Origin of the sequence: Pseudotamlana haliotis, from assembly GCF_008806375.1 — a bacterium.
GTDB lineage: Bacteria > Bacteroidota > Bacteroidia > Flavobacteriales > Flavobacteriaceae > Pseudotamlana > Pseudotamlana haliotis.
This window is the reverse complement of record NZ_WAAT01000030.1, coordinates 1-46,994: the sequence shown is the minus strand read 5'-3', so window position 1 is coordinate 46,994 and position 46,994 is coordinate 1. Positions and strand designations below refer to the sequence as shown.

Sequence of the window (46,994 nt, the reverse complement as noted above, 5' to 3'; positions counted from 1 at the left end):
AATTCGAATTTATAACTGTCCTATTTTTGGGGAAGCCTACAGTTTATCCGTATCCCAAAATGCATATATTCGTTTTTGAATCATGGACTTATGGTGTTAAGACGTTGAAGTTATAAAAATTTTTCTAATTGAATACTTGGAGTGATTAGTAATTTTTCTGCATGGAAATTGTTGCAACATAAAGAGGCATACTAAGGGTTGTGCAGCTGATTGAAATCGTTTCAGAAAAAAACTAAAAAGACTATAAAAACTTCGATTACTTCCCCTTCAAAGTGAATCAAAATAAGTGTAGAAATAATATTAGTTAGTATCTTCTTGCATTTCTTTTTCCAAATGATCTAAATAAAGAATACCGTTAAGGTGATCAATTTCGTGCTGAAAAATTACAGCTGTAAAAGCTTCAATTGTTTCTGTTTTATGCTCGTTTTCCATAGTGTCGTATTCTATTTCGATGGAATTTGATCTGCAATTTAATACATCACTTCGGTTAGGAATGGATAGACATCCTTCTTTTACTGTTTGTGTTTCTTTTGAATATTTTGTGATTTTAGGATTTAAGTACACTTCAAAAGGGATATTTTCTTTATCAAAACGTTGTACCCAAATAATATTTTTCAATATACCCACTTGTGGTGCAGCTATGCCCACACCTAAGGACATGCTATCACGTACTGTGGCATAAAGTCTATTGACAAAATGCTTGATTGTAGGATCATTTGGATTAACATATATCGTTTTACTTTTTGTACGTAGTATTAATGAATCCTTCGGGTTTGTTATTTTATAAACACGCATCGGCGTCAAACTATCAGCACTCATGATACGCTTAGTTTCTTTTGCAGAAAAGGATGAGGTTGAATTGCAGCTCGCTGTGAATAGCGCAATAAGTACTAAATGTAGTAGATATTTCATAATAGTAGAACTTTACGAGCTAATAAAAAATAATAAGGCTTACTAATAATTTATAAGTCCTACCACTCATTAATGCGGTTGGAGTCTAGTTTTACAAAAATGAAAATGAGTATTGTAAATGATAAAAGACCTGAGCCTCCAAAGCTAAACATAGGAAGCGGGATACCAATAGTAGGGATAAGCCCCATAACCATACCAATGTTTATTAAGAAGTGTATAAACACGATAGCAGCGACACTGTAACCGTAGATTCTACTAAATTGTGACTTTTGTAATTCGGCTAAATGAAGTATGCGTAATAGTAGCAAAACAAAAGTAATAACAACCATACTACTACCTAAGAAGCCCCATTCTTCACCAACAGTACTAAAGATATAATCGGTGTGCTGCTCAGGAACAAATTTACCAGTTGTTCTGGTACCTTGCATAAAACCTTTCCCCCAAAGTCCTCCAGCTCCAATTGCTTTTTCTGATTCGTTAAGGTTATAAGCAAAGGTTTTTTTCATCCTATGCAGTTTAATAGGGTCTTTTTCAAGATTTAACCATAAACTTATTCTATCCTTTTGATGAGGTTGTAATACATTATTATAGAATAATTTGATGCTAAAAGATACCGCAATGGCAGCCACCAAAATCAATAGAAGATAGTGAATACGAAGTTTCTTTTTGTTAAAAACATGTACTAATACGGCCACAATTACAGCAATAACCGATGTCACTATAGGTCCGAACTTTAAGGATATAATAGCTATTGAAATTAGGGATACCAATATATTTAAATAGTATTTAGGTAAACCTTCACGGTATAAAACAAAAAAGAAAGAGCCATAAACAATGGTACTACCGGTATCGTTTTGGAGTAGTACCAATACGGCAGGTGTGAAAATAATAGCACAAACTTTTAATTGATCTTTAAAGGTATGTAGGTTTGTATTTAAATCACTTACAAATTTGGCTACAGCGAGTGCCGTTGCTGCTTTAGCAAATTCACTGGGTTGAATGGTAAAGCTTCCAAAGCCGTACCACGATGTGGCTCCATTTACATTTTTACCAAATATAAAGAGCCCAACGAGTGAGAGCATGGATATGACGTAAATGATACTTGCGAAGCGCTCGTAAAATTTGGCGTCTATAGCGAGAATGATTACGATTAATACGACACTTATTGCAATAAAGATGATTTGTTTACCAAATGGTTGCGAAATGTCAAAATAGTCTACAACTGTACCAGTGTGAGAGGCTGATAATATATTCACCCAACCAAATCCAACTAAACAAAAGAAAAGTAGAATTGTAATCCAATCGAATTTAAAGTATCTATTTGTCTCTCTGACCATGTATTATTTGTCTTGTTTATTAATTTTATCAAGAAGCTCTCTAAGTTCTGTATACTCTTCGTCGTCTACCACTTGAAATGCCGAACGCCCATTGATACCAAAAGGTTTTCCTGAATAAGGTTTCGCATATTCATTCTCTAAACTATGCTTCAGAATCCAAGTTTCTAGATCGGTTCTAGTAATGCTATCCCTTAAGTGTTTTTCAATCATTAAACTGGCAATTTTTCCAGCATAGCGACTTCCCCAATAACCATTTTCAACAAAAACAGAAATGGCTATTTTAGGATTATCTTTAGGAGCAAAGGCTAAAAAGATAGAGTGATCTGTTAATTGCATTTTTACACTGTCCAGTTTGATAAAGTTTTCTACCGTTCCTGTCTTTCCGCAAATATCTATGCCTTTAACTTGCAATGCAGCTGCTGTCCCCCTTTTATATACTTGATACATACCTTCAATTACAGGGTCGAAGTGCTGTTTATCTATAGACGTTTGTTTTGGTTTTGTAAACTGTTCTGGTAAGGTTTCGCCTTCTATATTTTTAATTATGTGAGGCGTATAAAAATACCCGCGGTTGGCTATAGCTGCCGCCATATTAGCTAACTGAATAGGTGTCGTTGCAACCTCACCTTGACCAATCGCATTAGAAACGGTATAGGATGAATAGAACGTTTTTGGGTAGACATATTTGTAGTAATCGCGATCAGGGATTCTACCTTTTTGGCCTACATATAAATCATTGTTTAGAAATTCACCCAAACCAAAACTTTTGGCATGGTCACTCCAAACGTCAATACCTTTTGAAGCACTGCCTGTTTTGTCTAAAATTTTCCTGTAAATGGTTGCGAAGTAGGCATTACATGAATGTTGTATCCCCGAAATCATATTGTTTCTTGTACCAGAATGGCAGTGACACTTCATAAAACTTCCTCCGTAGTGGTAGCCGCTATAACAAGTTACCGTTTCTTTAGGAGACATCACGCCTTCTTGCAAAGAAATTAAAGCGTTCATGAGTTTGAATGGAGAACCTGGTGAATATACACCTTGTAAACTTCTATTAAAAAGCGGTTTTGCTATAGAGTCGTTATAGAGTTTAGTGAAATTTTTTGAACGGTCTCTTCCTACTAGAATATTAGGGTCGTAGGTAGGGGCTGCTACCATGGCTAAAATTTCTCCTGTAGCCGGTTCGATAGCAATAACACCACCACGTTTATTACGCATTAAAAGTTCGCCGTAGGCTTGAAGTTTGGCATCAATAGTAATGGTAATGTCTTTACCTGGTTCAGGAATAGTATCAAAATCACCATTTTTATACGGACCAATATTTCTGTTAAAGCGGTCTTTTTGAATGAATTTGATACCTTTTACACCACGTAGGGTATGTTCATAAGATGCTTCAATGCCTTGTTTTCCAATTAAATCTCCCATTCGGTAATAGGGATCCTTCTCAATAATTCTATTGTTAACTTCCCCAAGATCACCTAAAACATTTGCGCCAATGCTAGCTTCATAATGTCTAAGTGAACGCTTTTGAATATAAAAGCCGTGAAATTTTCGCATTTTCTCTTGTAATATGGCATAATCTTCTTTGGATAAATGCGATACAAAAACTGAAGGTAATCTAGGCGAATAATGTCTAGCTTTATTATAGCGTTTTAAAAATTGGTCTTTATTAATCTTTAAAAGGTTACAAAATTCTAGAGTATCTAAGGGTTCAACTTCTCTAGGAATAACCATGATATCATAAGAAGGTTGGTTTGAAACCAAGAGTTTTCCATTTCTGTCAAAAACAAAGCCTCGCTTAGGGTAATCGTAAACTTTTCTAATGGCATTATCTTCAAATAGACTATGCGACTCTGAGGTATAAACCTGAAGGTAAAACAGCCTTGAAATGAATATTAGACCAACAACAATGATCGATATAAAAAGTAAAACTTGTCTCATTTTATTTTTTTACTAAATATGATAGTTAGTATGATACTCAAAATAATTGTGAATATACTAGAATATAACGTTTTTTCTAGTATTAAAATTATTCTTGAAAAGCTAAATATCTCTAAAGTAAATAAGACAAAATGGTGTGTCACAGTCAGTAAGGTGAAATAGGTGAGTTTAGAACCGAATTCTACCGTGTTAAATTTTATAATTTGATGCTCAAACATGGCCCCAAAGGCAAATTTGAGAAATATAGGCCTGGCATAGGCTATAAGCACGGATGCCCCGGCATGAGCACCTCCTGTATCTTGAAAGAAATCAATGGCTAAACCAAGAAAAAAACTTAATAAGATTAATGCGATGCGATTATTTTTAATAGGGTATAACGCTATAAATAAAATGTATATATAAGGGTTTATATAACCTAAAAAATTTATATGATTCAAAATCAACCCTTGTAAAAGGATTAATACAATAAAACGGACGGTATGTATGGAGAGTATGCTATTCATCGCTAGTACCGTTAGTTAGGTTATTAATTTCTTTAGAATGTAAATTTTCAATAATATATACATGCTCTAAATTTGTCATATCATTGAATAACTTAATATTGACTTCAAAATAATTTTCAGATTGATCTAATTCAAAGTCATTTACAACTCCAATAGGTACGCCTTTTGGAAAAATTGAAGAGCGTCCAGAAGTTATAATAGTATCACCTGGTTGTACAGGAGCAATTTTAGGAATATCGATAAGTTTAATGTATTCTGGAGAGCCGCCTTTCCAAATCAAGGTTCCAAAATGATTGGTCTTTTTTAACTGGGCACTAATTCTGGTTGATGTATTTAATATGGAAAGTACTCTAGAGTAGTGTTTTCCAGATTTATCAATAATACCAACAAGGCCGTTGGATGAAATAACTCCTAAATCTTGTTTTATACCGTCTACAGCTCCTTTGTTTAAGGTTAAAATGTTATTCGTTAAGGAATAACTGTTTTTTATAATATTGGCATTGTATATGCGGTAGTTGTCAGCATATGAAGCCGTGTCAATATAAGTAGAGTCTGAAAAAACTACAGGGTTTAACAATTTCAAGCGAAGCTTTCGATTTTCTTCGGCAAGCATGTCGTTTTGAGTATTTAAATCGACATATTTGTGAATATGGTGGAAAGATTCGTATAATCCACCAGTGACTATGTTTGCCGAATTAATAAACTTACTCGTATGATAAGAGTGAGATAAAATCGTTAATGCAAGCGAAATACAAAACAGCAATAAAAGCAATAAAAAGTTTTTAAACCGAATTATAAAATTAATGATTTGCTGCATGGTGTTTTATGGAGATTCTTATTTTATCAATACACTTTTGAACTTAGGTAAATTTTTAAGTGTGATACCAGTCCCTCTGACCACAGCACGCAAAGGATCTTCAGCAATATAAACAGGTAAATCTGTTTTTTGAGATAAACGTTTGTCTAAACCACGAAGCATTGAACCACCACCAGCTAAGTAAATACCCGTATTGTAAATATCGGCAGCTAGTTCTGGAGGGGTCTGAGATAAGGTTTCCATAACCGCATCTTCAATTCTAAGAATAGATTTATCTAATGCTTTAGCGATTTCACGGTATGAAATCTGTACTTGTTTAGGTTTACCTGTAAGTAAGTCACGTCCTTGAACGCTCATATCTTCTGGAGGCAACTCTAAATCTTCAGTAGCCGCACCAATTTGAATTTTTATTTTTTCAGCAGTACGTTCACCAACATATAAGTTGTGTTGTGTACGCATGTAATAAACAATATCACTAGTAAATACATCACCTGCAATTTTAACCGATTTATCACAAACAATACCACCTAATGCAATAACCGCAATTTCTGTAGTACCACCGCCTATATCTACCACCATATTTCCTTTAGGCTGCATGATATCTACACCAATACCAATAGCCGCAGCCATAGGTTCGTGAATCAAATAAACTTCTTTACCATTAACACGTTCGGCACTTTCTTTTACGGCACGCATTTCAACCTCAGTAATTCCTGAAGGAATACAAATAACTAAGCGTAAAGCAGGCGTGAAAAACTTCTTTTTTAGAGCAGGAATGTTTTTAATAAACATACTCATCATTTGCTCTGAAGCATCAAAATCGGCAATAACACCATCCTTCAAAGGGCGTATAGTTTTAATGTTTTCATGGGTTTTACCCTGCATTAAACTAGCCTCTTGACCAACGGCAATTATTTTTCCTGATACCCTATCGCGAGCTACAATAGAAGGCGCATCAACAACTACTTTGTCGTTATGAATAATAAGAGTATTGGCGGTACCTAAATCTATCGCAATTTCCTCAGTAAGGAAGTCAAAAAAGCTCATGTGCAATTAAAAGTTTAAAAGTGATTTAAATAATCGAATTCCGTAAATGTAATAAAAGTATATAAATATACGTGATTTACGCAGTTCATTTTATGATTAAAATATCGGTTCTGAAACTTATACGCGATTCTTCGGTTTTTAGACGGTTAGAAACACAATAAAAACCGATGAGACGTATTTTGTGAATTTTAGTGTTTGAAATGACGTGTTCCTGTCATCACCATAGCCACATCATTATCGTTACAATAATCGATGCTTAATTGGTCTTTAATAGACCCTCCAGGTTGAATAACAGAAGTGATTCCAGCATTTTTAGCAATTTCTACACAGTCAGGGAATGGGAAGAACGCATCACTTGCCATGGCAGCTCCGTTTAAATCGAAGTTAAAAGATTCTGCTTTATGAATGGCTTGTTGCAAGGCATCTACACGACTTGTTTGTCCTGTTCCACTCGCACATAATTGATTGTCTTTAACTAATACAATGGTATTAGATTTCGTGTGCTTACATATTTTTGAAGCAAATAATAAATCTGCTATTTGAGCGTCTGTAGGCGCTAATTTAGTCACGTTTGTCAAACCTTCAGCAGTATCAGTGATGTTGTTTCTGTCTTGAACTAAAACACCGTTTAAACAACTTCTTACGTTTGTTTTTGGTAATTCAATATCGTGAATCACTAATAAGATTCTGTTTTTCTTTCCTTGCAGTAATTCTTGCGCTTCCGCAGAAAAAGAAGGAGCGATAACCACTTCGCAGAATAATTTGTGAATTTCTTCAGCTGTAGCTAAATCAATTTCTTTATTACTAATTAAAACACCACCAAAAGCAGAAACTGGATCTCCAGCTAAAGCATCAACATAAGCTTGGTGTAAGGTGTCACGTTGTGCTAATCCACAAGCGTTGTTATGTTTTAAAATGGCAAAGGTTGGTGCGTCATTTTTGAATTCATTCATTAAATTAACCGCTGCATCAACATCTAATAAATTGTTGTAGCTTAATTCTTTTCCGTGAAGTTTTGTGAATAATTCATCAAAATTTCCGAAGAAAAATCCTTTTTGGTGCGGGTTTTCACCGTAACGTAAGGTTTTACCGTTTTGGTCACTGATTTTTAAAACAGTTTCTTCATTGTTTTGGTTGAAATAATTGAAAATAGCCGTGTCATAATGCGACGATACGTTGAATGCTTTTCCAGCAAAACGTTTTCTGTCTTCTTCAGAAATGCTTCCGTTATTTGCAGAAATAAGTTTTAAAAATTCAGCATAATCGTTTACTGAAGAGACACAAATCACATCGGCATAGTTTTTAGCAGCCGCACGAATTAAAGAAATACCTCCAATATCAATTTTTTCAATAATATCTTGGTTACTAGCACCAGAAGCTACCGTTTTTTCAAAAGGATATAAATCAACGATTACCACATCAATTTGCGGAATCTCATATTCAGCTAATTCAGCAACATCACCATCATGGTTTTGTCTGTTTAAAATACCTCCAAAAACTTTTGGGTGTAACGTTTTTACACGTCCGCCAAGAATTGAAGGGTATGAAGTAACATCTTCAACAGGAACAACGTTGATACCTAAATCGTTAATAAATTTTTCTGTACCTCCAGTAGAGTAAATGGTAACTCCTTGCTTATCAAGTTCTTTAACTATTGGCTCTAAACCATCTTTACTAAATACTGAAATTAGGGCAGATTTAATTGTTTTCTCGTTGCTCATTTCTATTGTGTTATGTTTTTAATTATTTGTTTTAAAAATAATTTGATGTTGTTTATCAGTATGTTACACTGAGTGTTAAAAATAAGTGCAAAAATACTTATTTCTTCTAAAAAACAAGCTTTGATTTCTTAAAAAAGGCGGTTTCGATTGTAAGAAAATCGAGAAATGGTTAGAGTAATAACAAATATGAGTTAAGTTAAGATTAAAGTATTAACTTTTAAGGAAGAATACTTGCTACTTTTTTGCAAACAAATTCTAAAAATGGTTCGTCTTCTTTTGTAAAAGGGTCAGGGGTATTAGAGTCAATATCAATTTGACCTATATTCTTTCCGTTTTTGAATATAGGTACTACAATTTCAGCTTTTACCGTGATGCTACAAGCAATGTAATTGTCTTGTGCTTTAACATCAGGCACTACAAAATTTGAGTTGCTCACGGCTACTTGTCCGCAAATCCCTTTTCCGAAGGGAATTACCGTATGGTCTGTAGCTTCGCCAACATAGGGGCCTAAGTGAAGTACTTCTTTTTTTGCATCACTAAAATAGAAACCTACCCAGTTATAGTATTCTATTTCTTTTTCAAGCAATTCACAGACACTGTAAAGGCGTTCGTCAACTGTTTTTATGTTGTTAGAAACAATGGCTTCTATTTGAGGTTTTAATTGTTCAAAAATCATAATTTCAAAAGGTTTTGGTAAAAGTATTTAAAATGGCGTAATTTGATAATTCATTAAGATAACATTAATACATTTCTTTAACTAAAAGTTCATGGCACCGCGTTTGAACAAAATAATTGCCAAAAAACATTCCTTTGAAAGCCCTATTTGCTAAATATAAATCGGTTATAAAGTTTATGCTTACTTTTTTAGGGGTGTATATTGCTTTGTCTGTGAGTTATGGTTTTTATTTAGATTTATCTGATGGTTCCCTCTATTATCCAGACTATTTTACAAATCTAGTTGGTGTACAAACTAGTGAGTTGCTAGAGTTTTTTGGGTATCAAAGTGAAGTCATAAAACACCCTGATGAGCCTTCATTAAAGCTGATTTTAAATGGGGAGTATTTAGCGCGGATTGTTGAGGGGTGCAATGCGTTCAGTGTCATTATTTTGTTTATCGCCTTCATCATTGCTTTTGCAGGTACATTTAAATCTACTGCCGTTTATATTGTAGCTGGTAGTGTTTTGATTTATTCAATTAATATACTTCGTATCGGTATTTTGGCTATAGGCTTGTATCTTTTTCCTAAATACGAAGAGGTTTTACATAACGTGGTATTCCCTGGGGTTATTTATGGTTTGGTGTTTTTACTTTGGGTAATATGGGTGAATCGTTTTTCTAAACTCAAGAAAAAGCATGGCTAGAGCATATAAAATAGTGATCTTGTCTATTTTGTTTTTGATGCTGATTTTAATTCGGTATTTTGAAAATAGCCTATTCTATGATCCTTATTTAAGCTTTTTTGAAAGTGATTATTTGTATATAGATAGTCCGCGTAGAGAAGTCGCCAAACTTGTTGGGTTTACAACCTTGCGTTATGTTTTAAATACTATGATTTCTTTAGCTATTATTTATGTGATATCCTTAGATAAAAGCATGCTTAAGTTGTCTGGAATTATTTACACACTGGCTTTTATCGTTTTGATGTCTATTTATTTATACTTTGTCGTACATCCTAGACAAGAAGACTATTATATGTTTTTCAACGTGCGCCGTTTTTTAATTCAACCTATTATTTTAATTTTATTATTGCCGGCATTTTATTATCACAAACTTAAAAACGTATGATTTTTATAATAAAAAGTTTATACAAATTTTCAATTTTGTACTTTTGTGAGGTGTTAAAGTCAATTTTACATAAAGGTTTTACGAGTATACTAGCATTGTTGGTATTGTTTTCAACGGTTTCATTTACCATTGAAAAGCATTTCTGTGGCGATGTTTTAGTTGATGTTTCAGTTTTTGCTGAAGCTGAAAAATGTGCCATGGAAGCCCTAGAACTACTTCAGAAAAAAACCTGTTGTAAAGATGAGTTGAATGTGGTAAAGGGTCAAGATGAACTAAGTGTTACATCGTTTGATGATTTAGATCTTGAACAGCAACAGTTTCTTTACGCTTTTACGCATAGTTATGTTTTTGGATTTGAAAGCTTAGTTAAGCATAAGATTCCGCATAAAAATTATACCCCTCCAAAACTGGTTACCGATATTCAGGTTTTAGACCAGGTTTTTATCATTTGATTTTTAGATGTTACCCTGTTTTTTTAAGGGTGTACCTCATATTCGTTTATGAGGTTTAAAACTATGTTTTCATCTTTTGAAAACAATCAATGCATTATAAAATCAAATTTTAATCAAATGAAACATATAATTTATGTGCTTCTGTTATTACCCAGCATATTCTTTTCTCAGGAAAAACTTGAAGGCGTTATTTTAGAAGCGAATAATAATAACAAAAATCTTGTCTTACCTGGGGCTAATGTTTATTGGCTTGATTCAACAGTTGGTGCGGTTACCGATATAGATGGTAAATTTAGTCTACCATACCAACCGGAGTATAAAAAAATGGTAGTTAGTTTTATGGGGTACAAAACGGATACCCTTGATGTGAAATCAGCAAAATCAATTAAACATTGGTTACAGCCTACCGACAATTTAGATGCGGTTACCATAAAGTCACGAAAACAAGCGACTTCAAAATCCTATTTGCAAGCGACAAACACATTTACTGTAAGTAGAGATGAGTTGCTAAAAGCGGCTTGCTGTAATCTTGCGGAAAGTTTTGAAACCAATCCATCAATTGATGTGAATTTTGCCGATGCCGTTACAGGAACGCGTCAAATTAAAATGTTGGGTCTTACGAGTCCGTATATTTTAATAGCTACAGAAAATATTCCTTCCATTCGGGGGGCCTCACAGGCATTCGGACTCAGTTTTATCCCAGGAACATGGGTAGAGAGTATTCAAATTACCAAAGGGTCGGGGAGTGCCGTAAATGGGTATGAAAGTATTGCTGGGCAAATTAATGCCGAGCTGGTTAAGCCTGCTACAGATGATCGTATATTTGTAAATGTTTATGGGGCTTCAAGTCAGCGTATGGAAATCAATACGCACATCAATACAAAAGTGAGCGAAAAGTGGGATACCGGATTATATTTACACGGAAACTCTCATAATGCTGAACATGATGTCAACCATGATGGCTTTCTTGATATGCCAAAATACGATCAAATAAACCTCATGAACCGTTGGCAGTATACCAATCCTGAAAAGGGTTTTGTGAGCTTTATTAATTTAAAATTTCTTAATGATGAAAAGCAAACAGGTCAATTGGATTTCGATCCTAAAACAGATAAACTCACTACAAATGCTTGGGGGAGTGAAATTGATACCCAACGTTATGAGGTTTCAGGGAAGTTTGGATATGTAAACCCGAATATTCCTTATCAGAAAATAGGAGTTCAGGCAGCTTTTAGCAGTCATGAACAAGAATCATATTTCGGTTTGAATCAATATGATATCACTCAGAATAGTTTATACACCAGTGCCATGTATAGTTCAATTATTAGTGATTCCAGACATAAAATAAAAACAGGGTTGAGCTATACTTATGATCATTATGATGAATTTTTAGTAGCTCCAAACCTTGATTCAAATTATGAACGCACAGAAAGTGCTATTGGCGCCTTTTTTGAATATAATTATGATAATTTAGAAAAGCTAAATTTAACAGCAGGCGTTCGTATTGATCATCATAATTTATTAGGTACGTTTGTGACACCAAGGTTTCATGCCAAGTATACACCATGGGAGAAATCGGCCTTACGTATGTCCTTCGGAAGAGGAAAAAGAAGTGCGAATATTTTTGCTGAAAACCAACAAATGTTTGCGACATCTAGAACTTTTAGTATTCAGAATGCCAACGGTAATGTATATGGTTTAGATCCTGAAATTGCCTGGAACTACGGTATATCGTATTTACAAGGTTTTAATTTATTCGGAAGAAAAGCAGATATAACTTTAGACTATTATAAAACCGATTTTACAAACCAGATCATTGTAGATTATGAAAACCCTTTGGAGGTCAATTTCTACAACTTAGAAGGGAAGAGTTTCGCGAACAGTTTTCAAGCGGAATTAAATTACAATGCTTTTGAACATTTTGATGTTAGGTTGGCTTATAAATATTACGAAGTGAAAACACAGTACAGATCTGGCTTGTTAGATAAACCATTGGTGCCAAAACATCGTTTTTTTGCTAATGCTTCATATGAAACAGCTCCTAAAGAAAATGGTGGGCATTGGAAGTTTGATACCACATTTAATTGGTTAGGTGAACAGCGTTTTTCTTCCACAGCAAGTAACCCGGTAGCTTATCAACTTCCTGATTATACACCAACCTTGTCAACTTTAAATGCACAGGTTACTAAGGTGTTTTCTCCTAAATTTGAAATCTATGTAGGGGGAGAGAATATTACCAATTTGAGACAATCAAACCCTATTTTAGCAGCAAACGATCCTTTTGGTGCAAATTTTGACACTACTTTTGTGTATGGTCCTATATTTGGAAGCTTATATTATGCTGGCTTTCGTTTAAAATTATAAATGAATTATTAAAACCGATAAAAATGAAAAAAGTAATTATTGTATTCATGCTCCTTGTTGGAGCCGTATCATTCGCACAAAACAAAAATGCCAGAGCTACCATTGAAGTAGATGGGGTGTGTTTAATGTGTAAAACTCGAATTGAAAAAGCTTGTTTTAAAACCAAAGGTGTGAAATCGGCCGTTTGGGATGTTAACACACATGAACTTGCTTTAATCTATGATGAAAGAAAAACAAACCTAGAAACTATTGAGGCTAGCGTATTGGAAGTAGGTCATGACACAGAGGAATTAAAAGCGACAGATGAAGCTTATAACAGTGTTCATGCATGCTGTAGATATCGCGATGAAGCAGTTCAAGACGATCATAAAGTAGAGGAAGACTAAATTTATCACGACTTAAAGATGCATCTTGTTATGCACTTCAGTTAGATATCGAGAAAATCTCAGGTTAATTTTTAATCTGAGATTTTTTTTTGGGGTATTAAGTATTAAAAAACTGAATTTGTGTAAGAATATTATAATGCAGTTTACCATTCATCGTAAGGGCTTTCAGTCTTTACATATGAAAATGTTGTTTTTATTTAGATTTATTATAGATAATTTGGGAGTAAGGATCTCAGCAGTTACATTTGCCGAAAAATTCACTATTTATAATTGGTTTAAATAAAATTAAATGAAAAATCAAATTACTTGTTTATTATTTTTAACCCTTACTTTCTTAGGGTACTCTCAAAACAACGACGTTTCTGGTGTTGTAAATAACTCAGCTTTTCAAGCTATTGAAAACGTAAATGTTGTTTTAAAAAACACAACAACAGGAACCGAAACAGATGCACAGGGGAAATTTAATCTTGAAAATATTGAGGCGGGTAGCTATACCTTGTCTTTCTCTTTTTTAGGATATAAAACTAAAGAGGTTCAGATTTCGGTTATGGCAAATCAGAACATAGACTTAGGTGTTATTACGCTTTATGAAGGTAATGAGATTTTAAATGAAGTGGTTCTTTACGGTGGTGAAGGCAATAAGTTTTCCAGAAAGAAGACAGCCTACGTTTCTAAGTTACCTTTAAAGGATATTGAAAACACACAAGTTTATAGTACCATTACAACCAGTTTATTAGAGTCTCAGGTAATCACCAATTTTGATGACGCCTTAAAAAATGCTACAGGGGTAGACAAGTTATGGTCTTCTACAGGACGTGGAGGCGATGGTGCAGGTTATTATTCTTTACGTGGTTTCTCGGTACAACCACAACTAGTTAATGGTTTACCTGGTTTAACAAACGGAACCATTAATTCAGCTAATATTGAGCGTATTGAAGTGATTAAAGGCCCTTCTGCTACTTTATTTGGAAATGCAGTAAGTTCATACGGTGGTTTAATTAACGTAGTGACCAAAAAACCTTTTGCAGGTACTGGTGGCGAGCTTTCATTTACTTCAGGATCTTATGGTTTAAATCAAATAGTTGGTGATTTCAACACTGCTTTAGATAAAGAAAAGAATATTTATTTTCGTTTGAATACTTCTTTTTCAAGATCTGAGAGTTTTCAAGATGCTGGTTTTAACCAAACTTTCTTTGTAGCTCCGTCTTTATCTTATAAAGTAAACAACAAATTGTCGTTCTCTTTTTACGGTGAAATTACTCAAGCAGAACAAACCAATCCTATGTTTTTGTTCCTAAACAGAGGGGCGCCTAGCATAGCTAGCAATCTAGATGAATTAGGTTACAACAATAAATTGTCTTTTACCAGTAACGATATTACCTTATTAAACCCAACTCAAAATTACAGAGTTGAAATGGACTATAAGTTATCTGATCAATGGCAATCACAAACTTTATTGTCTAGAAGCAGTACTTCTACAAAAGGGTACTACTCTTATCTATACGACCTAGGAGGTAACCCAGTAGATACTTTTTCTAGGTATATAAATAAGCAGAATGCTAATACTCAAACTACAGATATTCAACAGAATTTTATTGGAAACTTTAAAGTTTTAGGTTTAAGAAATAGAATGGTGGTGGGATTAGATTATTTAAACACCACAAGTGTAGATAATGGTTCTAGTTATGTTTATTACGGTAGTGTTCAAGCCGATGGAACGACTGAAGCTGGTTACCCATTATCAACCTCGGGGATTGATGCTGCTTTAGCCGGAGCTACAGTTAATAATTTAAAATCTGAATACAATATTTATAGTGCTTATGCTTCTGATGTTTTAAACATTACAGATGCCTTTTCTGCAATGGTTGGTATTCGATTAGATCATTTTGATAATAAAGGGGATTTATCTAATGATGAAGATGATTACGATCAAACGACCTTTTCTCCAAAATTCGGATTAATGTTTCAGCCTATTCAAGATAAACTATCCATTTTTGCGAATTATCAAAACGGCTTTACAAACGTAGCGCCAACCTTAGTTGGCGATCCTAGTGCTGGGCCTCAAACGCTAATGACTTTTGATCCAGAACAAGCGAATCAATTAGAGTTTGGTGTAAAAACAAACTTATTCTCTAACCGTTTAAATGCAACGGTAAGTTACTATGATATTAAAGTGAAAGATCAGGTGATTACAGATCCAGATTCACCGTTTAATAAAATTCAAGGCGGTGAAGTTATAAGTAGAGGATTTGAAATTGAAGTAAACGCTAATCCCGTTGATGGATTAAATATTAGAGCAGGTTATAGTAATAACTTTAGTGAAACCACAGAATCTGATAATGTAAACATCTTAAACAGAAGACCACTTGAAGCAGGACCTGAAAACCTATATAATTTCTGGGCAAATTATGAATTTCAAAGTGGTCTGTTAGAAGGTTTTGGAGCAGGTTTAGGTTTTAATGGTGCTAGCGAACAATTTGCTATTAACTACGCCAATACCGGTGATTTTATTTTACCAAGTTATACCATTGCAAACGCATCGTTATTTTATCAAGCTAATAAATATCGTATTAGTTTAAAATTAAACAATGCGTTTAATAAAGAATATTACAAAGGTTGGACCACAATTACTCCTCAGTTACCAAGAGCTGTAATTGCTAACTTTACATATAAATTTTAATAATAAATTATTATAACGGGTTGTTTGATGCAATGAATATATGGTACATTTTCCAGCTTTAATTTTAAGTAAAATCATAACATCAAACAACCTTTTTTTAGGCCTATGAAATATAGAAAACAAATATTAACACTACATAAAATACTTGGTTTTGCCACAGGGTTGGTAGTTTTTGTGGTTTCTATTACAGGTTGTTGTTGGGCTTTTAAAGATGAAATTGAAAGTTTATATTCAGATTATAAGACGGTAGAAGTACAAGATGTTCCTTTAATTACCGTTACAGAAGCCCAAACTATTGCTCAAGAAGTTTTTCCAAACAACCATATTCATGGTGCGATCTTCGGAAAGCCAAATGAAGCCATTCAAGTTATTTTTTACGATAGAGAACCTGAATTTTATCAGGATGTTTTTTTAAATCCCTATTCAGGGGAAGTGATTCAGGTTAATGATAACCTTTCTGGTTTTTTTCCTTTTATTTTAAAGGGACATATACGTTTGTGGTTTCCTAAAGAATTTGGAGAACAACTAGTTGGTGCTTCTATACTACTTTTTATTTTTATTATCATTTCAGGTTTCTTGTTATGGATACCTAAACAGCGTAAAAATTTAAAGCAACGCATCACTTTCGATTGGAAATCAACGACCCGATGGAAACGTAAAAACTTCGATTTACATACCGTTGTTGGTTTTTATATTTGTTCACTTGCCTTGATTTTAGCTTTTACAGGTACTGTAATGTCCTATAACTGGTTAAAATATGTGGTTTATAAATCTACCGGCGGTGATAAAGTGGCGGCTTTTATAATTCCTGAAAATAAGAGCGGATTAAAAATTAACGATGCCTCGGAAGGCCTAGCTCCCATTGATCAATTAATTCCGAAACTGTGGAAGGAATCACCCGATGTTGAAAATTACGAATTACATTACCCAGAATCTGATACTTCAAGTATTTATGTTGAAGTCTCGAAAACTGCTGGTATATTTTATGATTCCGATTTTAGATTTTTTGATCAAAATACGCTTGAAGAAATCGAAACCCCCGGCATCTACGGAAAATATGAAGATGCTAAATTTGCCGATAAAATTCTAAGAATGAATTATGATATTCATATTGGTGCTATTGGTGGAATTGTGGGCAAAATTATTGCTTTCTTAGTGAGTTTACTTACCGCAAGTTTACCTGTTACAGGCGTGCTACTTTGGTACGGGAGAAATTATAAAAAGGATAAAAAACTTCAAGTAAATCAATAAATGACTTTGTTGGATGTCTTTTTGTTTTACTATTTTTGAAGCATGAAAACTTCTAAAATACTTATTTTATTGGTGTTATTTTGTGGTTTCGCCAGTCATGCTAAACCTCACACGAGTTTTAATAGCTTGATTTTAGGCGAGGTACAAGTTCTAGTCCAAGTTCAAGTCCAAAATAAAAGCACTCCTGAAACTTTTAAAACTCGTTTTAATGCCATTCAAAATGAATTTGAAAGACAACAAAATTTATTGAATGCTGGAGAAATTTTAGAATCAAAATATTTTAAGCAATTAAAAAAGCTTCGCAAAAAGGAATTAAAGCTTTTTAAAGCTGTAAAAAAATACGAGTTTAAAACAGAAGAGGTAAGCGATTATAATTTTTGGTATCGGGGAGTTTTTAAGTTTCCTACTCAAATAGAGCAGGAGTTGTCAAAACCAACTTCAAAGGAGTAGACTTATCTCTTACCTTGTTAAAATTAAAAACAAAAAACGCTTCAAAATCAATTGAAGCGTTTTTAATATAAGTTACGTGTCGAGGCTCTCGATTACATCATGCCAGGCATTCCACCGCCACCCATTGGAGGCATAGCAGCTGCATCTTCTTTAATATCGATTAAAGCACATTCTGTAGTTAAGATCATACCAGCAACAGAAGCTGCATTTTCTAATGCAATACGTGTTACTTTCTTAGGGTCAATGATTCCAGCTTTAAGCATGTCTACGTAAGTTTCTGTTTTCGCATCATAACCAAAGTCTTTTTTACCTTCTAAAACTTTATTGATGACTACAGAACCTTCTCCTCCAGCATTTTCAACAATGGTTCTTAAAGGTGCTTCAATCGCTCTATTTACGATTTGAACCCCTGTAGTTTCATCTAAATTATCGGTTGTGATTTTCTCTAGAACCGCTTTAGCGCGTACTAAGGCAACACCACCACCAGCAACAATACCTTCTTCAACGGCAGCTCTTGTGGCGTGTAAGGCATCGTCAACACGATCTTTCTTTTCTTTCATTTCAACTTCACTTGCAGCACCTACGTAAAGTACAGCAACACCGCCAGCTAATTTAGCCAAACGTTCTTGTAGTTTTTCTTTATCGTAATCTGAAGTCGTTGTTTCAATTTGTGATTTAATTTGACCTACACGAGCTTTAATCGCATCAGCATCACCAGAACCGTTTACAATTGTTGTATTATCTTTATCAACAGTTACAGTTTCAGCAGAACCTAACATGCTTAAATCAGCATTTTCTAAGGTAAATCCTCTTTCTTCAGAAATTACAGTTCCACCAGTTAAAATAGCGATATCTTCAAGCATAGCTTTACGTCTATCACCAAATCCTGGAGCCTTTACAGCAGCGATTTTTAATCCACCACGTAATTTGTTAACCACTAAAGTCGCAAGGGCTTGTCCGTCTACATCTTCAGCGATGATTAATAAAGGGCGACCAGATTGTGCTACGGGTTCTAAGATTGGAAGAATTTCTTGTAAGTTAGAAATCTTTTTGTCGAATAATAAAATGTACGGATTCTCTAAATCAGCAACCATTTTATCTGAATCAGTCACGAAGTAAGGTGATAAGTATCCGCGGTCAAATTGCATACCTTCAACAACATCAACATAAGTTTCCATACCTTTGGCTTCTTCAACAGTAATCACACCTTCTTTTCCAACTTTAGAAAAAGCTTGAGCAATTAATTCACCAATTGTATCGTCGTTGTTAGCAGAGATTGCAGCAACTTGTTTAATTTTTTCTGAAGAGTTTCCTACTTTTTGAGCTTGCTCTTCAAGTTCTTTAGTAATGGCTTCAACCGCTTTGTCAATACCACGTTTTAAATCCATTGGGTTAGCACCAGAAGCTACGTTTTTTAAGCCTTCTTTTACAATCGCTTGAGCTAAAACAGTAGCAGTAGTTGTACCATCACCAGCTAAATCATTGGTTTTAGAAGCTACTTCTTTTACCATTTGTGCACCCATGTTTTCGTGTGCATCTTCTAATTCAATTTCTTTAGCTACAGAAACACCATCTTTAGTTACTGATGGCGCTCCAAAACTTTTACTAATGATAACGTTACGACCTTTAGGCCCTAATGTTACTTTTACAGCGTTTGCTAATGCATCAACACCACGTTTTAAACCGTCGCGTGCTTCAATATCAAATTTAATATCTTTTGCCATTTTTAAGAATGTTTTTTATTCCTGCGTAAGCGGGAATCTATTTTATTTATTGTTTACTTTTTGTTTGATGAGTTTTCCGCTTTCGCGGAAATAAAAAAGCCTATTATACAATCGCCAGAATATCGCTCTCACGCATAATTAAGTAATCAGAACCTTCAAGCTTTAAATCTGTTCCAGCGTATTTACCATATAAAACGGTGTCTCCAACTTTAACAGTAATTGGCTCATCTTTGGTACCTGGTCCAGCAGCTACTACAGTTCCTTTTTGAGGTTTTTCTTTAGCATTGTCTGGAATAATAATTCCTGAAGCAGTTTTAGTTTCGGCTGCAGCTGGTTCAATAAGAACGCGGTCTGCTAATGGTTTAATGTTTAATCCCATTTTGTTTTATATTTTAATGATTAAGTTTATAAATACTAGGTCAATTTATACGAAAAATGTGCCAATAGTATATAACTGACAAACTTGCAGACCTGTCTGCCGAACAGGTAGAAACAAAAAATGCCAACTAATTAAGTTGGCATTTTTGTCTTGTTTTATGTGCGTGTGAATACTATTCTGCTTCTTGAGCTGGAGCAGTATCATTAGTTGTTGCAGGGGTTTCAGGTAAAGCAACTGGTGCAGTTACAGCATCAGAATCTAAAGCTTTAGATTCATTGTTAGAACCACCTTTATCAATAGCTACGTTAGAAGCTAAAATTAATACTAATAACAAAGTAGCTAAGTACCAAGTACTTTTGTCTAAGAAATCTGTGGTTTTCTTAACACCTCCTAATTGTTGTGTGCCTCCACCACCGAAAGATGATGATAATCCGCCGCCTTTAGGGTTTTGAACCATGATTACTACGATAAGTAAAAACGCTACCACCACGATAAGGACTAAAAATATTGTAAACGTACTCATTATTTTTTATTGTTTTGTTCTTGTAATTGCTCTACTGCTTTAATTTGGTTTGCAAAGAAACTACTTTTTTCTGGATATTTCAAACTTAATATTTTATAAGATTGAATCGCTTTTTTAAAGTTTTTTTGCTCTACATAAATTCGTGCTAAAGTCTCGGTCATTAAGGCCTCCGGCTGGATCATTTGGGCTTGGGCTAAATTTCCTTTGTGTTGTAAGGGTTTGGTCGGACTTATTTTTGGGTTTTCAGCAATGAATTTATCGATGAGTTTAAACTTTTTTTGCTTTTCTTTATTGGTAGAAGGCGTAGTTTCAGCAGGTTTGGTTTCAGATTTATCTTCAGTTTTTGTTGGTTCTTCTTTTTCTGGTGCTCTTTCAATAGGTGCAAAACGCGTCAACTGCAGCCACTCATTAAATGAATGTGATTCTTTTTTATCAAAAGGCAGTGGTTTTCCTAGGTCTAAAGCTGTTTCAGCTGAAGTTGTTTCTGTTTTAGATTCTTCTTTTGGGGTTTCGTTGGTTCCCGGTGGTTTTTCTATTAAAGGTGTTTCCTTTAAAGGTCTCGGTTCTTTAGGTTCAAAAAGAGCAGGGTCTAAAACACCATCGGTATCACTAATTTGCTGCTTTAAAGTATCATCAAGAGTCACTTTTCTGTTTATAGAAAGGTCTTCTATTTGAACAGGAATATCTCCTAAATGCGAGCTATTGTTTTTTATAGTCTCTGAAATTTCATTTTGAATAAAAACTTCTGAGGTGATGAAATCAAAAAGAATACTTCTGTCTCCCGTGTAAGCCGCCGTAATTTTAAGCTCTTGATTGTATTGTAGGCTACTTTGGTCTTTAAGACCTTTCAAATAAATAGCACGTGCCGACTGAAAATAAGGAAACTTCGTGATTAGCGATTTTAACCCATCGGTTTGATCGTTGGTTAAAACTTGCGGGTTTTGAAGGATATGTATGTAATCTTCTGAATTCATTGGCGGTGCCAAATTTAATAATTTTAATACAGAGTTTGGTGCCTTACCATTTTGCTAGCGTAGCGTTGAAAATATCTTGGGTGATACGTTCAAAAATTTCTTCCTGTGCTGTAGTTTTTACTGAGCCCGTAAGTTGATCGGTTCCTGGGTAATCATAGAAAAATGAAAAACGCTGCTCTAAATCGTCTTCAGGCTTCTTTTTGTTGAAAAAGCGTAAATTCACACTAATGGTTAGTCTGTTTTGTGCAGCAATTTCATCGGAAGTCGCTGTTGTTGGGGATATTCTATACTCGGTAATTTCACCTTCGTAAACCAAATCACCGCCTGAAGGGACTAAGTTTAAATTGGTTTGATTTTGAATTAGATCTTCTAAAGCTAATTTAAAATCACGATCTAAACCTGGTTCTATAAGCAAAGCTGTGTTCTCAAAACGATTGACCTGGTAAGTGGTTACACCAGCTGGGATAGAAGCTCCTGTAAACGAATAGATGCCACAGCCCAAAAATGTGAAGCTTAATGTGAAAATTATGAGGTGTTTAATGTTTTTTTTCATAAAATGATAGGCTTGGTAAATAGTACTTGTTATATCAATATTTTAGCTTCTCTTATTTTTTGAACAGAGGTGTTCTTCTTGCTAAATAATCTAAAGTTATCTTGTACGCATCTTCCGTTTGCCAGAATGATTGATGGTTCTTATTATAAATATTACGGCCGTTATCTGTGTAAATATTCATGGTAATATTAGTGCTGTAATTTTGAGTTTGTTTAGAGTAGGAATATGAATTGGTACGTCCTTTGTTAGAACTCCAGATATCACCAATAATATGTCCGTGTTTATCAATGTATGCTTTGTTTTTTTTGGGGGATGTTGTTGATTGAGTGTTACGTGTAGATGTTACAGATGTCTTTTCTATCGATACCATGCCTTGAATGATATATTCAACGCCTAAAATATTTGCGATTTCTCCCATGGTGTAGCCGTCGATATTGTTATTAACGATTCCTGCTTTCGATAATAATAGGTTTGTAGTTTTTGGGGCTTGAAATGATAAATTATGCGCCTTTTTATTAAAAATGGTATAGGTTTCCGATTGAATATTTTTCTGCATTTCTGCATTGCTGGTTTCTTGGTCTTTAAGGTAGCCAAAAGGTAGAATAGCAACTTTGTTATGGTGATTTTCTAGATTTTGTTTGGTATCTGCCTTTGGTTTATTGAAAAATTCAACCCGTCCTGATGTAAAGGTAATTTTAACAATATCAGATTTAGAAACGGTGTATTTAATAGTTTCATTCTGATAGGTGAATAGTAAGTCGTTTTGATTCATTTGAACAACAGTACCAACCATTTCTTCACCACTTGTTTTTAAAATAACATCATGTTGAGCATGAATCGTGCTTATAAAGATAAAAAAACAGATTATTATTTGTGCGACTGGTGTATTTAATTTGTTCATGAGGTTTTTTTGTTTTAGAAAGTATAGGTTTGTTTAATTTGTAGTTTCAATTAGCTATAGATCATACTGCTTAATCTTGCGGTATAAAGTTCTTTCGCTTATCCCTAATTCGGCCGCTGCTAATTTACGTTTTCCTTGGTGACGTTCCAGAGATTTTTTTATAAGCTCAAGTTCCTTTTGGTGTAAGGACAAGGTTTCTTCTTCTTCAATCTCTTCAGCAAAATGATACTTGTCTTGAACAGGAGTGAGGTCTTCTTCAACAGTATGTTCTGTTAATGAAAGCAGCTCGGTTTCGTTGTCTAGTGCTTCTTCAAAATCGGTGTCGTCTTCATCTTGGTCACCATAGATTTTTTGAATTAAGCTTTCGTTGTCTTTTTCTACATCTTTGGTGTTGCCGTTTTTCATCAACTCCATAGTGAGTTTTTTCAAATCGTTCAAATCACTCTTCATATCAAAAAGAACTTTATAAAGAATCTCACGTTCGCTACTAAAGTCACTTTCTGATTTTGATGTCTTTATAACCGCCGGTAAATTGGTTGTTGCCGTGTCTGGTAAATAGCCTCGAAGAATTTCAGTAGTAATGGTTCTGTTTTGTTCTAAAACCGAAAGTTGTTCGGCAATGTTTCTTAACTGACGAATATTACCACCCCAACGAAACTTAGTAAGCATTTGGATAGCATCATCGCTAAGTTTTACAGTGGGCATTTTATATTTTAAAGCAAAATCACTTGCAAATTTCCTGAATAATAAATGGATGTCTTCTTGGCGCTCACGTAAGGGCGGAAGGTTAATATCTACAGTACTTAAACGGTAGTATAAATCTTCACGAAATTTTTCTTTTTCAATAGCTTCAAACATATTCACATTTGTAGCCGCTACAATACGTACATTGGTTTTTTGAACCTTACTAGAACCTACTTTTAAAAACTCGCCATTTTCTAAAACACGTAATAGACGTACTTGTGTGGTTAGTGGTAATTCGCCAACTTCATCTAAAAAAATGGTTCCGCCATCAGCCACTTCAAAATAACCAGCTCTGGTTTGCGAAGCGCCTGTAAAAGCACCCTTTTCATGACCAAATAATTCACTGTCTATGGTGCCTTCTGGAATGGCGCCACAGTTTACCGCGATGTATTTGTTATGTTTTCTGTGTGATAATTGATGTATAATTTTAGGAATACTCTCTTTACCAACACCACTTTCTCCTGTGACTAAAACCGAAATATCTGTAGGCGCCACTTGAATGGCTTTTTCAATAGCACGATTTAATGCCGCGGTATTTCCAATAATCCCAAAACGTTGTTTTATTGCTTGAACTGATTCCATAATAAGCCCTCTAGCCTCTAAAGGGGGAATTTAAAAAGTTAATATTTTGATTCTTTCTATTTTGAGTCATACTTATATTTATTCATTTGAGTGAAAACTCCTCTCCTTAAGGGAGGTTAGGAGGGGCTTATTCCCTCTCCTATAAGCGTGGCACTTGTACAATCGGTCACTTTTACATTGACGAAATCGCCTATTTTATAATGCGCTTTATGAAACACACAAACAATATTTTGTGAGGTTCTTCCAGACCATTGCTCGTCAGATTTTTTCGATTCTTTTTCAATTAAAACCTCAACAACAGTGTTTAAATATTCTTTAGTTCTAATTTCACTGTGTATACGTTGTAAGTCTACAATATCTTGAAGTCTACGTTTTTTAGTTTCCTCAGGAACATCGTCTTCCATGTTTCTTCCAGCCATGGTACCAGGGCGCTCAGAATAAGTAAACATGTAACCAAAATTATATTTTACGTAGTTCATTAGAGAAACAGTGTCTTGAAAGTCTTCTTCAGTTTCTGTAGGGAAACCAACAATCATATCTTGGCTAATGGCGCAGTTTGGTAGGATACGACGAATATTGTCAATCAACTCGAAATACTCTTCTCTAGTATGTAAACGGTTCATTTCTTTTAAAACACGGTTACTACCACTTTGAACAGGTAAATGAATGTGGTTACAAATATTGTCAAACTTGGCCATAGTTTCAATCACATCAAGGGTTAAATCTTGAGGGTTTGAAGTTGAAAAGCGAATACGCATATTAGGTTGTGCTTTGGCGCAAATCTCTAAAAGGTTTGCGAAGTTGACAGCCGTTGCTTTTTGAATATCACTAGCTTTTTCAAAATCTTTTTTGAGTCCGCCGCCATACCAGAGGTAGCTGTCTACATTTTGACCTAATAAGGTGATTTCTTTATATCCGCGGTTCCATAAATCGTTTACTTCTTCCAAAATACTTTGTGGGTCACGACTACGCTCACGTCCTCTGGTAAAAGGTACCACGCAAAAAGTACACATGTTGTCACAACCACGGGTTATTGAAACAAATGCAGTAACACCATTAGTATTTAATCGTACGGGAGAAATATCACCATAGGTTTCTTCTTTCGAAAGAATCACGTTTATGGCATCCCTACCTTCGTCAACCTCAGCCAATAGATTTGGTAAATCTTTATAAGCATCTGGGCCAACAACCAAATCCACAATTTTTTCTTCTTCAAGAAATTTTGTTTTTAAACGTTCTGCCATGCAGCCTAAAACCCCAACTTTCATTTTAGGGTTCAAATCGCGTTTTACAGCGTTATATTTTTCTAAGCGTTTACGTACAGTTTGTTCGGCCTTGTCTCTAATCGAGCAAGTATTTACTAAAACTAAATCGGCTTCCTCTAGTTTTTGAGTGGTGTTAAAACCTTGGTTCTCCATAATGGACGCCACGATTTCACTGTCACTAAAATTCATAGAACAGCCATAACTTTCAATAAAAAGTTTGCGTTTATTTTCTTGTTTCTGTTCTAAAACCAAGGCATCTCCTTGTTTGCTTTCGTCTATAATCTTTTCCATAATTTACTGAAACCTTTAGCGCTCAATAAGCACGCAAAGATACAATATAATAATGATTTGTGACAAAGTGACAGTTTGAAATCTTTATTATAAATATGGATTTTAACGAATATTTAAACTTTCATTTTTAATTCCATTAAAAAACAATACTTTTATAACTTAACTAAAATAATTATTAAATTTATGAACACCATTACCACCTTCTTAGAAAAATTAGAACAAATCAAAGCACTAGATTTTGGAGATATATTTAATAAGTCTATAGAGTTATTTAAAAAGACTTGGTTGCAGGGGTTTTTACTACTTGTTATTACCATTGCGATAATGTTACCAATAATTATTGTTTTATATGTTCCATTAATTGGTTTAGTTGTTGCACAAGGAGAAAATGCTGATCCAGCTGCTTTTACAAACTTTTTTGCAGGTATGTCTGTGCTTTATGTGGTTTTTGTAATTGTTGGTGTTTTGGTTTTAGGTTCTGTTGCTTTTGCGATTAATGCGGCTTTTTATCGCATTATGAAAAAAATGGATGACAACCAGGAAGTTACAATAAAAGATTTCTTTTATTTTTTGAAAAAGAAATATTTGGGTAAAACGACCCTACTCATGTTGTTTTCTGTTTTTGCGGCTATGTTGTCTGTGATTTTATTCTATGTGCCATTACTTTATATGATAGTACCACTATCTTTTATAGCAGCAGTTTTTGCTTTTAATCCTCATTTTAGTGTGAGTGATATTATAAAAGCAAGTTTTAAGTTGGCGAATAAAAAGTGGATGCTTGCCTTCGGATTAATTATCGTGAGTCAATTGCTGTCGCAAATTGTAGGAGGTTTGGCCTGTGGTGTTGGGTTGTTGTTTACTTCGGCGTTTGTATATCACCCCGTGTATATTCTTTACAAAAAAATGATAGGGTTTAATGAAAAAGATGCCATCGAGGAGATTGGAACTTCAGTAGACTAAATCAAATTTATACCTCTAAAAAACCGCTTTACTCAGGTAGAGAGCGGTTTTTTTTGTTTAAAAAATATACAGATAATGTCTAATATGCTTCAGATAACATTTTTTTCATATACATTTGTAGCTCCAAAAAGTGAAGTATGGCGAAGAATTTAGTGATCGTAGAGTCACCTGCAAAGGCAAAAACCATTGAAAAATTTCTAGGTAAAGATTTTAAAGTTGAATCGAGTTTCGGACATATTTCCGATTTACCTTCCAAGGAATTAGGGATTAATGTTGAAGGTGATTTTAAACCAAAATACGAAGTTTCAAAAGACAAGAAAGCAGTTGTTAAAAAACTGAAGGATTTAGCAAAAAAAGCCGAAATGGTTTGGCTCGCTAGTGATGAGGATCGCGAGGGAGAGGCTATTGCTTGGCATTTAGCTGAACAACTGAAGCTTGAAAAAGATAAAACAAAACGTATTGTTTTTCATGAGATTACTAAAACAGCCATCCAGAAAGCTATTGAAAATCCAAGAGGGATTGATTACGATTTAGTAGATGCCCAACAAGCTCGACGTGTTCTAGATAGAATAGTAGGTTATGAGTTGTCGCCAGTACTATGGAGAAAGGTTAAGGGCGGACTTTCAGCAGGGCGTGTACAATCCGTTTCTGTGCGTTTAATTGTTGAAAAAGAACGCGAAATAGAAGGGTTTACCCCAGTAGCGTCTTATAGAATTGATGCAGAATTTTCAAATGAAGATGGTCAAACCTTTAAAGCAAAGCTTCCGAAGAACTTTTCGTCAAAAGTAGAAGCGCAAAAATTCTTAGAACAAAATGCTACGGCCGATTTTAAAGTTGCTGATTTAACTAAAAAGCCAGCTAAAAAATCACCTGCAGCACCGTTTACTACGTCAACACTTCAGCAGGAAGCTTCTCGTAAATTATATTTTTCGGTAAGTAAAACCATGACCATGGCGCAACGCCTTTATGAAGCTGGTTTGATTACTTATATGAGAACAGATAGTGTGAATTTATCTGATGAAGCAAGAAAAGGCGCTGAAGCTGAAATTAAAAATGCTTACGGCGATAAATATAGCAAGCCAAGAAATTATAAAGGAAAATCTAAAGGAGCTCAAGAAGCTCACGAGGCCATTCGTCCAACCAATTTTGCAACACATTCTGTTGATATTGATAGAGATCAAGCGCGTTTATATGATTTAATTTGGAAGCGTTCAATTGCTTCACAAATGAGTGAAGCAGAACTTGAGCGTACCAATGTTAAAATTGAAGCCTCAACTCATAAAGAAACCTTTACAGCTAACGGAGAGGTGATTACTTTTGATGGCTTTTTAAAAGTCTATTTAGAAGGCACCGATGATGAAGATGTAGAGCACGAAGGTATGTTGCCTGCAATGCGTGTTAATGAAAAGCTGTTGAATAGCTTCATAAGTGCTACAGAACGTTATACCCGTGCTCCAGCACGATACACCGAAGCTTCTTTAGTTAAGAAGTTAGAGGAACTTGGTATTGGTAGACCGTCTACCTATGCGCCAACCATTTCTACCATTCAAAATAGAAATTATATTGAAAAGGGCACTGTTGAAGGTGTAGAGCGTGAGTATACCCAGTTAGTTTTAAGTGAAGGACAAGTAAAAGATAATACCCTTTCAGAAAAAGTAGGTTCTGATAAAGGAAAGTTAGTTCCAACTGATATCGGAATGATTGTAACCGACTTTTTGGTGAATCATTTTGATGCGATTTTAGATTACAATTTCACGGCTAAAGTTGAGGCAGATTTTGATGAAATCGCCGAAGGGAATGAGAATTGGATTAAAATGATGAAAGCCTTTTATAAAGATTTTCATCCTGTTGTAGAAGATGTTAAAGAAAATGCCGATAGAGAATCTGGAGAACGTATTTTAGGTAAAGATCCTAAAACTGGTAAACAGGTGAGTGTGCGTTTAGGTCGTTTTGGACCAATGGTTCAAATAGGAACTGTTGATGATGAAGAAAAACCGCAGTTTGCAAGCTTAAGTCCAGATCAACAATTAACAACCATTACCTATGAAGAGGCGATGGACTTGTTTCAGCTTCCAAAAACTTTAGGAAATTATGAAGGTGAAGAAGTTCTAGTTAATAACGGAAGATTTGGGCCTTATGTGAAATTTGGAGAGGCTTATGTATCGCTTCCAAAAGGTACAGATCCTTTAAGTGTAGAAATAGACGATGCTATTGTTTTAATAAAAGAAAAGCAAAAAGCTGATGCCCCTATATATATGTACAAGGATTTGCCTGTTCAAAAAGGAAAAGGACGATTTGGACCATATATTAAATGGAATAATATGTTCATTAATGTGAACAAAAAATACGATTGGGATAATTTATCTGATGACGATATTGTTGAATTGATTGAAGTTAAAATCCAGAAGGAAATTGATAAGGTTATTCACAATTGGGAAGATGAAGGCATACGTGTTGAAAAAGCCCGTTGGGGAAGACATAATGTTTTAAAAGGGAAGGTGAAGGTTGAATTACCCAAAACCGTGGATGTATCTGAAATGACTTTAGAAGAAGCTAAAGGCATCATTGAAGCTGCTACACCAAAGAAGAAAACCACAAAAAGAAAGCCCGCAGCTAAAAAGAAACCTGCTGCTAAGAAAAAGCCCACTGCAAAAAAGTAATAGAACCACATGAACTTTAATTTTCTTTCGCCTGTATCAGATTTAGTTTTAGCCCATAACGAATTACTTTCAACACAAGCCCTAGGAAGAAAACTTAAAATACATTCTGAGCAACAGGGCATGCCAGAATTAGATGGTGTTGATATCGCCATTATTGGGGTGCTTGAAAATAGAAATGATATTAATTATATAGGTGAAGAATTTCAGCTGCATGAAATTCGTAAATCCTTTTACAGTTTGTTTCCTGGCAGCTGGAATGTGTCTGTAGCCGATTTGGGTGATATTCACAAGGGTGAAAGTGTTGAAGATACGTATTTCGCTTTGCGCGAAGCGGTTAGTTTATTATTGCAGAAAAAGATTATTCCGTTAATTCTTGGGGGTTCTCAAGATCTCACTTATGCCAATTACCGAGCTTATGATGACCTGATTCCTATGGTCAATATTGTAAATGTAGATGCGCAATTCAATTTGGGTGACTCATCAAAACCTATCAAAAATAATAGCTTTGTGGGTAAAATTATTCTGGATGAACCATATAATCTATTTAACTACGCTACTATTGGTTATCAAACCTATTTTAATTCGCAAGAAGAATTAGATTTGATGGATAGCCTGTATTTTGAATCCTATCGATTAGGGCAGGTGTCTCACGACATCAAATCAGTTGAACCTGCACTTCGTGATGCCAATATTGTAACGGTCGACTTAAATGCTGTTAAAGGCTCTGAGTTAGGATTAAATCAGCGCTATTCACCTAATGGATTAGATGGTAAGGAAATTTGTGCCATTGCCCGATATGCAGGTATAAGTAATAAGGTGAGTTCCTTTGGGATTTACGAATACAAGCCGTCAAAAGATGATGATATGACCTCCTTATTAATAGCGCAAATGCTGTGGTATTTTATAGAAGGGGTTAATTATCGTGTTCAGGATGATGATTTTTCTGATGATAATAGTTATCAAAAATTCATCATACTTGTTGAAGATGAGTCACTTGTGTTCTATAAAAGCAATAAAACAGGTCGTTGGTGGATAGAAATCCCTTTTTTATCGGAAGTCAATAATAAATTGAAGCGTCATACGTTATTACCATGCATGCACCAAGATTATATAGATGCTTGTAATAACATTATACCAGAGCGTTGGTATAAAGCATTTCAGAAAAATAGCGTTTAAATTCTAAATGTTAGAGATTTGTTAAACGGTATAGACCACCGTTGAAGTGCTAATTTTTTACGATGAAACGTTATTTTTTTAGATAATTAGTTGTTTTTTAAAAAATATATAAATATGTTTACGCTCTCGGAATCGAAAAGCTAAATAAATTAACCTCGAGTTTACTATGGATATGAAGAAGTTATTATTATTAACCGCAGTCTTAGCTGTTCTTGCTAGTTGTGGCTCTAAGGACAGAGGCGAACTAGTTGGTGTGCAAGGAAAAAAATGGCATCCAGAAAAACCTTATGGAATGCAACTTATTCCTGGTGGTGCATTTATCATGGGTAAGGCTGATGATGATCTTGCCGGCGTTCATGATGCCCCTGCAAAAACTGTTACTGTTAGGTCTTTTTATATGGACGAAACAGAAATTACGAATAGTGAATACCGTCAGTTTGTAAACTGGGTAAGAGATTCGATAGTGAGAATGAAATTAGCTGTTTTAGCTGATGAAGTTGGATTAACTCCTGACGATGGAGGTATTGGTGAGTATGCATTTAACGATGTTGATACTACTAATATGTCGGTTTATGAGAAGTATATGTTTGAGAACTATACGGGGCTTGGACCAACAGGTTACGAAGGAAGAAAAATTAATAAAGATGTTGATTTAATTTTCAATACGGAAGAGTATCCAGATGAGTACTATACTGAAGTTATGGATACGATGTACTTGCCTCTAGAAGAGTCTTATAATGGGCAACGTACTTGGGATGTGACGAAATTCAAATTTCAATACAACCACATGGACATCCAAGAAGCTGCAAAGAAAAGAGGTGTTAAACGTAAAGACGTTATTATAAAAGAAGAAATTGAAATTTATCCAGATACAACCGTTTGGATTAGAGATTTCGCTTATTCATATAACGAACCAATGCATAACGATTATTTCTGGCATGATGCCTATAGCGAATATCCAGTAGTTGGTGTAACTTGGAAACAAGCAAAAGCCTTTTGTGAGTGGAGAACGCTTTGGAAAAATACGTATCAAAAATCTAAGAAAGGATCACCTGCTGTAAACACATTCAGGTTACCTTCTGAAGCAGAGTGGGAGTATGCTGCAAGAGGTGGTCTACAAGCAGCAACTTACCCTTGGGGTGGACCTTATACTAAAAATGATAGAGGTTGTTTCATGGCAAACTTCAAACCTGTAAGAGGTGATTATGCTGCCGATCAAGCTTTATATACAGTAGAGGCTAAATCTTATGATCCTAACGATTATAACCTATACAATATGGCTGGTAACGTATCAGAATGGGTGAATGCATCTTATGATCCGTCAGCATATGAATATACATCAACAATCAACCCGAGTGTAAATGATATGGAAAACCAACGTAAAATTGTACGTGGAGGGTCATGGAAAGATGTCGCATACTTTTTACAAGTAAGTTCAAGAGATTACGAATACGCAGATTCTGCAAGAAGTTATATAGGCTTTAGAACTGTTCAAGATTATATGGGGACACAAGTAACATCGAACGGTCAGAAGTAAAACGTATTTTATTACCAATTTTTAAAAAAATAATTAAAATTAACCTACTAAAAATTTAAAACCGAACATTATGGCAAAGTCAAAAGCAAACAAGAAATTTATGAATATGGCATACGGATTAGGTGCCGCTATCGTAATCGTTGGAGCATTATTCAAAATTATTCACTTCGAAATTGGACCATTAACTGGTAACGTGATGTTAACTATTGGTCTTGTTACAGAAGCAATTATTTTCGCATTATCTGCATTCGAACCAGTTGACGATGATTTAGATTGGTCTTTAGTTTACCCAGAATTAGCAGGAGGAGCATCACAATCTAACAAAAGTGAAGCTAAGCAAGATGCACAAGGATTATTATCTAAAAAATTGGATGATTTATTAAAAGAAGCTAAAATTGACGGAGAATTAATCTCTAGTTTAGGAAATAGTATTAAAAATTTCGAAGGTGCAGCTAAAAACATTAGCCCAACCGTAGATTCTATTCAAGCAACAAAAAAATATGGTGAAGAAATGTCTTTAGCAGCTGCACAAATGGAATCTTTAAATAGCTTATACAAAGTACAGTTAGAAAGCGTTAACAAACAAGCGAGCATTAACCAAGAGTCTGTTGAAAATGCAGCTAAATTGGAAGAGCAAATGAAAGCTTTAGCATCTAACTTATCATCATTAAATGGTGTTTACGGAGGTATGCTATCTGCAATGAACAAATAATTAGGGGAGTAAATCTCAAATTACTATTAATTAATCAAGACCTAATTAACAAACATGGCAGGAGGAAATTTATCACCTAGACAGAAAATGATTAATCTGATGTATTTAATATTTATAGCGATGCTAGCTTTAAATATGTCAAAAGAAGTGCTTTCAGCCTTCGGATTAATGAACGAAAAGCTAAATAAATCTAATGCAGCTGCAACTGTTCAAAACAACAGTTTTATGGCTAATTTAGAGCAGAAAGCTGCAGATCAACCAGAGAAATATCAAGAATTAAAAGCTAAGGCGGTTCAAGTTGACGCATTGGCTGATAACTTTGATGCTTACTTAGAAGAATTAAAAGGTAAAATGACCGCTAAAATTGATGATCCTACAGATTATGAGATCATGGATAAAGGTGATTACTTAGATTCACACTTTTTTAAAGGAGACAAGGTTGATACTGAAGGACAAGAATTTTTAAACCAAATCGCAACTTTTAGAGATGGTGTATCTGAGATTTTAAAAGGACAACCAGGAATGGAGTCTGTAATTAAAGATGTGCAATCAGAATTCAATACAGAACCTGTTCCTAACAGAGATAATGTAAAAGTAGATTGGTTAGATTATCATTATAAAGGGTTCCCATTAGTGGCTTCTTTAACAAAAATGACACAACTTCAAGCTGATATTAAAACAACTCAAAATGAAGTTTTATCTACGATGCTACAAGGTACTCTTGCTAGTGAGGTGTCTATGACTAACTATACGACTTTAATGGAAACTTCAAAATCAGCTTACTTTAACGGAGAGGAATTTGATGGTAACATTGTATTAGGTCGTAAAGATGCATCTACAAAACCAACAAGAGTAGAATTAACCTTAGATGGTAAAAAACTTACTGAAGATCAATACGTGATTGAAGAAGGTAAAGTGAAACTTAAAATTGGAACTGGTAGTGTTGGAGAACATAAAATTGAAGGTTTACTAATCTTTGCTCAAGATGGTGAAGAAGTTGAGGTGCCTGTTAATTCTTCTTTTGCTACAGTGGCTAAGCCAAATTCAGCGACTATTTCAGCAGACAAAATGAATGTAGTTTATAGAGGTGTTAAAAACCCTATGACGATTTCATTTGCTGGTGTACCTGATAATAAAGTAAGTGCTCGTGCATCTGGTTTATCTAGAAAATCTGGAAGTTCTTATGTTATGGATGCGACGCGTATTAAAGGTCGTGAAGTAACGATTAACGTAACGGGAACTTTACCTGATGGAAAGACTGTTGGGGATAAAGCTAAATTTAGAATTAAAGATTTACCAAAACCAACAGGAACTGTTAGAGGTGAAGACGGTACATTAAAAATGCAACGTAATAGTCTTAAAATTTCTACTATTGGTGCTAAATTTGATGATTTCGATTTCGAATTACCTTTACGTGTAACAGGTTTTAAATTTAAAGTTCCTGGTCAACCTACAATTAGCGTTAACGGTAATAAGTTAGATAGTAGAGCGCAACAAGCTTTAGCAAGAGCTAAACGTGGATCTGGTGTTCAAATATTTGACATTGAAGCTAAAGCCTCTGGAGTTAGTGTAATACTTAAAAAAGTATCTCCAGTATTTATAGAGCTTACAAACTAAGCCTTATTTAATACTTTAAAGATATTAAGAGGTATAAAAATAATATCTAACATCCGTAAAGTAGATGATGTTGTTGACAACAGAAACGATACGGATGTTTTATAATACCATTGAGAAATAATAAATATAAGCAGATGAAATTAAGAAACTTTTTATTAACCCTTGTAACTGTTTTTACAGTCTCTAATCTATTTGCTCAAGCAAATATATTAAACGCAAAGAGTCCAGAAGAAATTGGTGTTAGAACAGAAGATCAAAAGGCCGTAGATAACGATAAACCGTTGGAATATGGTTATGTTGATGATAGAGATATCTTATTTTCAAAAATGGTTTGGGAAAAAATTGTTCTTGATGAACGTGCTAATTTCCCTTTGTACTACCCTATTGATACTAATAATATTGGTCACGATAGACGTTCATTGTATGATGTGCTTACAAAGAGCATTCAAAATGGTGATATAGAAAATATTTACAGTGATTCTTATTTTACAACTAAAAGAACACTTAAGGATCTTGAAGCTTCTTTAGCGATGGTTGATACCACTGAATTAGGTATTGAACAAATTAATGCTGGTGAAGCCTTATCTGCTGAATATATTAACAGAAGAGATATCACAGCAGCTGATATTAAAGAATACCACATTAAAGGGTTATGGTATTTTGACAAGCGTCAAGCTGAAATGAAATACAGATTATTAGGTATTGCGCCTGTTGCTCCAGATGTTAACTTTATTGATACAGATCGTCCTGATTTAGTTGAATTATTTTGGGTATTCTTTCCAGATGCTAGAGAGGTATTACATGAGGCTAAATCTTTCAATAATGAAAACAGTTCTATTCCGTTTTCTTTTGATCATGTGTTAAATGCAAGACGTTTCCATGGTTATATTTATAGAGAAGAGAATGTACAAGGCGATAGAGCCATTTCTGATTATGTAACTGACAATGCACTTATGCAATTGTTAGAGTCTCAACGTATAAAAGATAAGATTAGAGATTTTGAATTGGATATGTGGACCTACTAATTCAAGAACCTAATTAATTATGATTAAACGCCTGCTTTTTTTAAGTGGGCGTTTTTGTTTGATATATGGACTAAAAAGAAAGTATATAAGCATCAAGCTTTTTGCCTTTTTGTAAATTAAATTTCTTTTTTAAGAGCAGACCTTATTAAAAGAGCCATTACAGAAGGGGCGATTGAAGAAGGTTTTTAGAGGATATTAAAGTTTAAAAACACCACAATATCAATTCATTAATACCGCTGGCTGGGGTGGTTTACCTGCAAAACACGCTTATTATTTTGTGGTGTTACCAGGAGACGAAGGCGCTAAGAATGGCGAGCTTAGTTCGGTGACTTTTGATAAACCAGAATAGCAATATGACCGATCTGGATACTGGTCTATTTCCATCTATAACGAAGCTGGTTGGGTAGTAACTAATCCGTTCAATATGAACTCCGCAAAAGCGAAACCAAACGCAGATGGCTCTATTACTCTTAATTTTAATGGTGGTGATGATGCGATAAACAATATTACAGTTCCTAAAAACTGGAATGCTTTATTTCGTTGTTATCTTCCAAAAAGATGTGTCTAGTATAGTAAAGTATAGAAATAACTTTGTTAAAAACAATAAGGTGTTAACTTTGTCAGAGTAATTATACCTGTTAACTACACTAATTAAATTAAAATTCATACCATGAAGAAAATAACCTTAATAATTGGGATTATGTTTTGCAGCATTGCTACAACTTTTGCTCAGGATGCTACTAAAACCACTGATGCAAGCGCTAGTGCAGCCCAAGCGAATAACCCACTGGCTAATATGACTGCTCTAAGCTTTCAAAATTACTATTTCCCAAAATTAGCTGAAGCACCAGATGCAGCTTTTATGAATACTACCTGGGTGCGTTTTGCAAAACCAGTAGCCAAAGGTAAATTATTATTAAGAGCCTCTATGCCGTTTTCTTCTTTAGGGATACCTAATACGAATGGTGTTGTGAATACCACAAGTGGTACAGGGGATTTTAATGCGTTTTTATCTTATAATTTTGTTTCTAATGCCACAACAACCATGGGTATTGGTCCATCTATTACGGCACCAACGGCTTCTGATGATGTGTTAGGAGCAGGAAAGTGGCAAGGTGGTTTTGCTTTTGTAGCTTTCGTAGCTAAGTCACCAGTTTTTCAGTTTGGTGGATTAGTAACATGGCAGGCTTCTTTTGCAGGTGATGAAGATAGGCCTGCAACAAGTTTAGCTGCTATACAACCATTTTATTTTTGGCAATTAGGGAAAGGTACCTATTTAAGAGGTGCTCCTATTTGGGTGTTAGACTTTAAAAAAGACGCCTATTCTGTACCAATTGCTTTGGGTATTGGTAAAGTTGTTAAAATGGGAAATACGGTATTTAATATGTATGTAGAGCCTCAGTATTCTATATATGTTGAAGGTGTTCAGCCCGTATTTCAGGTGTTAACGGGTATCAATTTACAATTTATGAAATAATAACTAGGCTTTATTAGCTTAATGATTTAAACTCTCAGGTTACATGAATAATCTGAGAGTTTTTGGTTTATATCGTATTATCTTTACCAGCTCATTGAGATGTTTTAATTTGTAAAATCATTTAAAGCTTTTTTAGTCAAGTTATTATGAAAGTAGATTATATTATAGTTGGTAGTGGTATTGCTGGTATTTGTTTTTCTGAACAATTAAAGCGTGCTAATAAGTCATTTGTTGTTTTTGATAATGCCTCGCAGCAATCTTCAACGGTAGCAGGAGGTTTGTATAACCCTGTAGTGTTAAAACGCTTTACTTCGGTTTGGAAAAGTGAAGAGCAATTAGATTTGGCGTTACCAGTTTATGCTAAAATAGAACAGGAACTTCATGTGAAATTGGATTATAAAATTTCTGTTTATAGAAAATTTGCTTCTTTAGAAGAACAAAATGATTGGTTTGCTGCTACCGACAAACCATTACTTTCAAATTGGTTGTCACCTAAAGTTATTAAAAATGATAACCCTTCTATTGATGCGCCTTTCGGTTTTGGTCAAGTTTTAAACACGGGTCGTATTGATGTAAAGACCATGATGACAGCTTATCAACAAGATCTAGAAGAAAAAGGGCTGTTTTTTGATTCGGATTTTAGTTATGAGGCTTTAGAAATAACTTCTGATGGTGTACAATATAAAAACATCACGGCATCACAAATAGTCTTTGCTGAAGGTTTTGGTATCACGAAAAATCCATTTTTTAAACATTTACCACTGGTGCCAGCCAAAGGGGAATTGCTTACCATCCATGCGCCCGAATTAAATATTGACTATGTATTAAAGGCTGGAGTATTTTTAATTCCGCTTGGAGACGATAAGTATATTGTTGGCGCGACTTATGAGTGGAAGGATTTAAGTCATCAAGTTTCAGAAAAAGCTAAAAACCAACTGCTAGGGAAGTTGGATAAGTTAATCTCTTGCGAATATCAAGTCGTTAACCAAGTAGCTGGTATTAGACCTACGGTTAAAGATAGAAGGCCTTTAGTGGGGCAGCATGCTGAATATAAAAACCTTTATGTTTTAAACGGCCTAGGTACACGTGGTGTGATGATTGGCCCGTATGTGGCGAAACAACTCTTCAACTTCATAGAAAATAGTACGCCTTTAGATACAGAGATTACTATAGACAGGTTTGTGTCTTAAAATGGTATAAGCACTTGAATTTTGTAATGCACTGCGTTAGGGATTGAGGCAATTGTTGGAGCTCCTTGCAATGAGCGACTACCGAAATATTTCTATGCATGAGTTCCTTGATATCAAATTGAGAACGACGAATAAAGCCCGACCCTTGTGGTAAAGCCCAAATGTTAATTTTTCTTTGCTAGGCTCTTATCATAATGCATGAAGATGTTAATCCAAATATTCCTGGATAGCCTTAAAATGATTGGCATACACACAATTAATGTACCTACAATAGAAATAAAGATAGTATGTATACCTGCATGAAATACAAAAAAAGAAATTACAAAAGCTGCTACGGCAAACGCAATACCTACACCATAACTCACATACATTGATCCGTAGAAAAAGGAAGGTTCAATTTTATATTTTGTGCTACAATTAGAACATCTTTCATGCATGTCTAAGGCTTCTGAAAGTATATAAGGATTGGTGTTTTTAAACATCGATTCCTCGTGACATTTCGGACAAGTTCCAGTAAAAATACTATATAATTTAGATCCTTTTGTAAACATATAATTTAATGTATTTTTGCAAACGCATTCGCAGGACAAAAATAGTATTTTAATAATAAAGCCCTTGTGATAAAAGTTACATTTCTATGATGAACATTCATAATTTATCGATTTCATTTCAAGGGGAATACCTGTTTGAAGATATTACTTTCAAGCTTGGTAATGGTGATAGAATCGGGTTAATTGGAAAAAATGGTGCCGGTAAATCGACAATGCTTAAAATTTTGTCGAAGGAAATGGAACCCGATACAGGGCAGATTGCTGCCGATAAAGATTTAAAAATAGGTTTCCTAAAACAGGATATTGATTTTATTTTAGGGAGAACGGTTTTAGAAGAATCTTACGAAGCTTTTACTGAAATAAAAGAGCTGGAGTCTAAAATGGAAGCTGTTAATACGCAAATGGCCGAGCGTACCGATTATGAGAGTGAAGGTTACCACCAATTAATGGTTGATATTAATGAGCTTCAACATCAATATGAAATTTTAGGAGGTTACAACTACCAAGGAGATACCGAAAAAATTCTGCAAGGTTTAGGTTTTAAACGTGAAGATTTTGATAAACTTACCGATACTTTTTCTGGTGGATGGCGTATGCGTATAGAGTTGGCGAAATTATTACTTCAAAATAATGACATCTTACTACTTGATGAGCCTACCAACCACTTGGATATTGAATCGATTATTTGGTTGGAAGGATTTTTAAGAAACTATGCTGGAGCCGTTGCCATTGTATCGCACGATAAAATGTTTTTAGATAATGTAACGAATCGTACGATTGAGATTTCACTAGGACGAATTTATGACTATCCGAAACCTTATTCTCAGTTTTTGGTGCTGCGTGAAGAGTTAAGAACACAGCAATTGGCCTCTCAAAAGAATCAACAAAAACAAATAGAACAAACAGAAAAGCTTATTGAAAAGTTCCGTGCCAAAGCATCTAAAGCAACCATGGCGCAATCGCTGATTAAAAAGCTTGATAAGATTGACCGTATAGAAGTTGATGAAGATGACAATAGCGTAATGACTCTTAACTTCCCAGTTTCTATCACACCGGGTAAAGTCGTGGTGGAAGCAGATAGCGTGTCTAAAAACTATGGGGATAAACAGGTTTTAAAAGATATTGATTTACTTATTGAACGCGATAGTAAAACTGCTTTTGTTGGACAGAACGGACAAGGAAAATCGACACTAGCCAAAATTATGGTTGGCGATGTAAAATATAATGGACACCTTAAGTTAGGACACAATGTGCAAATAGGGTATTTTGCTCAAAATCAAGCCGAATATCTAGATGGTAACAAAACGGTTTATGACACGATGGTTGATGCCGCAAATGAAACCAATAGAAGTAAAGTGCGTGATATTCTAGGATCCTTTCTATTTCGAGGCGAAGAGGCCGATAAATATGTACGTGTACTTTCTGGTGGTGAACGAAACCGTTTGGCTTTAGCCAAATTGATGTTGCAGCCATTCAATGTCCTGATTATGGATGAGCCAACCAATCACTTGGATATTAAATCGAAAAACGTATTAAAAGATGCCCTGAAACGTTTTGAAGGGACTCTAATCTTGGTGTCCCATGATCGTGATTTTCTACAGGGTTTAACTAATATTGTTTATGAGTTTAAAGACCATAAGCTGAAAGAATATTTAGGAGATATTGATTTTTACTTAGAACAGCGTCAAGTTGAAAACTTAAGGGAAGTTGAAAAACGTACGGTGGTAAAAACGGAAACTCCTAAGGTGAAAAAACAAACATCTTACGAAGATCAAAAGAAATTAAAGTCGTTAAATAATAAGCTCAGTAATGTAGAATCTAAAATTAACGACTTAGAGCGCCAAATAAAGGCTATAGATCAGGAGTTGGAAATCAATTATGAGGAAACCACTTCAAAGCCAAACTTCTTTGATAATTACCAAAAAAAGAAAACTGATTTGGAAGGATTTCTTGAAAAATGGGAAGAGATTTCCATGGAAATAGACACCTTTGAAACCGAGTAATTTAGGTTTTTTTTAACTTATCATGATAAAGGATTCGGTAATTTTGGCGACTATACCGCTAAAATATATCGCATGCGTAAAATTATACTTTCTGCAATAGGTGTTTTACTTATTGTATTTTCCTTTTTATTTGCTAAAAAGCTTATAGCCGATAAACACAAGCCTAAACCAGTAAAAGAAAAGGTTGTAAAAACAGTTTTTACCGATACGGTTAAAAACGCTACGGTTAAAATTGTTATCCCAGCGAACGGGAGTTTAGTTGCCAAGCGCCGTGTAGAATTGTATGCCGAAGTGCAAGGTGTTTTTAAATCTTCACGCGTACTTTTTAAACCCGGGCAAAAATATAGCAAGGGGCAAACATTGATAAGTATTGATGCGGACGAACATTACGCAAGCGTGCAATCGGCTAAAAGTGAACTGTACAATACAATATCGGCAATTATGCCAGATTTACGTTTGGATTTTCCAGAGGTTTATCAAAAATGGCAAAACTACTTGAATGGCTTCGATTTAAATAAAAGTACCCCAAAACTTCCTGAAATGACTTCCGATACGGAAAATTATTTTATCACTGGTCGTGATATTGTTTCTAGTTATTATAACGTTAAAAATTTGGAACAACGTTTATCAAAATATAAAATTGCCGCACCTTTTTCAGGTATATTAACGGAAGCTTTAGTTACTGAAGGCTCTTTAATCAGAAGCGGACAAAAATTAGGGGAGTTTATTGACGCCTCTGTTTATGAAATGGAAGTAGCTCTTAGCAAAGGCTACGCCAGTTTATTGAAAGTTGATGAGCCTGTAGTTTTACATAGTTTGGATGGTACTGAAACTTATAAAGGACGTGTTTCTCGTGTGAACGGAAGTATTGATGCTACCACCCAAACGATTACTGCTTATATTGAAGTTGAAAATGATGCTCTAAAGGAAGGGATGTATCTTGAAGCTCATATTGATGCTAGAGAAGAGCAGGATGCTATTGAAATCAATAGGAGTTTATTATTAGAAGGTGATGATATTTTTGTAGTGCGTGATAGTGTATTAGATGTTATTCCAGTAAAACCTGTTCATTTTTCTGAAACTACGGTGGTTTTAAAAAACATTCCAGAGGGTACTGTAATTCTTAAAAAAGCGGTTCCAGGGGCTTATACAGGAATGCTAGTAAAGCCTTTTGACAACCAATCTACTAAAACCAACACCAAATAATGAGGAAGTTAATTGCCTATTTTATTAAGTATCATGTTGCGGTAAACGTATTCCTTTTGGCGTTTTTTGTTTTTGGGGTTATTGGTTTAATGTCTTTAAAGTCTTCATTTTTTCCTTTAGTTGACTCTAAAATTATCACGATAAATGTAACCTATCCAGGGGCTTCCCCTCAAGAGATTGAAGAAGGTGTTGTATTGAAAATTGAAGACAACCTTAAAGGCTTAAGAGGTCTTGATCGTGTAACTTCGGTTTCTCAAGAAAACAGCGGCACCATTACCGTCGAAATTGAAAAGGGCGAGAATATAGATTTCATGCTTTTGGAAGTTAAAAATGCTGTAGATCGCGTACCTTCCTTTCCAACAGGCATGGAACCCTTAATTGTTGCTAAGCAAGAAGAGGTGCGAGAAACAATTTCTTTTGCTTTAAGCGGAAAAGATGTGCCCTTGGTAACTTTAAAGGAGTTAGGAAGGCAGGTAGAAAATGATTTGCGAGCCATAAGTGGGATTTCTCAAGTTGAAGTTACAGGATACCCTGAAGAAGAAATTGAAATTGCTGTTGATGAAACCCGACTGTTAGCCTATAATATTGGGTTTAGCGATGTATCTGATGCCGTAAGTCAATCTAATATTTTGGTTACTGGCGGTAATATTAAAACCAATGCAGAAGAATATTTAATTCGTGCAAATAACCGTTCTTATTACGGTGATGAATTATCTAATATTGTTATTAAAGCTACTAGTGAGGGTAAAACAGTAAGGTTGAAAGATGTTGCTGTTATTCGTGATCGTTTTTCTGAAACGCCTAATGCTACTTTTTTTAACGGAGATCTTGCCGTTAACATTACCGTGACCAGTACAAATAATGAAGATTTAATGTCTTCAGCCGATAAGGTGAATACTTATATTGAGGACTATAACCAGAGTCATAATAACGTGAAGCTTAATGTGGTTCAAGACCGCTCTATTCCTTTAAATCAACGAACACAACTTTTAGCTGAAAATGCTATTGTTGGTATGTTATTAGTTTTAGGATTCTTGTCTTTGTTTTTAAATACACGTTTAGCATTTTGGGTGGCTTTTGGTTTGCCAGTATCCTTTTTAGGAATGTTTATTTTTGCCGGACAGTTTGATGTAACCATTAATGTATTGTCGCTTTTCGGAATGATTATCGTAATAGGTATTCTCGTGGATGACGGTATTGTGATTGCTGAAAATATTTATCAGCATTATGAAAAAGGGAAAACACCAATCCAAGCGGCTATTGATGGTACTATGGAAGTCATTCCCCCTGTAGTTTCAGCAATTATTACAACATTATTAGCGTTCTCCTTATTCTTGTTCTTAGATAGTCGAATTGGTGAGTTTTTTAGTGAAGTCTCGGTTATTGTAATTTTAACCCTGGTGGTTTCTTTAATAGAAGCTTTAATTATTTTGCCTGCTCACTTGGCGCACTCAAAAGCCTTACATAAGCCCGTAGAAGAAGAAAATCCCACAAAAATCAAACAATTTTTTGCTAAAATGAGGGGCGTCAATAGACTAGGAGATAAGATCATGTCGTTTTTACGCGATAAGGTGTATAGTCCAGTTTTTGATTTCGTTTTAGAATTTAAGTTTTTATCACTCGGGGTTTTTGCAGCTTTGTTGATTTTAACTTTCGGTTCTATAGGTGGCGGTATTATAGGAACAACCATTTTTCCGTCTATAGCCAGTGATCGTGTGAGTGTGGAACTTGATATGCCTAATGGTACCAATGTTAAAGTTACCGATTCTATCATTTCAATGATTGAACAGAAGGCTTTAATTGTCAATGATGAGTTTACCGAGAAGTATTTGAAGGGTACCGATAAGCAACTTTTTGAAAATACCATTTTAAGATTAAATAGTGCTTCAAGTGCTAGTTTAGCATTAAATATGCTTCCTGGTGAAGAACGTCCAGATGAAATAAGTTCTAGTATGGTGGCTAATCGCCTTAGAGAGCTAGTAGGGCCTATAGTTGGTGCCGAACGCTTAATATTTGGTTCTGGCGGAAACTTTGGAGGGAGCCCAGTCTCTGTTTCCTTATTGAGTAATAATATTTCCGACTTAAAAGGCGCTAAAGAAGAACTTAAAAACGTGCTTCGAGAAAACCCTTTGTTAAAAGATATTGAAGACAATGACCCTGCGGGGATTAAAGAAATTCGTTTAGAACTTAAGGAAAGTGCTTATTTATTAGGTTTAAATTTAAGAAGTGTCATGGATCAGGTGCGTGCCGGTTTCTTCGGTATACAAGCGCAGCGTTTTCAACGTGGTCAGGATGAAATTCGTGTTTGGGTCCGTTATGACCTATCCAACAGAGAGTCCATAAATAATTTGGACGATATGCATATCATAACACCAACTGGCAACCGTGTAAACTTTAAAGATATTGCAAATTATTCTATTGAAAGAGGCGATGTGGCTATCAACCACCTACTGGGGCAACGTGAAATTCAGGTTTCGGCCGATTTAAAAGACCCAAGTACGAGTACTACCGATATTTTAGAAGATATCAAGACGAATATTATACCTGCTATCCAGTCTAAATATCCTACGATCTCAGCATCATATGAAGGACAAAATAGAGAGGCCAATAAGTTATCATCTTCTTTAAAGAAAGCAGGAATTCCAATTTTATTGCTTATTTATATCACCATAGCTTTTACGTTTAGAAGTTACAGTCAACCTATTTTATTAATTTTATTAGTGCCTTTTAGTTTAACTGCAGTAGCTTGGGGGCATTGGTTGTTAGGGTTCCCTGTAAATGTGTTATCCATGCTAGGTATTATTGCCTTAATCGGAATCATGGTTAACGACGGCTTGGTGCTAATAGGAAAGTTTAATAGCAATCTAAAAGAAGGGATGTTGTTTGACGAGGCCCTTTTGGAAGCTGGGAAATCTAGATTTCGAGCTATTTTCTTAACGTCCTTAACAACGGTTGCAGGATTAGCACCTTTACTGCTAGAAAAAAGTAGACAAGCTCAGTTTTTAAAACCTATGGCGATTTCGATTTCCTTCGGAATTGCATACGCCACCGTTTTAACCTTATTGGTACTGCCATTGTTTTTATCATTCAGTAACGATATAAAGAAGAATGTAAAGTGGCTAGCCACTGGAAAAGATGTGACTAAAGAAGAAGTTGAACGCGCCATTAAAGAACAAAATGAAGAAAATGCACATTAAAATCCTTGCTTTTAGTATCCTATTATTTGCGCAAGCCTCGGTGTTATTTGCGCAAGACCTATTAACCCAGGAAGAAGCGGTGAGTCTGGCTCTAGAACATAACTACGGCATTAAATTAGTGAATACCGATTTAGAGATCGCTAAAAACAATGCCGATATTTTAAATTCAGGGTATTTGCCTACTGTTACAGGGAATGCCGGAGCAACATTTAACAGGGATAATACTGAAGCAGAATTCGCAGATGGAAGTGTAACTTCATTACAGGGTGCAGAGAGCTCTAGGTACAATGCATCGGTAGATTTAAACTACGTACTTTTTGATGGTTTAGGGCGCTCATATAATTATAAACGTCTTAAGGAAACAGAAGCCTTAACCGAATTGGAAGCGCGAGCGACTATTGAAAATACAGTATTGCAATTATTTACCGTGTATTATAATGTGGCCGAAATAGCCGATAATTATAAAGCCATATCTGAAACTTTTGCCATTTCCAAAGACCGCTTACTTCGTGCTGAGTATCAATTTGAATATGGTCAAAACACCAAGCTTGATGTATTGAATGCAGAAGTAGATATCAACAACGATAGTATAACCATGATGAACACGCGGCAGCAACTTAGAAATTACAAGCGTGATTTGAATGTGGTTCTAGGAAACGCGCTTCCTAATACTTTCAATGTCGATACAGAAATTAATTTCAACACTATATATAATAAAGAGGAGCTGAAGCAAAAAGCCATCGCCAATAATATACGTATCCTACAAGTTGATAAAAATATTGACATCAGTAAGCTTGGCGTAAATTCAGAAAAATCGGCTTATTTACCTACCGTAGGTTTAATAGGAAGCTATGGTTGGAATAAAAGTGATAATAATGCGGCCTCTTTTGTGGCAGTTTCAACAACCGATGGTTTGTCTGGAGGTTTAAACTTAACTTGGAATTTGTTTGATGGCGGTAGTACAATTACCAGAGTTAAAAATGCAAAACTTAATTTAGAGTCGCAGAACATTCAAAAAGAACAACTGTTGGTGTCTTTAGAACGAGATTTTAATAATACATGGGATAATTATCATAACCGATTAAATATTTTTAGGCTAGAGGAAGATAATATTCGAACGGCACAAAATAATTTTGATCGCACCCAAGAAAAATTTAAGATAGGTCAAGTCAACTCTATTGAGTTTCGTTTAGCTCAGGTTAATCTACTAAATGCCGAACTAAATCGTAATAAAGCTAAGTATTTTGCAAAAATAGCCGAGTTAGAAATGCTTAAAATCTGCGGCGAAATCTTGAATGTTGACTTCTAGTTATAGGAGATACTGTTGTTTATTATTACACCGATTTTTAATAGTTGTTGGTTGCTAGTGATTGGTTTTTTGTAGCTCACTGTTGCATGTAGAGATATTTCAGACACAGATTACACCGATTTTTACAGATTGAACTCCCAAATAGCGATGATCGTTTTCAATTATTAATTTTTCACTATTAATTATTACTCTTTACGTCTTCACAATATATAATGTGCAGTTGAATAAAACGGTGTTCGAGCGAAGTCGAGAAGCAATCATAGTATTAAGTTGAATACATTATCACAATAAAAGTAATTAGCCTTTCGGCGGAATTATTCCTATTACATAGGAATGTATACATATATATAAGGATAGAAACATCTAATGACTTTTAAAGTTTTTAGAAAGAAGGCACCTAAAGTTTTATGTATTCTATACAAAAAGTAGCACATAATTAAGCGGAAGCAGACATGTTTTGGCTATTGTTACCTTATTGTGAAGTCTTTTTTAAGTGATCTAAAAGATAAATCAAGTTTTTTTAAGTCATAATCCCACGAGATCTAATCAAACTAGAAACATTCAAACCAGCAATTTTCAATATAATCTAGCACTATTATAAAAGGATTACTAGTGTAGGGGTTATTCAAACCCCAAACCCCACAAACAATCCAAAACTTTTTTCGAGTATAAATCACAGGTTTACTGCGAGTTAAAACGGAGTTTAAAAAATAAACAAAAAAAGGCCGAAAAAAGTTTGTTGGTTAGAGAGAAACAGTTGTATATTTGCACCCCGCTAACAAAGGCATAGC

At 34.8% G+C, this 46,994-nt stretch carries 37 protein-coding genes and 1 pseudogene; 22 read left to right on the top strand and 16 right to left on the bottom strand.

Translation table 11 applies throughout. From position 1 onward, the window contains the following. Nucleotides 1-300: 300 nt before the first annotated feature. The 7 genes from def to F6U93_RS05665 form a co-directional block, all read right to left on the bottom strand. A complete protein-coding gene (def, locus tag F6U93_RS05700; protein WP_150937726.1) occupies nt 301-912 on the bottom strand; it encodes a peptide deformylase in 612 nt (203 codons plus the stop codon). Nucleotides 913-971: 59 nt separating this feature from the next. Next, on the bottom strand, nt 972-2,249 hold the full coding sequence (gene rodA, locus F6U93_RS05695) for a rod shape-determining protein RodA (RefSeq protein ID WP_150937724.1): 1,278 nt from the start codon (nt 2,247-2,249) through the stop codon (nt 972-974). 3 nt (nt 2,250-2,252) lie between these two features. After that, on the bottom strand, nt 2,253-4,190 hold the full coding sequence (gene mrdA / locus F6U93_RS05690) for a penicillin-binding protein 2 (protein ID WP_150937722.1): 1,938 nt from the start codon (nt 4,188-4,190) through the stop codon (nt 2,253-2,255). Nucleotides 4,191-4,685: 495 nt separating this feature from the next. Then, a complete protein-coding gene (gene mreC, locus F6U93_RS05680) occupies nt 4,686-5,510 on the bottom strand; it encodes a rod shape-determining protein MreC (protein WP_150937718.1) in 825 nt (274 codons plus the stop codon). 18 nt (nt 5,511-5,528) lie between these two features. Then, complete coding sequence (locus F6U93_RS05675) at nt 5,529-6,557, bottom strand: rod shape-determining protein (RefSeq protein WP_150937716.1); 1,029 nt, start codon at nt 6,555-6,557, stop codon at nt 5,529-5,531. A 188-nt stretch (nt 6,558-6,745) separates the two neighbouring features. After that, the gene (purH, locus tag F6U93_RS05670; RefSeq protein WP_150937714.1) at nt 6,746-8,278 is read right to left on the bottom strand and encodes a bifunctional phosphoribosylaminoimidazolecarboxamide formyltransferase/IMP cyclohydrolase; all 1,533 of its coding nucleotides are present in this window, start codon (nt 8,276-8,278) and stop codon (nt 6,746-6,748) included. 217 nt (nt 8,279-8,495) lie between these two features. Beyond that, nucleotides 8,496-8,954, bottom strand: coding sequence for a GAF domain-containing protein (locus F6U93_RS05665; RefSeq protein WP_150937712.1), 459 nt, complete (start codon nt 8,952-8,954; stop codon nt 8,496-8,498). Nucleotides 8,955-9,088: 134 nt separating this feature from the next. Here F6U93_RS05665 and xrtF point away from each other — a divergent pair, with 134 nt between their 5' ends. The 8 genes from xrtF (at nt 9,089) to F6U93_RS05625 (ending at nt 17,647) form a co-directional block, all read left to right on the top strand. Next, nucleotides 9,089-9,640 carry an exosortase family protein XrtF gene (gene xrtF, locus F6U93_RS05660; protein ID WP_150937710.1) on the top strand — a complete coding sequence of 184 codons (552 nt, stop codon included), beginning with the start codon at nt 9,089-9,091 and terminating at the stop codon, nt 9,638-9,640. Beyond that, a complete protein-coding gene (locus F6U93_RS05655) occupies nt 9,633-10,064 on the top strand; it encodes an exosortase F system-associated membrane protein (protein WP_150937708.1) in 432 nt (143 codons plus the stop codon). The genes xrtF and F6U93_RS05655 overlap by 8 nt, the downstream gene beginning before the upstream one ends. Before the next feature lie 50 nt (nt 10,065-10,114). Beyond that, nucleotides 10,115-10,516 (top strand): HYC_CC_PP family protein, encoded by a 402-nt coding sequence (locus tag F6U93_RS05650; protein ID WP_150937730.1) that lies wholly within the window; start codon nt 10,115-10,117, stop codon nt 10,514-10,516. A gap of 117 nt (nt 10,517-10,633) precedes the next feature. Then, nucleotides 10,634-12,880: a TonB-dependent receptor gene (locus F6U93_RS05645; RefSeq protein ID WP_150937706.1), complete on the top strand. Its 2,247-nt coding sequence runs from the start codon at nt 10,634-10,636 to the stop codon at nt 12,878-12,880. Nucleotides 12,881-12,903: 23 nt separating this feature from the next. Beyond that, nucleotides 12,904-13,266, top strand: coding sequence for a heavy-metal-associated domain-containing protein (locus F6U93_RS05640; RefSeq protein WP_150937704.1), 363 nt, complete (start codon nt 12,904-12,906; stop codon nt 13,264-13,266). 289 nt (nt 13,267-13,555) lie between these two features. Then, on the top strand, nt 13,556-15,946 hold the full coding sequence (locus tag F6U93_RS05635) for a TonB-dependent receptor (RefSeq protein ID WP_150937702.1): 2,391 nt from the start codon (nt 13,556-13,558) through the stop codon (nt 15,944-15,946). A 105-nt stretch (nt 15,947-16,051) separates the two neighbouring features. Further along, nucleotides 16,052-17,197, top strand: coding sequence for a PepSY-associated TM helix domain-containing protein (locus tag F6U93_RS05630; protein ID WP_150937700.1), 1,146 nt, complete (start codon nt 16,052-16,054; stop codon nt 17,195-17,197). A gap of 42 nt (nt 17,198-17,239) precedes the next feature. Next, on the top strand, nt 17,240-17,647 hold the full coding sequence (locus F6U93_RS05625) for a hypothetical protein (protein WP_150937699.1): 408 nt from the start codon (nt 17,240-17,242) through the stop codon (nt 17,645-17,647). Nucleotides 17,648-17,739: 92 nt separating this feature from the next. Here the strand turns inward: F6U93_RS05625 and groL are convergent, their stop codons facing one another. The 8 genes from groL to miaB all read right to left on the bottom strand — a co-directional run bounded on the left by groL (nt 17,740) and on the right by miaB (nt 25,583). After that, the gene (gene groL / locus F6U93_RS05620; protein ID WP_150937697.1) at nt 17,740-19,371 is read right to left on the bottom strand and encodes a chaperonin GroEL; all 1,632 of its coding nucleotides are present in this window, start codon (nt 19,369-19,371) and stop codon (nt 17,740-17,742) included. A 103-nt stretch (nt 19,372-19,474) separates the two neighbouring features. Then, nucleotides 19,475-19,750 carry a co-chaperone GroES gene (locus F6U93_RS05615; protein WP_150937696.1) on the bottom strand — a complete coding sequence of 92 codons (276 nt, stop codon included), beginning with the start codon at nt 19,748-19,750 and terminating at the stop codon, nt 19,475-19,477. Nucleotides 19,751-19,922: 172 nt separating this feature from the next. Beyond that, nucleotides 19,923-20,273, bottom strand: a complete 351-nt coding sequence (gene secG, locus F6U93_RS05610) for a preprotein translocase subunit SecG (protein ID WP_150937694.1) — start codon at nt 20,271-20,273, stop codon at nt 19,923-19,925. Then, nucleotides 20,273-21,247, bottom strand: a complete 975-nt coding sequence (locus F6U93_RS05605) for a hypothetical protein (protein ID WP_150937692.1) — start codon at nt 21,245-21,247, stop codon at nt 20,273-20,275. The genes secG and F6U93_RS05605 overlap by 1 nt, the downstream gene beginning before the upstream one ends. 43 nt (nt 21,248-21,290) lie before the next feature. After that, entirely contained in the window at nt 21,291-21,800 is a 510-nt protein-coding gene (gene lptE / locus F6U93_RS05600) for an LPS assembly lipoprotein LptE (RefSeq protein WP_150937690.1), read from the bottom strand. A 52-nt stretch (nt 21,801-21,852) separates the two neighbouring features. Continuing rightward, nucleotides 21,853-22,701, bottom strand: a complete 849-nt coding sequence (locus F6U93_RS05595) for a hypothetical protein (protein WP_150937688.1) — start codon at nt 22,699-22,701, stop codon at nt 21,853-21,855. A gap of 54 nt (nt 22,702-22,755) precedes the next feature. Beyond that, on the bottom strand, nt 22,756-24,027 hold the full coding sequence (locus F6U93_RS05590; protein WP_150937687.1) for a sigma-54 interaction domain-containing protein: 1,272 nt from the start codon (nt 24,025-24,027) through the stop codon (nt 22,756-22,758). Between the two features lie 116 nt (nt 24,028-24,143). Then, nucleotides 24,144-25,583, bottom strand: a complete 1,440-nt coding sequence (gene miaB, locus F6U93_RS05585) for a tRNA (N6-isopentenyl adenosine(37)-C2)-methylthiotransferase MiaB (RefSeq protein WP_150937685.1) — start codon at nt 25,581-25,583, stop codon at nt 24,144-24,146. Nucleotides 25,584-25,766: 183 nt separating this feature from the next. On the opposite strand from miaB, the gene F6U93_RS05580 reads away from it, so the two are divergent. The 10 genes and pseudogenes from F6U93_RS05580 (at nt 25,767) to F6U93_RS05535 (ending at nt 37,937) form a co-directional block, all read left to right on the top strand. Then, entirely contained in the window at nt 25,767-26,543 is a 777-nt protein-coding gene (locus tag F6U93_RS05580; protein ID WP_150937683.1) for a DUF624 domain-containing protein, read from the top strand. Nucleotides 26,544-26,680: 137 nt separating this feature from the next. Beyond that, entirely contained in the window at nt 26,681-29,203 is a 2,523-nt protein-coding gene (gene topA, locus F6U93_RS05575; protein ID WP_150937681.1) for a type I DNA topoisomerase, read from the top strand. Between the two features lie 9 nt (nt 29,204-29,212). After that, on the top strand, nt 29,213-30,379 hold the full coding sequence (locus F6U93_RS05570) for a formimidoylglutamase (protein WP_150937680.1): 1,167 nt from the start codon (nt 29,213-29,215) through the stop codon (nt 30,377-30,379). A gap of 172 nt (nt 30,380-30,551) precedes the next feature. Next, nucleotides 30,552-31,916, top strand: coding sequence for a T9SS ring complex lipoprotein PorK/GldK (gene porK / locus F6U93_RS05565; protein ID WP_225312584.1), 1,365 nt, complete (start codon nt 30,552-30,554; stop codon nt 31,914-31,916). 70 nt (nt 31,917-31,986) lie between these two features. Further along, on the top strand, nt 31,987-32,628 hold the full coding sequence (gene porL / locus F6U93_RS05560) for a type IX secretion system motor protein PorL/GldL (protein WP_150937675.1): 642 nt from the start codon (nt 31,987-31,989) through the stop codon (nt 32,626-32,628). Nucleotides 32,629-32,682: 54 nt separating this feature from the next. After that, nucleotides 32,683-34,245 carry a type IX secretion system motor protein PorM/GldM gene (porM, locus tag F6U93_RS05555; RefSeq protein WP_150937673.1) on the top strand — a complete coding sequence of 521 codons (1,563 nt, stop codon included), beginning with the start codon at nt 32,683-32,685 and terminating at the stop codon, nt 34,243-34,245. Nucleotides 34,246-34,379: 134 nt separating this feature from the next. Beyond that, on the top strand, nt 34,380-35,270 hold the full coding sequence (porN, locus tag F6U93_RS05550) for a type IX secretion system ring subunit PorN/GldN (protein WP_150937671.1): 891 nt from the start codon (nt 34,380-34,382) through the stop codon (nt 35,268-35,270). 373 nt (nt 35,271-35,643) lie between these two features. Continuing rightward, a pseudogene (locus F6U93_RS14995) lies at nt 35,644-35,838 on the top strand (hypothetical protein); the annotation flags it as partial. 102 nt (nt 35,839-35,940) lie between these two features. Next, complete coding sequence (locus F6U93_RS05540) at nt 35,941-36,747, top strand: hypothetical protein (RefSeq protein WP_150937669.1); 807 nt, start codon at nt 35,941-35,943, stop codon at nt 36,745-36,747. A 146-nt stretch (nt 36,748-36,893) separates the two neighbouring features. Continuing rightward, a complete protein-coding gene (locus tag F6U93_RS05535) occupies nt 36,894-37,937 on the top strand; it encodes an NAD(P)/FAD-dependent oxidoreductase (RefSeq protein ID WP_150937667.1) in 1,044 nt (347 codons plus the stop codon). A gap of 164 nt (nt 37,938-38,101) precedes the next feature. Here F6U93_RS05535 and F6U93_RS05530 read toward each other — a convergent pair whose 3' ends face one another. Next, complete coding sequence (locus F6U93_RS05530) at nt 38,102-38,488, bottom strand: DUF983 domain-containing protein (protein WP_150937665.1); 387 nt, start codon at nt 38,486-38,488, stop codon at nt 38,102-38,104. An 86-nt stretch (nt 38,489-38,574) separates the two neighbouring features. Between F6U93_RS05530 and F6U93_RS05525 the strand changes: the two genes are divergently transcribed. From F6U93_RS05525 to F6U93_RS05510, 4 genes are all read left to right on the top strand, one after another. After that, nucleotides 38,575-40,491 (top strand): ABC-F family ATP-binding cassette domain-containing protein, encoded by a 1,917-nt coding sequence (locus tag F6U93_RS05525; RefSeq protein ID WP_150937662.1) that lies wholly within the window; start codon nt 38,575-38,577, stop codon nt 40,489-40,491. 72 nt (nt 40,492-40,563) lie between these two features. Then, nucleotides 40,564-41,697 (top strand): efflux RND transporter periplasmic adaptor subunit, encoded by a 1,134-nt coding sequence (locus F6U93_RS05520; protein ID WP_150937660.1) that lies wholly within the window; start codon nt 40,564-40,566, stop codon nt 41,695-41,697. Beyond that, nucleotides 41,697-44,894, top strand: coding sequence for an efflux RND transporter permease subunit (locus tag F6U93_RS05515; RefSeq protein WP_150937658.1), 3,198 nt, complete (start codon nt 41,697-41,699; stop codon nt 44,892-44,894). Before F6U93_RS05520 ends, F6U93_RS05515 begins: the two co-directional genes overlap by 1 nt. Then, a complete protein-coding gene (locus tag F6U93_RS05510) occupies nt 44,884-46,203 on the top strand; it encodes a TolC family protein (protein ID WP_150937656.1) in 1,320 nt (439 codons plus the stop codon). The genes F6U93_RS05515 and F6U93_RS05510 overlap by 11 nt, the downstream gene beginning before the upstream one ends. Nucleotides 46,204-46,994: the final 791 nt, after the last annotated feature.

What these genes read in the sequence shown, in the direction of transcription:
- def (WP_150937726.1), bottom strand. Translation starts at nt 912, where the DNA reads ATGAAATATCTACTACATTTAGTACTTATTGCGCTATTCACAGCGAGC.
- rodA (WP_150937724.1), bottom strand. Translation starts at nt 2,249, where the DNA reads ATGGTCAGAGAGACAAATAGATACTTTAAATTCGATTGGATTACAATT.
- mrdA (WP_150937722.1), bottom strand. Translation starts at nt 4,190, where the DNA reads ATGAGACAAGTTTTACTTTTTATATCGATCATTGTTGTTGGTCTAATA.
- mreC (WP_150937718.1), bottom strand. Translation starts at nt 5,510, where the DNA reads ATGCAGCAAATCATTAATTTTATAATTCGGTTTAAAAACTTTTTATTG.
- F6U93_RS05675 (WP_150937716.1), bottom strand. Translation starts at nt 6,557, where the DNA reads ATGAGCTTTTTTGACTTCCTTACTGAGGAAATTGCGATAGATTTAGGT.
- purH (WP_150937714.1), bottom strand. Translation starts at nt 8,278, where the DNA reads ATGAGCAACGAGAAAACAATTAAATCTGCCCTAATTTCAGTATTTAGT.
- F6U93_RS05665 (WP_150937712.1), bottom strand. Translation starts at nt 8,954, where the DNA reads ATGATTTTTGAACAATTAAAACCTCAAATAGAAGCCATTGTTTCTAAC.
- F6U93_RS05655 (WP_150937708.1), top strand. Translation starts at nt 9,633, where the DNA reads ATGGCTAGAGCATATAAAATAGTGATCTTGTCTATTTTGTTTTTGATG.
- F6U93_RS05645 (WP_150937706.1), top strand. Translation starts at nt 10,634, where the DNA reads ATGAAACATATAATTTATGTGCTTCTGTTATTACCCAGCATATTCTTT.
- F6U93_RS05640 (WP_150937704.1), top strand. Translation starts at nt 12,904, where the DNA reads ATGAAAAAAGTAATTATTGTATTCATGCTCCTTGTTGGAGCCGTATCA.
- F6U93_RS05635 (WP_150937702.1), top strand. Translation starts at nt 13,556, where the DNA reads ATGAAAAATCAAATTACTTGTTTATTATTTTTAACCCTTACTTTCTTA.
- F6U93_RS05630 (WP_150937700.1), top strand. Translation starts at nt 16,052, where the DNA reads ATGAAATATAGAAAACAAATATTAACACTACATAAAATACTTGGTTTT.
- F6U93_RS05625 (WP_150937699.1), top strand. Translation starts at nt 17,240, where the DNA reads ATGAAAACTTCTAAAATACTTATTTTATTGGTGTTATTTTGTGGTTTC.
- groL (WP_150937697.1), bottom strand. Translation starts at nt 19,371, where the DNA reads ATGGCAAAAGATATTAAATTTGATATTGAAGCACGCGACGGTTTAAAA.
- F6U93_RS05615 (WP_150937696.1), bottom strand. Translation starts at nt 19,750, where the DNA reads ATGGGATTAAACATTAAACCATTAGCAGACCGCGTTCTTATTGAACCA.
- secG (WP_150937694.1), bottom strand. Translation starts at nt 20,273, where the DNA reads ATGAGTACGTTTACAATATTTTTAGTCCTTATCGTGGTGGTAGCGTTT.
- F6U93_RS05605 (WP_150937692.1), bottom strand. Translation starts at nt 21,247, where the DNA reads ATGAATTCAGAAGATTACATACATATCCTTCAAAACCCGCAAGTTTTA.
- lptE (WP_150937690.1), bottom strand. Translation starts at nt 21,800, where the DNA reads ATGAAAAAAAACATTAAACACCTCATAATTTTCACATTAAGCTTCACA.
- F6U93_RS05595 (WP_150937688.1), bottom strand. Translation starts at nt 22,701, where the DNA reads ATGAACAAATTAAATACACCAGTCGCACAAATAATAATCTGTTTTTTT.
- F6U93_RS05590 (WP_150937687.1), bottom strand. Translation starts at nt 24,027, where the DNA reads ATGGAATCAGTTCAAGCAATAAAACAACGTTTTGGGATTATTGGAAAT.
- miaB (WP_150937685.1), bottom strand. Translation starts at nt 25,583, where the DNA reads ATGGAAAAGATTATAGACGAAAGCAAACAAGGAGATGCCTTGGTTTTA.
- F6U93_RS05580 (WP_150937683.1), top strand. Translation starts at nt 25,767, where the DNA reads ATGAACACCATTACCACCTTCTTAGAAAAATTAGAACAAATCAAAGCA.
- topA (WP_150937681.1), top strand. Translation starts at nt 26,681, where the DNA reads ATGGCGAAGAATTTAGTGATCGTAGAGTCACCTGCAAAGGCAAAAACC.
- F6U93_RS05570 (WP_150937680.1), top strand. Translation starts at nt 29,213, where the DNA reads ATGAACTTTAATTTTCTTTCGCCTGTATCAGATTTAGTTTTAGCCCAT.
- porK (WP_225312584.1), top strand. Translation starts at nt 30,552, where the DNA reads ATGAAGAAGTTATTATTATTAACCGCAGTCTTAGCTGTTCTTGCTAGT.
- porL (WP_150937675.1), top strand. Translation starts at nt 31,987, where the DNA reads ATGGCAAAGTCAAAAGCAAACAAGAAATTTATGAATATGGCATACGGA.
- porM (WP_150937673.1), top strand. Translation starts at nt 32,683, where the DNA reads ATGGCAGGAGGAAATTTATCACCTAGACAGAAAATGATTAATCTGATG.
- porN (WP_150937671.1), top strand. Translation starts at nt 34,380, where the DNA reads ATGAAATTAAGAAACTTTTTATTAACCCTTGTAACTGTTTTTACAGTC.
- F6U93_RS05540 (WP_150937669.1), top strand. Translation starts at nt 35,941, where the DNA reads ATGAAGAAAATAACCTTAATAATTGGGATTATGTTTTGCAGCATTGCT.
- F6U93_RS05535 (WP_150937667.1), top strand. Translation starts at nt 36,894, where the DNA reads ATGAAAGTAGATTATATTATAGTTGGTAGTGGTATTGCTGGTATTTGT.
- F6U93_RS05530 (WP_150937665.1), bottom strand. Translation starts at nt 38,488, where the DNA reads ATGTTTACAAAAGGATCTAAATTATATAGTATTTTTACTGGAACTTGT.
- F6U93_RS05525 (WP_150937662.1), top strand. Translation starts at nt 38,575, where the DNA reads ATGATGAACATTCATAATTTATCGATTTCATTTCAAGGGGAATACCTG.
- F6U93_RS05520 (WP_150937660.1), top strand. Translation starts at nt 40,564, where the DNA reads ATGCGTAAAATTATACTTTCTGCAATAGGTGTTTTACTTATTGTATTT.
- F6U93_RS05515 (WP_150937658.1), top strand. Translation starts at nt 41,697, where the DNA reads ATGAGGAAGTTAATTGCCTATTTTATTAAGTATCATGTTGCGGTAAAC.
- F6U93_RS05510 (WP_150937656.1), top strand. Translation starts at nt 44,884, where the DNA reads ATGCACATTAAAATCCTTGCTTTTAGTATCCTATTATTTGCGCAAGCC.